This window comes from Moheibacter sp. (assembly GCF_049672845.1).
Classification (GTDB): Bacteria; Bacteroidota; Bacteroidia; order Flavobacteriales; family Weeksellaceae; genus Moheibacter.
In genome coordinates this window covers 230,687-288,357 of the sequence record NZ_JBATWT010000011.1, presented here as the reverse complement: position 1 = coordinate 288,357, position 57,671 = coordinate 230,687, and the positions used below count along the sequence as shown (strand labels likewise).

The window sequence follows — 57,671 nt, the reverse complement described above, 5'->3', positions numbered from 1 at the left end:
TTAGGAATTTTTTCCTATCTATACATGCATTTTTTCCTATTTTTTATCTCTCATTCAAATTCTTAACTTCGCAAACGTCAAATTTATTCAATGAAAATCTTTAGTTACAACGTAAATGGCATTCGTGCCGCAATGAAAAAAGGACTTAACGAATGGATTGCAGCGGCTCAGCCCGATGTACTTTGTCTGCAGGAAATCAAAGCCAATGAAGATCAGATACTCAATGAGATAGCCATTTTGACCGAAATGGGTTATCACTCGTATTGGCATTCGGCAGAGAAAAAAGGCTATAGCGGCGTTGCTATCCTGACCAAAGAAAAACCAATGCACGTGGAATTCGGGACCGGAATTGATTATATTGACAAAGAAGGACGTGTGCTGAGAGCTGATTTCCCTGGCGTTTCCATCATCAGCGTTTATGTTCCGAGTGGAACCAATATGGACCGATTGGATTTTAAAATGCAGTTTTGCCGTGACTTTTTAAACTACATAAAAGAACTTCGGATTTCACATCCCAACCTTGTGATTTGCGGGGATTATAATATTTGTCACGAAGCCATTGACATTTGGGATCCGGTGCGAAACGCAAAAGTTTCCGGGTTTTTACCGATGGAACGCGAATGGCTTTCCTCCTATTTGGAAGAATGTGATTTGATTGATTCTTTCCGATATTTTGTCAAAGAACCGCATCATTATAGTTGGTGGAGCCAAAGATTTCCGAGTGTGCGACTGGACAACAAAGGCTGGAGAATTGATTATAATATGGTCAGTCGGCCATTGGAAAAAAAGATGGTGCGAGCTGCAATTTTGCCCGAAGCCAAACATTCCGATCATTGTCCCGTGATGGTGGAGTTGAATTTTGGTTGATAGTAAGAATTATCCTAACAATTTAACTCAGAACACAAAACACGAAACTCCATGTCATATTTCACTCCCGAATTCCTAAAATTCCTACGCGAGCTTCCGGCCAATAACAACCGCGATTGGTTCCAGGAAAACAAAAAACGATACGAGAAATCCGTAAAGTTTCCATTTGAGCAATTCATAACCGATTTGATTGAAGCTTTGACACAAGAAGGTTTGGCCGTGGGTGAATTATCGGCAAAAGAATGTATTTTCCGCATCAACCGCGACATCCGTTTCAGCCAAGACAAATCACCCTATAAAATTCATGTTTCTGCATTAATTGCTCCCGGCGGACGCAAAGGCATGAACAGTTTTGGAGCTTATGTGGAACTTTCCGGTGAACATGTCCGTTTGTACAGCGGTGCTTATAGGCCAACTTCTGAATTATTGGTTCAAATTCGTCAAAAGATTTATGAGGAACCGGAACGTTTGCAGAAATTGATTTCGGATAAAAAATTCAAAGAAAACTTTGGAGAAATTCGGGGTGAGAAAAACAAACGCATCAACAAACCTTTCTCCGAAATCATCGAAATGCAACCCTTAATTCTTAATAAATCATTCTACTATTTCAAACATTACGAACCCGAAATTGTTCTGGAAAAAGATTTGATCCAACAAATCATCAAAGATTATAAAATCATCCAACCCTTGAATCAATATTTTGAAGAAGCAATTAAGTAAAAATCATTTTCAAATTTTCGATAATTGAGTTTATCGAAATTCAAATCAACACATTTTCAAATTCCCTATATTTGCAATCCCAAAATAATTAGAAAATGTTCCAGAGTTTACAGGATAAATTAGACAAAGCACTACATACGCTTAAAGGTAAAGGTCAAATTACCGAAATCAACGTAGCAGAAACCATCAAAGAAGTGCGTCGCGCTTTGGTTGATGCCGACGTGAGTTACAAAGTAGCCAAGGATTTTACCGATAAAGTAAAAGAAAAAGCCCTTGGGCAAAATGTATTGACTTCGTTGAATCCCAATCAATTAATGGTCAAAATCGTTCACGACGAATTGGCAAAATTGATGGGTGGTGAAAGTTCTGAATTAAACATTTCTGAAAATCCTACGATTATTTTGATTGCCGGATTACAAGGTTCGGGTAAAACGACTTTCTCGGGAAAACTTGCCAATTACCTAAAAACCAAAAAGGGCAAAAATCCTATTTTGGTAGCGGGCGACGTTTATCGTCCTGCTGCGATTGATCAGTTGAAAGTTTTGGGAGAACAGATCCATGTTCCGGTTTATGCCGAAGAAGAGAATAAAAATCCGGTTCAGATTGCACAAAATGCTTTGCAAAAAGCCAAAGAAGGCCGACACAATGTCATCATCATTGACACCGCAGGACGTTTGGCGATTGATGAGGCGATGATGAACGAAATCCGTCAGGTACATCAAACTGTAAAGCCCACTGAAACTTTATTCGTCGTGGATTCAATGACCGGTCAGGATGCTGTGAATACGGCCAAAGCTTTCAACGATGTGTTGGATTACAACGGTGTCGTATTGACCAAATTGGACGGTGATACGCGAGGTGGAGCGGCTTTGACGATCCGAACGGTGGTGGACAAACCGATTAAATTCATTTCGACCGGTGAAAAAATGGAGGCTTTGGATATTTTTTATCCGGAACGTATGGCGGACCGTATTTTGGGGATGGGTGACGTTGTCTCTTTGGTGGAACGTGCGCAAGAACAATTTGACGAAGAAGAAGCCAAACGTTTACAAAAGAAAATCGCCAAAAATGCATTTGATTTTGAAGACTTTTTGAAACAAATCCAGCAGATCAAACGCATGGGTAATATGAAGGATTTGATGGGCATGATTCCCGGTGCAGGAAAGGCTTTGAAAGATATTGATATTGATGATGATGCTTTCAAAGGTGTGGAAGCCATCATCCATTCGATGACGCCGAAAGAGCGAAAAAATCCGAATATCATTGATGCGAGCCGCAAAAAAAGAATTGCATCTGGTTCAGGGACTTCGGTTCAGGAAGTAAACCAATTGCTGAAACAATTCTCTGAAATGGGCAAAATGATGAAGTTCATGCAATCGCCCGGCGGTCGTCAGATGATGCAAGCGATGGGTAAAAATATGCCGAAAGGATAATTTAACCCGAAGCGATTTCCAGCAACTTTTTAGTCGTATTCAGATTGCGAGCGGTTGCCGCTACTTTGAGTTTGGATTCAATCAAATTGGTCGTGAGTTTGGACTTGCCTGCTCCATTTGCGTAGTAAACAAATAGAATTTTGTCAGCCAGCGCCATTTGCTCGCCTTTCAATTCCATATTTTTCAATATATTCCAATTTTCTTCGGAGGGAATTTCATTCAGGAATACAAAATAATGCTGTTTGATATCGAGCGAATTATCTTTCAGAAATGGATTTGCTTCCAATGCTTTATGAATTTCATCAGGAATAAGAATTTGAATCTGAACATCAAATCCGAAGGTATTTTCGATTGCTTTGCGAATTGATTTTTCAAGTTTTGGAATAGCTGTTTCATTCGTTTCAAAAACCAGATTTCCACTTTGAATATAAGTTCTGACGTTTTGAAATCCGAGGTTTTCAAACATCTTTTTCAGTTCGGCCATTTTGATGATTTTATGACCGCTCACATTAATTCCGCGAAGCAAAGCAATGTACGTATTCATCTAAGGTTTTTTTTGTAATCTTCCAAAGAGTCGGCAAGTGCTTGGTCAAAATCGGGATTTTGAGTTTGAGCAAAAGAGAAAGCTGAAAAACAAAGACTTATCATTAAAAGATTTAGAAATTTCATCACAGATAATTTATCCCAAATTTAATTCATTTTATAATTCCTTAAATATTATTTAAGACTTAGTATATTTGTTTTTCCTAAGAGACAAAAGAATTATGGAATATTTAGAATTTGAGCAGCCGATAAAAGAATTGCAGGAACAATTGGAAAGTTGCAAGGTGGTGGGCGAAGAAAATGGTGTAGATGTAAAGCAGGCCTGTAAACAGATTGAAGTTGCGATTGAAGACTCCAAAAAGAAGATATATTCGAACTTAACGCCTTGGCAGAAAGTTCAACTTTCGCGGCATCCTTCCCGCCCCTATTCATTGGATTATATTTATCAGATTACCGATAATACTTTTTTGGAATTGCACGGCGACCGTAATTTTGGTGACGATAAGGCCATGGTCGGCGGAATGGGAAAAATCAATGGAATTCCGTTTATGATTGTTGGCCAGCAAAAAGGAAAAAACACCAAAGAAAGACAGTACAGACGTTTTGGAATGCCCAATCCGGAAGGATATAGAAAGGCATTGCGACTGATGAAACTGGCTGAGAAATTCAATATGCCGATCATTACTTTGATGGATACACCGGGTGCTTATCCCGGACTGGAAGCGGAAGAGCGCGGACAAGGTGAAGCCATCGCCCGAAATATTTACGAAATGATGAACCTGACGGTTCCGGTCATCAGCATTGTGATTGGTGAAGGCGCTTCGGGTGGTGCTCTGGGAATTGGCGTGGGAAACAAAGTTTTTATGATGGAAAACACCTGGTATTCAGTAATTTCTCCTGAAAACTGTTCGGCTATTTTGTGGCGTTCCTGGGATTTCAAAGAACAAGTGGCAAGTCAGATGAAAATGACGCCCAATGATATGCTTGAATTGAAGATCATCGATGGAATTATCAAAGAACCATTGGGTGGCGCGCATTATGATCCGGCTACAGCAGCGGAAAACCTGAAAAATCAGATTTTGAAATCTTATGATGAATTATCCAAACTTCCCGGTGCTGAATTGAAAAAACAGCGTCAGGACAAATTCATCGCAATGGGTGAGTTTTCGGGATAGAAGAAAATTTATTTAAATAACAAAGCCATCTCGGTTGAACCGAGATGGCTTTTTCTATTCTGATTATTTATATTCAGGCTTTAATTTATCATAGAATTTATTGTAAAACTTATCGATTTTCGGCTTTACAACGACTGTACAATACGGGTTTTGTCCGCCGTCGTTTTCATAATAATTTTGGTGATAATCTTCAGCTGTATAAAATTTCTCCAGCGGAACAACTTGGGTGGTAAAACTTCCGTCATAGATTTCCGAAGCTTCATATTCTTTAATGGAACGCTCTGCTTTTAGTTTTTGTTCTTCATTTTCGTATAAAATAATGGAACGATATTGCGTCCCGACATCATTTCCCTGACGATTTAGCTGTGTGGGATCGTGAACCGTCCAGAACACATCAAAAATTTCATCAAGCGAAATGATTTCCGGATCAAATGCCACCTGAATGACTTCGGCGTGACCAGTCGTTCCCGAACAAACTTCCTTGTACGTCGGATTTTCCGTATGTCCGCCGGCATAACCAGAAGTTACCGTTTCCACACCCAAAAGCTGGTCAAAAACCGCTTCCACACACCAAAAACAACCACCGCCAAAGGTGATTTTCTCTAAATTCCCGTTTGAACTCATTTCTGTATGATTTGATTTTTTTGACTTATCGGTTTGTCCCTTGCAGGAAAAAAGCACCGAGCTTAGAACGAAGATAAAGATAAGTCTCATTTTTTAATTAAATTGAATTTGTCTGGAGCTGAATTTCAGAAAGTTAAATCCTCCAAAATAAATGTCGAAAAATTGTATCAAAAATTATACCTATATAATTTACTCTTTGTTAAATATGACTATTTTTGTAAAACTAGAATTGATAAAATGAAAAATTATACAGTCAAAGAATTACTCGAGAAAGGCAAACAGGCAATTTTACAAGATATAACCATTCAAGGTTGGGTTCGTTCCTTCCGAAGCAATCGTTTCATTGCGCTGAATGATGGTTCAACAATCAAAAACATTCAGATTGTAGTAGATTTCGAGAAGTTCAATGAGGATATTCTGAAAAAAATAACCACGGCAGCTTCTCTGAAAGTTTCGGGCGAAGTGGTGGAAAGCCAGGGAGCCGGACAGGAAATCGAAATCATTGCCAAGACCATTGAAGTTTTGGGTGAAGCCAATCCCGACGAACTTCAGTCCACCATTCTGCAACCCAAACAACACAGTCTGGAAAAGCTGCGCGAACAGGCGCATTTGCGTTTTCGAACCAATACTTTTTCGGCCATTATGCGTGTTCGAAACAGTCTGATGTTTGGCATTCATAAATATTTTAATGAAAATGGGTTTGTGTATGTCAATACGCCGATTATTACCGGATCAGATGCCGAAGGAGCGGGCGAAATGTTCAGCGTGACCAATTTTGATTTGGAAAAAGAATTACCGAGAAATGAAGAAGGAAAAGTAGATTTCACTCAGGATTTCTTTGGGAAACATACCAATCTGACGGTTTCCGGGCAGTTGGAAGGAGAAGTGGCAGCAATGGGATTGGGGAAAATTTACACCTTTGGACCAACTTTTCGTGCGGAAAATTCCAATACCACCCGTCACCTTGCTGAATTCTGGATGATTGAGCCCGAAATGGCTTTTTACAATCTGGATATGAATATGGATTTGGCCGAAGATATGTTGAAATATGTCATTCAATATGCTTTGGACAATTGCGCCGATGATATGAAATTTCTGGCGGAACGTTTTGACAAAGAACAAACTCAGAAACCACAGAATGAACGTTCGGATTTGAGTTTAATGGAGCGTTTGAACTATGTTTTGGAAAATAAATTCATCCGTTTATCTTATACGGAAGCGATTGAAATTCTTCAAAAATCCAAACACAATCAAAAAGGGAAATTTAAATATCCGATTGAAGGTTGGGGAACCGATTTGCAGTCGGAACACGAAAGATATTTAGTAGAAAAACATTTCAAAACTCCGGTGATTTTGTTTGATTATCCGGCCAAAATCAAAGCTTTCTATATGCGTTTAAACGAAGACGGCGAAACCGTTCGTGCGATGGACATTCTTTTCCCGGGCATCGGCGAGATTGTCGGCGGTTCACAACGTGAAGAAAGACTGGATGTTTTGGATCAGAAAATTGAGCAATTCGGCATCGACAAAGAAGAACTTTGGTGGTACCGCGATACGCGAAGATTTGGAACTGTTCCGCACAGCGGATTTGGTTTGGGATTGGAAAGATTGGTGTTATTTGTAACGGGAATGGGAAATATCCGCGATGTGATACCTTTCCCCCGCACGCCCAAAAGTGCAGAATTTTAATTAAATTTAAGCTATGTTAAAACAGGAACTCAGTTTAAAATTACAACAGAAACTTTCTCCTCAGCAAATTCAGTTGATGAAACTGGTTCAGTTGCCTACCATCGCATTTGAACAAAGGATCAAGCAGGAAATGGAAGAAAATCCGGCGCTGGAAGAAGGAAATGAATTGAATGATGAATTCTCCGAAAATGAAGACTGGGAAAATGATGAATATAACGACGATAATACCATCGACACGAGCGATATCAACATTGATGAATACCTGAGTGACGATGAAATTCCCAATTATAAAACTTATACCAATAATTACAGCGACGACGATGAAGAGCGAGCCATCCCCTATGCACAGGGAATCAGCTTTCTGGATTATTTGGAAAATCAGCTTTCTATGTACCGACTCGACGAAGAGGAATTTCAGATTGCAAGTTTCATCATCGGAAATATGGATGACGATGGATACATTCGCCGGGATTTGCAGGCAATCGTAGATGATTTGGCGTTTACTCAGAATATTTACACTGATAAAAATGAAGTGGAAAATCTTTTGGTGAATTACATTCAAAAACTTGATCCGGTGGGAGTTGGTGCTCGTGATTTGCAAGAATGCTTAAAGGTTCAATTGGAGAATAAATCGCCTCAAACCGAATCTTCTGAACTGGCTTTGGACCTCATCACAAAATCTTTTGAATCCTTCACAAAGAAGCATTACAAACGTTTGATGCTAAAGCATGACGTGACCGAAGAACAGCTGAAAGAAGCGATTTCGGAAATCGAAAAATTAAATCCAAAACCCGGAAAATCATTTGCCGGAAACACCAAAGAAGTAGAACACATCACCCCGGATTTTACCATTCGGATTGTGGAAGGCGAACTCGAATTGACTTTAAACGGAAGAAATGTTCCTGAATTGAGAGTTTCCAATGCTTATGCGGAAATGCTCGACACCTATAAACATACCGAGAAAAAATCGACCGAACAAAAAGAAGCGGTTTTGTTTGTGAAACAGAAATTGGATGCGGCGAAATGGTTCATTGAAGCGGTTACCCAGCGCCGAAATACCTTGATGTACACCATGCAATCCATCATGGAATTTCAGGAAGAATATTTTCTAACGGGCGATGAAACCAAAATCAAACCGATGATTTTGAAAGATATCGCTGACCGAATCGGAATGGATATTTCGACGGTTTCCCGAGTGGCCAATAGCAAATATGTCAATACGCCTTATGGTACTTTTCTGATTAAAGATTTGTTTTCTGAAAGTCTGACCAATGAAGACGGTGAAGAAGTTTCGACGCGTGAAATCAAGCGAATTTTGCAAGATGTAATTGCGGAAGAAGACAAGAAAAAACCGCTCACTGACGAGAAGCTTACGGAAATTCTCAAAGAAAAAGGTTATCCGATAGCAAGACGAACTATCGCCAAATACCGCGAACAATTGAACATTCCGGTGGCGAGATTGAGAAAAGAGATATAAAAAACGGAACCCGAGAGTTCCGTTTTTTTTTGTTTTAAGCTGTAACTAATTTGCTTATAACAGCAACTTTCACCATTTCTGCGGTGTTTTTCACATCCAATTTGCACAAAAGATTTCTTCTGTGAGTTTCAGCTGTATGCAAACTTATAAACAATTCTTCTGAAATTTCCTTAGTGTTTTTACCATTGCAAATCAGACAAAGAATTTCCTTTTCTCTTTTTGTCAGCCCAAATAACTGGTCAACATAATTTGTATCCTCGTTTACATCTATTTGGTTTCCAATATAACCAGACTGAACAAAGTCACCATCCTTTTGACAGAATTGTTTAATTACTTGTTCTCTGAACACCGGAGAAAGACATTTCTTACCACTCAAGATATCGTTGAACATATCCAGGAAATCTTCAGAAGATATATCATTTGTTAAAACACCGTAAATACCAACGTTGAATAAAAATTTAATCTTTTTTTTGTCAAATTCGTTAATTAAAATAAGTGTTTTGAGGCAGGGATAAGTCTGAAGCAGATTGTAAAGCAACAGATTGGTTTGTTCATTTTTTAGATTCGCGTCATAAATAAGGATCTTGGGAATTTCAGGATTTTTTTGAAAATTTATTTCAAATAATTCTTTTGCGTCACTTACAGTATGGATTACTGCGTCGTTAATTTGACTTTTAATTAATCCTTCAAACCCTTTTAGCAAAATTTGATTATCTATTGCTAAGTAGACATTAGGAGATTTTTTCATAAGTAATTTTAGTATTTGAGAGAGATAAATTACTGGGGGAGGTTATTAATATTATTTGATCATACGCATATATATTATATAGTTATATTTTTCATTTGCTAATTTACTGTTTTTTAATTAATAAGACATCAGGAAAAACCCTGTTTTTTTTTTACTACCGGAAAATGAGTATTTTTTTTAAATACCAAAAAACAATGAAGTCTGATTAGATTCATGATCCTAATTTTGTCCTACAACTAAAATTTATTACATCATGAAAAATTTAATTTTATGTGCATCATTTGCACTCGGAACAGTAGCAATCGCTCAAAGCAACAATGACGTTACGCTACAAGTAGGAGTAGACAATTCAGCTATTGTTTACCAACAAGGATTGGACAATGAAAATTCAATTGTTCAATTAGGTTTGTCAAACCATGCAGAAACTACGCAAGTGGGTTGGGCTAACGAAAATGAAACTTTAAGTGTTGGAGCTTTTAATGAAGCTTATGTATCTCAAGAAGGATGGTTCAACAGTAATTCAACCACTCAACTTGGAATTGGTAACGAAGCTCATGTAGATCAATTGGGCGTTGGAAATGTAAACGAGCAAATGCAAATCGGAATTGGTAACTACGCAGAAACTTCTCAAGTGGGATTTGCCAATTACACAAACCAATACCAGGAAGGATCCTTCAACTCTGCGACTTCTGAGCAAGATGGATGGTTTAACGAAGTTGACCAAGATCAGATGGGAGCATTTAACACTGCTTATGCCGGACAAGACGGAAACGGGAACTCTATCATTCAATATCAAGATGGATTTGGTAACGACGCTTATGCCTTACAAATGGGTGATGGCAATTTTATCGGCCAAGGACAATGGGGTTCTGGTAATTCTGCAGTGGATATCCAATTTGGAGATGACAACTCTTCTTTGGTACTTCAATTCGGAGAAGATCATTCTCACCTAGGAGTTCAACTTGGAAGCAGCAACTCTATGGTAGTTGTTCAAACGAACTAAGAAACAAATCAGCCTTTCTCAAATCCCCCCCTCGAGAAAGAAACAAATTTTATAGGGCTGTCCTAAAGTTTACCGAAAATGGGGGAGGTAAATTTCTAGGGCAGTTCCTTTTTAACACTCCCGTCATGAAAGCAATTATCATATTAATAGGAATTCTGCTTTTTGGAATGTCAAAATCCCAAAACCTCTCAGAAGCTGATTTATTGAATTATATTTCTAATAATTCAGGAGGCGTATACGGTACGCAAGTTATTCAGATGGGCAATTTCAATACAGCCGAAATTGAAGCAAGTAAAATCTCTTTATCTCAATCCGGTGATTATCAACAGTTTTATTACACCGAAACCTCCATCCTTGCTTCAGACTTAAATGTAAATATTGAAGGTACCAACAACTATGTGGAAATATACGGTAACAATCAGATAATGGACAACATTACCATCAACATTAAAGGCGACAACCGCAATGTAATCATAAGAAACTACCCATGAAAACTCTTTTATATACCCTAATCATATTCCTCCTTCTGTTCGGCATCAATTATGGACAAGAAGGAAACGAGGTATTAATCGAAGCAGAGATAGGAATCGAACAAGATGAAAACACAATCACACTCCAACCTATCGTGAAAAATTTAAGTTCCCTTCATTTGGAATATAATTATTTATTACTTGTCAAAAAGACAAATAAATCCCAAAACATTTCTGTAAATAAACAAAGCGGAAAGTTTACAATCGAACCAGGAGAAATCAAAAAACTATCAGTTACAAGATTAAGTCAATCAGAAAGTCAAAATATCAAGGCTATTTTATATATACGCGATGAATTAGAAAATAAATTAATTACAAAAGACTCGATAGAAATAAAACCTCTTTCCACTACAATTATTGATGAAACATCACTCATGCTGGAAGGAATGGTGGTAGATGAATCAAAAACTAAATTCGGAAAAGACTTTTATGACAATTTTTTTTCTGTGTACAATCAATATCCCAAAAAATTTAATTTCATCATACTCATATCAGAACTTCCCTACAGAGGTCAAACAAGCATTATTCAAGTAAAAGCCGATCATGAAATTGTTTATGAATTCTACACCAATCCTAACGAAGAATACAGTAAACAACAAGTATCAATGGCGCTTCGACAACTTTTAAAATTTGCCGAAGAAAAAGATAACATAAAACAAGAGTTTAACTATTAAATCTCCCTCATCATGAAAAATTTAACTTTCATACTCGTTTTGACAACACTTTTTGTTGGTTCATACACTTCAGCTCAACAATTAAATTATGAACCTGTCAATCCCAATTTTGGTGGAAGCTACCTGAATTATTCTTGGTTATTATCTTCAGCCAATGCCCAAAACCCTTTTGATAATCAAGAAATGTCAAATGAATTCCAAAACTCTGCTCTCAGTAATTTTTCTGACTCCGTCAAAAGACAAATTTTGAATCAACTAACAAGAGGACTTTTTGGTGGTGGTGGTGATGGATCAGGAGGAGTTGGAACAGAGCCAGGAACCTATGAAGTCGGAGGCTTATTTATAACAATTGATGATACGAGAAATGGATCCATCATTAGTATCATTGATAGTCAAACCGGCGAATCCACAGAAATTATTCTCTAAACTATTATATTATGAAACCCCCCATTTACATTCTTTATTTCGCAATCTTAATTGCACTTCAAAGTTGTGGAGTTTTTATGATTCCACCGGGAGGTGTTGAAGACCGATCTTATATAGGCGAATCAACCCCAACCCAACGGGATTTCGAAAAACTTCCTCAGCCCAAAGAGCAAGTCGTTGTGGGTGTGTACAAATTCCGTGACCAAACGGGGCAATACAAAGCATCTGAAATGGGTGCCAATTGGAGTACAGCCGTGCCACAAGGACTAACAACCATTCTGATTAAATCGCTCGAAGACAGCAAATGGTTTGTTCCCATAGAAAGGGAAAACATTGGAAACCTTCTAAATGAGCGACAAATTATCCGTACAACTCGTCAAGAATACGCAGGAAACAACCAGACTAACAATCAGCTCCCTCCTCTTCTTTTCGCAGGAATATTATTAGAAGGAGGCGTTATTTCTTACGATACAAATATTCTTACAGGCGGCGCAGGCGCCAGATATTTCGGGATTGGCGGGTCCACGGAATACCGACAAGACAGAATCACTGTTTATCTACGTGCTGTTTCCACAAGCAACGGAAAAGTCTTAAAAACTGTATATACGTCCAAAACAATTCTTTCTCAATCCATCAACTCCAGTATGTTTCGCTATATAGATTTTGAAAGATTGATGGAAGCTGAAGTTGGTGTTACCAATAATGAACCGGTTCATATAGCAGTTACAGAGGCCATAAATAAGGCCGTTTACCTGATGGTTCTTGAAGGCATAAAAGACAAAGTTTGGGAAACTGCAGACGAAGAAGTTGAAATAGCCAATGAATTGTTGGTCAATTACAACAAAGAAATGGAAGAAAGCAACAAACGCGTTGTAGGAAAGGGAATTTGGGAAAAAGAGAGAAGATCAAAATTCTCATTTGGACTTTCTTATACTTTCAATACGCTAAAAGGCGACTACAAAACCCAAACCATGCGTCCCGGAGTTAAAGGTACTTTTAAATATGTTTTTTCTGATTATTTCAATGTAAATCTTTCAATTGGACTTCAAGAATTAGGCTCTAAACAATATTTCAGATCCACATTCAGCACATACGATTTGGATTTAGAGTACATAACCATGCCGTTCAATCAATTTAGTCCCTATTTATTTGGTGGATTTGGAATCATTACCGACACAAAAGGTTTAGACCGGGATGGCAAATTTAAAACTCAATTTGGCGGCGGTTTGGAATATTTGATTTCCCCTACTGTTGGCATTAGAGGATTTGGTTCATACCATATTGGATTTGATGACAATTGGGACGAGAAAATCTCAGGTAAAAGAGATGATCATTTCCTTCAAGTCGGTGTAGGTGTTCAAATTAATTTTGGCGAAAGAAAAAAATAATACAATCATGAAAAATATATTATTACTCAGCATATTTACAATTCTCCTGTTCGGATGCAGCGAGGATTTACTTGACGGAACCCAAAAAGGTACCTTGAAAGGTTCTGTACGTTTGGAATTAACAAATGAACCTTTGGCAAATGTGAAAATCACTACCACTCCATCCACCCAAACGGTTTTCAGTGATGAAGAAGGAAATTTTGAAATTTTGGAGAGCATTCCTATAGGTGATTATTCTGTAAAAGCAGAATTAAACGGATACGTGACAGAAGTGGACGCTATAAGCATTACAGAATCAGAACAAATTGTTACAATCGTTTTTGAAATGATCACAGACGAAACACTCAATCAACCACCCACCACACCTCAACTGATTTCTCCAACTAATCTCGCAACAGACGTCCCAAATGATCTCACGCTTGAATGGAGCAGTACAGACCCAGACAGCGACTCACTCATATATAGTGTTTTGGTAAGCAATAACACTACCAATGAACAATTGGAATTTCCAGATTTGGAAGTAGACACTTTAGCATTGGAAAATCTTAATTTCGGAACCACTTACACCTGGCAAGTGGTGGTTTCAGATGGAATCAACGATGAAGTTTTCAGTGAATCCAGTCAGTTCACAGTTCGTTCAAACCCGGAATACCGTTATCATTATGTTCAGAAAGAGAATGGTAATTTTATAATCAAATCTACCAATCTTGAAGAATCAATTTACATCACCACTTCTATCCATTCAAGCTGGCGACCTCATAAAAATAACATTGCCCAGAAAGTAGCATTTTTACAAACCATCGCCGGACAAACACATTTGGTTACAGCAGATTTAAATGGTGAAAACCCACATCAGGTAAGTCAGGCACCGGTTCACGGATTCCGTCCCGATGTTATGGATTTTGATTGGAATACCAACGGTAACAGATTTATTTTCCCGAGTTTTGACAAACTTTATCGTGTAAATTATGACGGAACCGGCCAGCAACAAATCTACCAAACTGCCGACGGACAATTTATAACCAAATGCGCCTGGAGCTATGACGGATCCAAAATTGCAATCGTTACCAATAATATCAACGGCTACCAAGCAAAAATCATCATCCTGGATGCAAACGGAAATCTTTTAGAAACCATTTTTGAAGGACAACAAGGCGCTGTAGGCGGACTGGATTGGAGCATTACCGGTGACAGATTATTATATACTTATGATGTTTCGGGTTATGAAGATTCAAATTACCGTCAATTGGACAGCCGAATTTTCATCTATAATTTCGCAGATCAAACCTCGACAGATTTCTCGGAATTGAGTGAAAAACCGCTTGGAACTATAGATATTGATCCTCAGTTTTCTCCCAACGATGCCGAAATTATATTTACAAATACAGCCAACGACTTGATTTCAGTAAAATCCGTTTATATAGTAGATCTTAATGACGAAGAATATTCACGCAATCTTGTGCTGTTTAACGCAGAAATGATCGATTATGAATAAATATCGGTCCTAATCTAAACCCTGAGCATCCCGAAAACATTTTCGGGATGTTTTGTTACAATCTAAATCCTATCTCGTTTTTAACTTCATTTATCACAAAAATACTGTGCGTACTTCCGATGCTCGGAATTGTAGTCAGTTTTTTGACCATAAACTCCCGATAAGAATCCATATCAGAAAATGTCATTTTCAGAATATAATCGTAGTCTCCACTCACATGATAACATTCGTGCACTTCGTTCAGTAATTTTATTTGTTTTTCAAATTCTGTGATGTTCTTTTGCGAATGCTTTTCCAACTTAATGTGAGAAAAAACCATCAGTTCTTTACCCAATGTTTTTCGGTCCAAAATCGCCGAATACCCTCTGATAATACCGGTTCTTTCAAGTTTTTTGATACGTTCAAAAATCGCCGTTGGCGAAAGACTTAGTTTTATCGAAAGTTGTTTATGGGTAAATTTGGAGTTTTCTTGTAAATGGTTCAGAATTTCCAAATCGGTCTTGTCTAGATTCATGTGAAATTTTATAAGTGAAATTCAATTAATAAATAAGAATATAGAAAAATAATTTAGTTAGAAATTAATTATTAGAATAAAAATCTAAATATATAACACTTCATTGATTTTTCAACTTAATATTTTCATTTTTGGTTTCATAATTAAAACAAAACATGATGACAAAACATAAACCTGCAGACAGCATACAAGATCTGCAATATTTCGGAGAATTCGGAGGCGTAAACCCTTCCATAACAGACTCTTCCACTTATACTTTTTTATCGGCCAAAACCATGTTCGATACTTTTGAAGGAAACGCAGAGGGTTGTTACCTTTATTCCCGTCACTCTACTCCAAGCAATCTTTATTTGGGTCAGGCGCTGGCAGCAATGGAAAACTCAGAAGCCGCAAATGTCACTGCATCAGGGATGGGCGCCATTACTTCTGTTTTATTGCAGCTTTGCCAGTCGGGAGATGAAATTCTTTCCAGCCGTACCATTTATGGTGGGACTTATGCATTTATGAAGAATTTCCTGCCTAAATTACAGATTCAAACCAAATTTGTGGATATCACAAATCTGGATTCAGTTGAAAGTTCAATTACTGAAAAAACAAAAGTTATTTACTGCGAAACTGTTAGTAACCCATTATTGGAAATTGCAGATATTCAAGCACTTGCGGAAATTTCAAAAAAATACAATCTGAAATTGGTGGTGGACAACACTTTCTCCCCTTTCATGATTTCGCCGATTAATCTCGGGGCAGATGTAGTCATTCACAGTCTGACCAAATTTATCAATGGAAGCAGTGATGCCGTAGGAGGCGTGATTTGCGGTACCCAGGAATTTATTGATGATTTACGAAACGTGAACGACGGCGCTTGTATGTTGTTAGGACCAACAATGGACAGCTTCCGTGCGGCAAGCATTCTGAAAAACCTGAGAACTTTACACATCCGTATGAAACAACACAGCCGAAACGCTCAATTTCTGGCCGAAAAATTCCAAAACGACGGGCTCAAAACGGTTTATCCGGGATTGGAATCACATTCAGGACATGAAACCATTAAGAAATTTTACAATCCTGAATATGGTTTCGGAGGAATGATGACTTTAGATGTTGGATCGCTTGACAAAGCAAACGAGCTGATGGAATTAATGCAAATGGAAAACCTGGGATATCTGGCCGTAAGTTTAGGTTTTTACAAAACCCTGTTTAGCGCACCCGGAACATCCACTTCCAGCGAAATCCCAATGGAAGAACAAAAAGAAATGGGGCTTTCTGACGGATTAATCAGATTATCAATCGGATTGGATGATGATATAGAACGCACCTACAATAAGATGAAAGAATGTATGGTGAGGTTAAATATTCTCTAATTAAAAACAAGAATCATTTTCCTATTGATAAAAACTCATTAGTTTTGCAAGATTAAATTTTCGGAGGAAAGATTTGACTGATTGCAACCTCGTAAAAAATTGCTAAAACAGGTACTGTCTTATCATTTTTTCTCCCACCAAAATAAAGAATTATGGCATATTTATTTACATCAGAATCCGTTTCTGAAGGACATCCCGACAAAATTTCTGACCAGATATCAGATGCATTGATTGATCATTTCCTTGCGTTTGACCCCAATTCCAAAGTTGCTTGTGAAACATTGGTGACCACAGGTCAAGTCGTTTTGGCAGGAGAAGTAAAATCAGAAACTTATCTGGATGTACAACAAATCGCAAGAAAAGTAATCAATGACATTGGTTACACAAAAGGAGAATATATGTTTAATGGCGATTCTTGCGGTGTGATTTCAGCTATCCACGAACAATCTCCCGATATCAATCAGGGAGTTGACCGCGTTAAAGATGATGCAGATTTCGAGACAAAAGCAAATGCACAAGGAGCCGGTGACCAAGGAATGATGTTTGGTTATGCAACCAATGAAACCGAGAATTATATGCCTTTGGCCCTGGATCTGGCACATACGATCTTGAAAGAACTTGCTGAAATCAGACGTGAAAATGACGCTATAAAATATTTGCGTCCCGATGCTAAATCCCAGGTTACAATTGAATACTCTGACGACCATAAACCGGTTCGAATTGATTCCATTGTCGTTTCCACACAACACGATGAGTTTGGAAGTGAAGAAGCTATGCTCGCTAAAATCAGAAAAGACATTACTGAAATTTTAATTCCGCGTGTAATTGCGAAACAAAAACCGGAAATTAAAACACTTTTCAACGACCAGATTAAATACCACATCAATCCAACAGGTAAATTCGTAATCGGAGGACCACATGGTGATACCGGACTTACGGGTAGAAAAATTATCGTGGATACTTATGGCGGAAAAGGCGCACATGGTGGTGGTGCATTTAGTGGAAAAGACCCTTCAAAAGTGGACAGAAGTGCAGCCTATGCTACACGTCACATCGCTAAAAACCTGGTAGCTGCAGGTGTTGCAGACGAAGTTTTGGTACAGGTTTCTTATGCAATTGGTGTTGCGGAACCATGCGGTTTATACATCAATACTTACGGAACATCTAAAGTTGATTTTACTGATGGTGAAATTGCAGAAAAAGTTCAGAAAATGTTTGACCTTCGCCCCTATGCAATTGAACAAAATCTGAAACTAAGAAATCCGATTTATCAGGTTACAGCTTCTTATGGTCACATGGGAAGAGAACCATTTGTGGCGAATAAAACTTTTGAAAACGGAAACAATAAAGTCACTTTGGAAAATCTGGAATTCTTCACTTGGGAGAAACTGGATTATGTAGACAAAATCAAAAACGAATTTGGGATATAAATTTCAATAACTGATGAAATAAAGAAGCCGATTGTTTAAAACATTCGGCTTTTTTACATTTAATTCACATCAGTTAGGTTAATATTTCGGAACTTTGCACTCCAAAATTTTTGACTTGAGAAAATTTCTTTCTTTTATATTTTTAATATTAATCGGGCTTAACCTCTCCGCCCAAATTATTTATACATCTGAAGAAGATTATTTTGCTTGTGATGAAGATGGCGATGGTTATATTTCCATTCCATTTGCTGATTTACAAAATTATGCATTGGAAGTACTTGATCAATTTAACGAATCTCCTGAAGTCTATGTAACCCGTGCCAATCTCGGAATTTCAAAGATTACTAATCTCAATGGCAATCCACAAGTTGTAGATGTTTGTGGAACGATGGGTGGAAACAGCGGTTTTTATGATATTGCCATAAATAATCAACAGGAAGTTTATATTGTGCGGGCACAAGGATGGTTACAAAAAGTTGATATTCAAAATTGTACAACTCAGACCATTGGTCAAATTCACAGTAATGGACAGACGGTTTTGGCTTTGTCATTTGATCATTTGAATAATCTGTATGAAGGTGGCTGGACCAGCAAAGTTTACAGAGCAAATGCCGGCGAATTTCAAAACTTCCAGCTCTGGCATGATTTCGGAGAAGGTCGTGCTGCAGGTGATTTTGTTCAAATCGGAAATTTTCTGTACGTAGCCTGGACTATGCCAAACGGAAGAGATTATCTCTATAAAGTAACTTTAGGAGTTAATAATCAGTATGTTTCTCATGAAGATTTAGGTCTGATAGACGGTGGAACGTACGGTTTAGCTGCAGAATACGGAAAACTATATGGAAATACAACCGAGTATTTATACGAAATTAATCTGGACACCATGGAAACCACAGTCATCATCCAACGTCCCGATATTTTTAATTATGCCGGCGAATGGTGGGGTGCAGCCGGTTTTCACGAGGCATTGAACCTTGAAATTTCTTTTCATAATGAACCCGGCGAAGCAGAGACCGGCACAGATCCCCTAACCGACCCTTATACAAATGAAACCCCATTTTCCGATATGGTTTACATTCGTGTTCATGAGTCAACGGCTAATAAAACCTACATTATTCCCATAAAAATTAATGTTGTGGCAGCACCTTCAGCTCAGGACACTGAATTACTGGAATGTAAAGACACCTTAAGTGGTTTGGCTACTTTTCAGCTCGATCAGGTAGAACCGGAGATCAATCCCGAAGATGATTTGGAATTTGCATATTTTGAAAGCATTGAAAATCTGGAAAATCATCAAAATCCACTTCCAACTACTATTTCAATTCAAAGCAGCCAGACTATTTACGTAAAAGTTTACAAATCAGGTGCTCAAAATTGTTACAATTATGCGGAGTTGAAACTCAATGTTCCTTCTGCAGATGATGTTAATTATGAAAATAATGTAGGATTCTGTCTGGGGACGACTGCTGTTTTATCGGTTCCAGATGAATTCGTTTCTTATCATTGGAGTGGTTTACAGGGTGATGATCTTAACCAGCCTTTAAATACAAATGAAATTACCATCAGCCAGCCGGGAAATTATATTTTGGAAGTTCTGGATGCAAATGGTTGTACCTATGAATTACCATTCGAAGCAGAGTTGGGAGGTTCTCCTGAAATCTTGAATGTGATTAACAATGGAAACTCCATTACAGTTCAGGTTTCTCCGGCAGGGAATTATGAATATTCGCTCGATGGTGTTTTCTGGCAGAATTCCCCTACTTTTCACAACATTCAGGTAGCAGATTATGACATTCACGTTAGGGATTTGGTAGGGTGTTACAGTGAACCTTATAAATTTACCTATTTCCTAGTTCCCAATTTTATTTCGCCTAATGGTGATGGCAAAAATGATGTTTGGGAAATCAGAGGAATTGAAAAATATCCAAACGCCAAATTCAGAATTTTTGACCGCTACGGAAAAATATTTGCAGAACGAAAAATAAATCCTCAGGGAATTGTATGGGATGGAAAATACTTGGGAAATCCTGTTCCTTCGGGTACTTACTGGTACATCATCGAACTTTCAGAAGACAAAAAATTGACTGGTTCCATTACAGTAAAAAATTAAATGGGTATATTTATTTCGAAATAAAAATAATTCAAATGAAAAAAATCTTGCTTAGCCTATCATTCGCCTCTCTTTTTCTTTTAGGCGGTTGCACCGAATTACAGCAAATCGCTTCACAAATTCCGGCTGACACAAGCACGGCTGGCATTGGAGGTGTTTCGAGCGTGAGAATTTCACAGGGACTTAAGCAGGCACTGGAATTCGGTGTTCAGGATGGCGTTCAGAAATTGGGACAAAAAGATGGATTTTTTGGTAACAGCCTGACCAAAATTCTTCTTCCACAAGAATTACAAAAAGTCGATAAAACCTTGCGTGACATCGGACTTGGAAGCCTTGCCGACGAAGGTCTTAAATTGCTGAATCGCGCTGCCGAAGATGCTGTTACAGAGGCCGCTCCTATTTTTACAAATGCAATTACTTCGATGAGTTTTAACGATGCCAAAGGAATTTTACTTGGCGGAGACAATGCCGCAACTTCGTATTTACAAAACCGTACTTCCAATCAATTATTCACAGCTTTTCAACCCAAAGTAGAAAATTCACTTGGGAAAGTAGGTGCCGATAAAATCTGGGAACAAATCATCACTCGGTACAATACTTTTACGGGACAAAGCATTACAACTGATTTGAATGCATACGTGACCCAACAAGCCATCAACGGAGTTTTCAAAATGGTTGCCGAAAAAGAACAAGGAATCCGAAACAACATTGGACTTAGAACAACTCCCCTTTTACAAGAAGTTTTCAGGTTGCAGGATTAGTTCTAGCACTAATATTAATTCTGTATTAACCTTTATTATGTAAATATCTAAATTGGTATTGAAAATTTTCTTAAATCATATATGATTCTTAACAGAACTTATTCATATTAGAATTTGAAAATCAACTTAATGTTTCAATTATTCCAATAAATCCGTAATCGGATTTCCGATGTTTCCGTTTGGCTGTGAAATGTGCAACAAGGCCGAAAGCGTCGGTGCAATATCAGTCATAAAAGTCGGTGCATTTGTGTTTCCTGATTTTATACCCCAACCCATAAAAACCAATGGAATATGACTGTCATAAGGATTCCAGGAACCATGCGTGGTTCCGGTCGTATATCCGTATCCGTCATACCATTGCGGTTCCAAAATTACCTGAATATCCCCACTTCTTTTATAATTGTAGCCGTTAATCGCCATTTGTTTAATTTTCTCAGGAATGCTTGCCTGACTCAATTTGTCCATATCAGCCACAAACGCAACTCCCTCTTGTTTTTTGAGGAATTTAATTATCGTTGATTTGATTTTTTCGGCATCTAACTTATTCGAATCAATTAATTTATGATCCAAATGAACCTGATAATTAGAAGTAGCATACACTAGTTTTTCCACACCAAACTCAGCTTTCAACACATCATCCATTGCTTTAGATATTTCTTTTTTGGCAAAAAATCCACCGTTTCCTTTTTCATCCACAATAAATTGCGGATTATGCGCTGCACCGTGATCTGAAGAAAGGAAAACCGTATAGTTTCCTTTTCCGATTTTCTGATCAAGGAATTTGAAAAATTCCCCCAAATCCTTATCAAGTCTCAAATAAGTATCTTCAATTTTCGCGGAATTAATCCCGAACTGATGACCCACATAATCAGTTGACGAAAGACTAACCGCAAGAAAATCAGGCACATTGGCCGGATTATTCCCCATATTTTCATTGACCAAAACTTCTTTGGCAAAATTCAGTGTGATTGTATTCCCAAACGGCGTTGCCTTAATGACATCGCGACCGTTTTTGACAGAAATTTCATGCATCTTAATCGGAAAAGTCACTTTTTCACCTTCCACATAAAATCCCTCGTATGGATTATCGTCCGGCGTATGCTGAAAATAGGATTCGAGCGGATAAAGCGTATTCCATCCATCTTTCAGGTATTTGGCCGTAAGGTCTTTTTGGTTAAAGTCCTTTACGTATTTCGGCAGATCTTTCATATAAAAACTACTGGAAATCCAGTTTCCGTCTACCATCCAATAAGCTGCATCGCCAAAATGTCCGGCAGGTAAAATCGCACCGCGATCTTTCAGTGAAATTCCAATTACTTTCGATTTAAAATCCGTTGCAAGTTTGAGTTCGTCAGTTATTGTAGAAGTCAACAAATTTTTGGGCGACATTTTTCCGTCCTTGTCGTTGGGATCCAGCCCTACTCCATTCACACTGTCATCCTGCGTACAATACATACGCGTCTGATTTGCTCTGATGTAAAAATCATTTCCCGCAATTCCGTGGATGGCCGGAACGCTTCCCGTATAAACCGTGCTGTGACCGATGGCCGTAAAAGTCGGAACATAAGGAATCAAAGTGTTTTCGGCAGAAAAACCTTCGTTGAGCATACGTTTAAATCCGTCATTTCCGTATCGGTCATAAAATTTGTACAAATAATCCCAGCGCATCTGGTCAACGACGATTCCCACTACCAACTTCGGGCGTTCATTGTTGTTTTTTAATTGAGCAAAAGAAAAGCTGAACGAAAGAATCAGCAATATCAGTGTGAATTTGGAAATAAATGATTTCATTCGGATTAATTTTTCAAAATTGATTCAAAGCTATGGCTTTCGGTAAAGTTTTCAAACCGATTGCATTTAAAGTTTGGGTTAAGAATGGCTTATTCGATTTCAAGAATTTCCTTTGCCAGACGAATCATCGTCGGGTCGCCGGTGTGCTTTCCTTTTTCATCCGATAGTTTGACCACATTCGTCCAAGGGATATCGGGTTCGGCAATTGAGATAAGTTTCAGGACTATGTTCATAGGTTTCAAACCTACATCATTTGTCAGATTGGTTCCGATTCCAAATGAAACCCCGATTTTTCCAGCAGTTGCTTCCGAGATCGTTTTGACTTTTTCCAGGTTCAGTCCGTCAGAAAAAATAATGGTTTTATGCAAAGGATCAATTCCCATTTTTTCATAATGTTCAATCGTTTTCTGAGCAAATTCTACCGGATCACCGCTGTCATGTCGAACTCCGTCAAAAAGTTTTGCCAGTTTTTTATTGAATTGGGTAAAGAAAACTTCCGTTGTATAAGTATCGGTAAGCGCAATCCCCAAATCGCCGTGGTAAACATTTACCCAACGATCGAGCCCGATTCCGTTTGCTATTTTAAATCCGAACCTTGCACCGTGGTACATAAACCATTCGTGCGCATGGGTTCCGATGGGTTTCACACCTGTCGTCATCGCAAAATGAACATTGCTCGTTCCCACATAACTGCTTCCGCCAAACTTCTTCAAAGCATCCACCACCAATTCATGAACTGGGTAGGAATGTCTTCTTCTTGTCCCGAATTCAGCCACTTTCACACCCAAATCCTGATAGGATTCCGCTTTATTCTTTACCGTTTCAATTACTTTTTCATCTGCATCCCGTTTCTGATCCGTCATTTCATAATACAATTCACTAATCAATGACAAAATAGGAACCTCCCACAAAATAGTCCGGTACCAATAGCCTTGAATCTTAACCGAAACATCACTTCCATTCTGGATAATTTCCACTTCCGAAGGATCATACCGATAGCCCTGTAAAAAATCCAGATAAGCAGAATTTAAATAAGGACAAGTCACGCGCAAAAAGTCTTTTTCTTCCTTTGTCAAAGCCAGTTCAGACATTTGTTCAATCCGCTGTTTCAGCGCCTTGTCAAATCCCGGTGGAAATTTATGTTCACCACGGTTGATGAATTCATATTTGGCTTGTGTTTCCGGATAAAGTTTCACGGCCGCATACTGCATCGTGAATTTATAAAAATCATTGTCTAAAATGGATTTAAAACTCATGTCTTTTCGTTTGTTGAAATTCGAAATTCCTCTTTTCGCTTTATGAATCAAATATAGAATAATCAACTGAATTTATTGAGTTTCGCTCTGACTTCCTAAAAACAAAAACCCGGAAGCTCTCGCCCCCGGGTCAAAATCAATCAATTATGAAAAAATTATCACTTACTTGTCGATAGAACTCAACACTCGCTGCATAAATTGATTCGCAGCATCACGTTCGCTCATTCCGCCATCGATCATGGATTTCATTTCCATGGCTCCGCAGATATTGGAAATAATTTCTCCGATTGCTTCTCTCTCATCGTCCTTTACGGCAGGGGAATCGGCGTAGATTTCCAAAACTTCCAAAGCATTTTCCATGGCTTCAGCAGAAGCTGTCTTTGCTAAATTTTTATAAACCGGCAATTTCATCTGTAATCGCTTTTAAATGTTCTTCTTTTGATGTAACTACTTGGTTCACAAACTTTCCGTCTTTGTAAATAGCAAAAGTTGGTAAGTTGGTAACCTCCGCCATTTTACGGCTTTCCGGGAATTTTTCAGCATCTACATAGATGAACTGGATTTCCGGATTTGACTCCGCCAAACGTTTTACTTTTGGCTTCAGCAGGCGACAATTTCCGCACCATGCTGCCCCGAACTGAACCAAAGTCTTTGGATTTTCGTTCAGAATTTCGGGTAATTTATCTTCATTAATTTCTACAAACATCTTAATTCAAATTTACGTTGGTTGACAAATATTCGGCTACGCCATCTTTTGTAGCATTCATCGCTGCTTTTCCTTCTTCCCAGTTTGCCGGACATACCTCACCGAATTTTTCAACGTGAAGTATCGCATCTAACAAGCGAATATATTCGTCGATGTTTCTTCCCAAAGGCAAATCGTTAATGGTTTCGTGGCGAACCACACCGTTTTTGTCAATGATAAAAGTTCCTCTGTACGCAACCGGAAGTCCTTCGAAAACAATTCTTTCGGTTTCATAATCCGTTACATATTCGCCTGCTAAAACACCATAATCCATAGAAATGGTCTTCGCTAAATCGGCAACTACCGGGTACTTAACTCCTTGAATTCCACCATTGTCTTTATCAGTGCTCAACCATGCAAGGTGCGTTTCTTCTGAATCCGTAGAAACGGCAACAACTACTGCATCTCTCTTTTCAAATTCAGCTAATTTTTCCTGAAATGCGTGCAATTCAGTTGGACAAACAAATGTGAAATCTTTTGGATAAAAGAATAAAACGATATTTTTTTCGCCGATTGGCAATGTGAAGTCTGATACTATTTCTTCTCCGTCCAAAACCGCCGGAGCTACAAATTGTGGGGCTTTTTTTCCTACTAATGACATAATCTTTACAATTTTAAATTTTACACTGCAAAAATACCCTGAGATTAAGTCATTCGGAATGATTAATCATAGCTAAACCCTATGATGGAATTTATTGTTTTTATCAAATATTTTTCTGACTGATTGTCAAAGGATTAGAAAATCATAAAAATCGCATTATGACATCAATCATAGATGAGAAGCGGATTTGAAGCTTTTAAGTGTTTGAATTAATCAAAAATTTCAAATTCCTTTCCGTCAAAAGAAGCAAAAACCATCATTGGATGAGAATCCTGATGGAAAACATTACCTGATTTATCAATCGCAATTGCACCTGCAAATCCATCAAACGGCTTCAATTCATCAAAAGTTTTTTCAAATGCTTTGTCAATCGAAAAACCATCCGTCAGACGTGTGACGATTTTTGCTGCAACCGCTCCACTGACAATATCTTCACCAACTCCAGTACAACTTACTGCACAATCTTGGTTTGCATAGTTTCCGGCAACGGTTGCCGAATCAGAAATCCTACCCGGAATTTCAAATCCTTTTCCGCCGGTTGATGTTGCAACTGCAAGCTTTCCCTCTGCATCCAAAGCCACACATCCTACGGTTCCAGTTCCTGTGGACTCTTTTTTGGCTAAATATTCCTCACGTCTTTGAGGGATTTCAGTTGAAAATTCTTCAAATCCATTTTGTCGGGCAAAATTCGTCGCTCCTTCTCCACCCAAAACTTTGTCTTCAAAATCCAACAATTTTTCGGCTACCTGAATCGGATTTTTTACGTCTTCAATATTGATAACGCCGCTCATTTTTTGAGTTGTTCCATCCATCAATGAGGCACTCATTCTGATTTTTCCATCGCTTTGGATCTGCGAACCAATTCCGGCATTGAAAAGCTCATCGTCTTCCAAGAGCGAAACCGTATAAACTACCGTTTCGAGCGCAGAATGGTTTTGAAGGAACTTAAATCCCTTTCGGGCGATTTCCATCAACGCATTTTGTTTGGCAATTTTGGTTTCCGAATTGGTATGGGATTCCGAAAAAAATCCGCCGTGAATGATAATCTTCATTTTAAACTGTTTCTTTTATGGTCTCACCCCCGATTACAAGTTCACCCGAAGTCAAATCATAGGTATCATTCTGACTCATCACGTGTACCACGAGATTGCTGATGGAAATGGGTTCTCCCAAAGAAACATCGGTCAGATTTGTATTTTTAATTTGTTGTCCATCGACCAAAATCACAAGTCCCGAACCGATGGCTTCCATTTTGGTTCCTTCCTTGATCAAAAGTCCCGTATCTTCCCCCAAACCGATTCCCAAAACCATTGGATTGCTTACAACCGCTTGAAAGAGTCGCCCGATCCGGCCGCGTTTTACGAAATGCGTATCTACAATTACGTCGTCCACAAATCCAAGTCCACTGGTGATTTTAATTTCGCCTTTGAGCAAAGCCTCTTTACTTGCGCCCTGATAAATCATACTTTGAGAAGCAGCAGCTGCACCGGCAGATGTTCCGGCGTAAATAAATTCCTCATTTCTGTATTTTTCAAGAAGAATTTTATGAAATCTTGTTCCGCCGAGAATGGACGTAAGCCGCAATTGGTCACCGCCCGTAAACATTACAACATCGGCTTCTTCAATTCTCTTTAAAATACTTGCTTCAACCGCTTCTTCACGTTTCTGAATGTGCATCACATCCACGTTTGTAGCACCGAGGTAATTGAAAGCTTTTATATATTCTGCACCTACTTCCAATGGAATTGTAGATGCTGTGGTAATCACTTCTATTCGAGATTCTTTGCCATTTTTGGATTCATTGATCATCCTTTTCAAAATTCCTTTTTCAAAGAAATTGAGATTATTGGCTACGTTTTCATCAAAGCTAACTTCTGTAAAACTGCCTTTATCGACAGCTCCGCCTATGATGATTAGTTTTCCTTTAATATTCATTTGGCAAATCTAAATATATTTTTAAATAATAATTTACATTATATTAAAACGAAATAATAACAATTTTTCAAGATTTTAAAAGGAAAAGTGAAATAATTCAAAAAAAGAATTAATTTTAGCTGAACACATTAACAGGACAACTTAAATAATTTATTTTATGAAGATTTTGAAAATTCAGGCCTTGCGAGGACCCAATATCTGGAGCGTTCGTAGAAAAAAACTGATTCAAATGCGGCTGGATCTTGAAGAAATGGAAGAAAGGCCCACAAACAAAATAGACGGTTTTCGGGAACGACTCGAAGCCCTTATTCCAAGTCTGATTGAACATCGTTGCTCTGAAGGAGTTCGGGGTGGATTTTTTATGCGCGTGGACGAAGGAACCTGGATGGGACACGTCATTGAACATATTGCACTTGAAATTCAGACACTCGCCGGAATGGATACCGGTTTTGGGCGCACGCGCGTCACCAAGGAGCCGGGCGTTTACAATGTTGTTTTCAGTTATTTAGAAGAAAACGTCGGATTATTTGCGGCTGAATCTTCTGTAAGAATTGCACAAGCACTGATTGACGGAGTGGATTATGATTTAGAAGCCGATATACAGCGAATGAAAGAAATCCGCGAGCGGGTTCGTTTGGGACCGAGTACCGGAAGCATCGTCGAAGAGGCCGTGGCAAGAGATATTCCATGGATTCGTTTAGGTACTAATTCTTTGGTTCAATTGGGATACGGCGTAAATCAAATGCGTTTTCAGGCAACTATCACTTGTAATACCAGCAATATCGCAGTAGATATAGCATGTGACAAGGAAGACACAAAGCGGATGCTTGAAAACTCATCTGTTCCGGTGGCAAGAGGTTCGATTTGCGTGGATGAAGAAGATTTAATGGATACCATAGACAAAATCGGATTCCCGATTGTAATCAAACCTCTGGGTGGAAATCATGGAAAAGGAGCATCTATTAATGTAAAAACAACCGAAGAAGCCAAAGCCGGACTGGAACATGCACAGAAATATGGCCGACGGGTAATTGTAGAAAAATTCATTACCGGTCATGATTTCCGGATTTTAGTTATCAATCACAAAATGGTTGCGGCAGCGCAACGTGTTCCGGCGCATGTAGTCGGCGATGGTGAACATACCATCAGGGAATTAATTGAGATTGAAAATCAAGATCCAAGACGCGGATACGGTCATGAAAACGTATTGACCGAAATTGATATTGACCGCGACTCCTTAGATTTATTGGATAAATTAGGTTATACAGAAGATTCAGTTCCAAATAAAGGCGAAATCGTTTATCTGAAATCAACTGCTAATTTGAGTACCGGAGGAACTTCTGTAGATGTAACCGATATGGTGCATCCTGAAAATATATTTTTAGCAGAGCGAATTTCACGCATCATCGGACTTGATATTTGTGGAATCGACATTATGGCTGAAAATCTCACACAGCCTCTGCAGGAAAACGGTGGCGTTATTCTCGAAGTAAATGCCGCACCGGGGTTCCGTATGCACTTGGCGCCCTCAGAAGGCTTGCCGAGAAACGTTGCCGCGCCGGTAATCGATATGCTTTATCCGCCGGGAAAACCAAGTCGTATTCCAATTATTGCCGTGACGGGAACGAACGGAAAAACCACCACTACCCGACTCATTGCACACATGGTCAAAAACAAAGGTTATCGGGTAGGGTTTACCACTTCGGACGGAATTTATATTCAAAATCATTTATTGGAAAAAGGCGATACAACCGGACCTTACAGTGCAGAATATATTTTAAAAGATCCAACAGTAGAATTTGCCGTTCTGGAAACCGCTCGCGGTGGAATTCTCCGTGCAGGACTTGGTTTCAGCCGATGTGACATCGCAGTGGTTACCAATATCCAAGAAGATCATTTGGGACTGAGCGATATTCATACATTGGAAGACCTTGCAAGGGTGAAAAGTGTGGTAGTAAGAAGTGTTAAAAACGACGGCTGGGCAATTCTGAATGCCGATGACGAATATTGCCGAAAAATCGCCAAAGAACTGGACTGTAATATTGCTTATTTCAGTCTGGATGAAAATCAGCCACATATAAAATCACTTTCCAAAGCCGGAAATATTGTGGCAGTTTATGAAAACGGATATGTTACCATCAAAAAAGGCGATTGGAAAATCAGAATTGAGAAAGTTACACAAATCCCGCTTACAGTAGGCGGGAAAGCCAAATTCATGATTGCCAACGCTCTGGCAGCTACTTTGGCTGGATATTTATCGGGATTCCACTCAGAGGATTTGAGTTTGTCTTTGCAAACTTTCATACCGAGTGCTGCTCAAACGCCGGGGCGTCTCAATATTTTCAATTTCAAAAACTTCCAGGTGATGATCGACTTTGCACACAATCCGCAGGGTTATCTTGCCATCGAAGATTTTCTTAGCAATATAGATTCACCGCATAAAATCGGAATTATAGCCGGTGTAGGTGACCGACGTGATGAAGACATCAAAGAATGTGGGAAAATTGCCGGACGTATGTTTGATCACATAATCATTCGTCAGGAAAAACATCTTCGCGGACGTACAGAAGACGAAATCATCGGTTTGATTCTCGAAGGAATCCAGGAGTCCAATAAAGACATTACCTATGAAATCATTCCAAAGGAAATAGAAGCCATCAAACACGCCATCAACAATGCCAAAGAAGGAACATTCATTACAGCTTTGAGCGATGTGGTAACCAATGCGATTGAGATTGTTCAGACTTATTTAGACAAAGAAAATGAAAGTATAATTGCAAATTAATATCAACCCACAAGTCTTTGATTTGTGGGTTTTTAAACTAACTAACTTAAATAAAAATTTTAACCTAATGAAACTTCTTTTTACCGTTTTATTCTCAATTATTTTGGGTATAAATACTTTTGCACAAGATCTGATTTCTGTGACTTATGAAGGTTATGTAAAGTCAGAACCTTATCGGGAACGCTATAAAAATAATCCTCAGAAATTAGCAGAAATGGAAAGAGAATTTGAGGCTGCTTCAAAAATCCCTTCCATTCATATTTTGACAATGAATAAAGAAGAGGCTTCTTTCGTACTCGAAGAAAGGATTATGAATGAACAACCATCGGAAGGCCTTAGTGTAAAGGTAAGATTTACAGCTTCCAATGATATATACGTTAATCTGAAAGAGGAATATGTTTTAGGCGAACATCAATTGGGAAATAAAACTTACACCATCAAAGAACCGCTCAAACCAATAGACTGGAAAATCACAAGTGAAAAGAAGGTAATTTTAGGTATGGAGGTCAGAAAGGCAACAGCAGTTTATGACAGTATTACAAAAGCTGAAGCTTGGTATGCGCCAAAAATTTCATACAAAACCGGACCAAGTGATTATTGGGGTTTACCGGGATTGATTCTGGAATTGAACTCAAATACAAAGTACGAGAACGGTGTAAACGTGGAGGTTCGTTATATCGCAACCCAAATTGACACTAATCCCAAATCTGCCAAAATCAAAAAAATTGAAAAACATCAGCTAATCACACAGGAAGAATATGATAGAATGCTTGATGAAATGCAGAAAGCATATCAGGAAATGCACAGCGAAGGCATTGGTAAAGATTAATTCACTAAATCTTCCTATTTTTAGTTTTCAAATTAATCAAAATCCTAAAATCAATTCAATGAAAAAAATCTTTTTAATTCTATTCACAGCCGGAATTTTCCTAAATGCTCAGGACAAACTTATCGTTGAATACGAATCATTTACCAAAATGGATATGGAAAATCTTTTGAACGGATCGGAAATCAGCGTTTCGGATAGAGAAATACAAGATGCCTTGAAGAAAGCAATGGAAACGCCATCCTATTATCAGCTTATTATGACGCCCGATGAATCCTTATATGAATACCAGGAAAGAATCAACAACCAGCAAAAAGAAGAGGGATCAAGGGTTTCCATAAGTTTTGGCCAACGAGGCAAACTTTACAAAAATTTAAAAGAAAACTTAGTTTTGCGAGAAGCCAATTCTTGGAATGTGGATTATCTCATTCAGGATTCTGTAAAAACGTATGACTGGAAAATCACCCGTGAATCACAAGATATTTTGGGATACGAGACACGTAAAGCAACTGCAGAAATAGATAGTATTACGAATTTAGTAGCTTGGTATGCACCTCGATTAAGTTTCAAAAGCGGACCTGATGTCTATGGTGGATTACCGGGTTTAATCTTAAAATTAGAAAAAATCTCCAAAACCAAAACTGGCGGAGAACAAACCCAAACCACTACCGCTATTTCCATCCAAACCGGAAATGAGAAAACAAAAATAACCCGTCCCAAAAAAGGAAAACTTGTAAATCAGAAAGAATTCAAAGAAGAAAGCGAAAAACAAATGCAAAGAATGAAAGAAATGTATGACGGTGGAATTGATAAAGATTAGAAATTAAAATACTTTCTGATGACAGTTTTGTAACATTTCAGCTTCTTTTCTTACTAATCAATCAAATCTTAATGAATGAAAAAGTTTCTGCTTTTTACTTTAGCCATTTTTATATTTCAACTTTCATCTGCGCAGGAAACCTGTAAACTTCGTGGCGAAATCCGCGACAGCATCGGCCTGCCGGTTTTTGATGCTTCGGTTTCGGCTTTCAATTCCAAAAATGAAGGTGTTGCTTTTACATTTACTGATACCGAAGGTGGGTTTGTGCTGGAACTTCCTTGCGGAGAAACCTATGATGTAGAAGCAGAACACATTGATTTTGAATCCTATGCGCAAAACATAAATATGGATCGTTCCAAGTCGGTAAATTTCCGAATGAAAAGAGCCGCTATTTCTTTGCAGGAAGCCGTAATACGTGCCAAACAACCTATTACCGTCAAAGGCGACACTATCGAATACGATGCGGATTCTTTCCGAACGGCTGCCGATGAAAACTTGGAAGATTTGCTCAAAAAACTACCGGGACTTCAGGTGGAGAACGGAAAAGTTTATTACGAAGGAAAAGAAATCACAACCATCAAAGTCGGAAACCGTGAAGTGCTTGGCGGAAACACCAAATTACTTACCAAAAACCTTCCGGCAGATGCCATCGACAAAATACAGCTGAACAAAAAATTCAAAGCCAATCCTTTTGCAAATTCTTTGTCAGACGATGAAGAAGCGATGCTCAACATCGAACTGAAAGAAGATAAAAAAAGTTTGATTTTTGGGAATGCCACTCTGGGCGGTGATGCGCATGAACATTCAGATGTCCAAACCAAAATGTTTTACTTCAGTCCCAAAACCGACGGAACTTTTATCGCTGATTACAATACGTTTGGCAAGGAGGTTTTCACTTATGAAGATTATTTCGCATTTCTGGGTGGAATGTCTGAACTTATGGAAGAAGGAAGTAGCTTCTCGCTGAGACAAGAACAAAACAGAATTTCTCTTGGTACTGCACAAGATGCAGCCGATATGAATGCTTTTCTGAGCGCTCTGCATTTTGGTTATGAACCCAGCAAAAAACTTTACACAAATGGTTTTGTGCTTTTCAATAATCACAATCTGAATTTCAGATCTACGCAAGAAAGAATTGGTGCCGGAATGAATTATCGGGACGAACAAATGAATGATCAGCATCTTCTTTCTACATTGGGAAGGCTGCGTCTGGATTACACGCCCGACAGTAAATCTCAGATTAAATACCGTGTGAATTTTAATTATCTGGAAAATGAAGACGAACAATTTGCCGATACACATCTGAATGAAATTTCCACCGGTTCCAGAAATAACCTGAATGAAAAAACAAGTTTCAGTTTGCGCCAAAACCTTTCTTACATCAGAAAAGTCGGGCGCGATCACAATGTCGGGGTTTATGTCCGCCATCAGATCTCCAACGACCAACCTGATTTGTACATCAATTCCGATATGATTCCTTTGATCATTGACAGTGTAAATTTCTTCAATTTGCGTCAAAACAAAGAAATGAATACCCAAAATCTTCAGGTTTACGGAATTTATAACCATTTGTTAACCAACACCAGCAATCTGCGTTTGAAAGCGGGATCCAACTTCAGCTGGCAGAAACTTGAAAGCAATATTTATGAAAATAATTCGTTGGTAAACCGTGAATTCTTTCAATCCGATTCCGATTTTAATTTTACCGAATTATATGCCGATTTAACTTACACCAAAAAATTTGGTCCGCTGAAAATTGATGTCGGCGCCGGCGTTCATAATTTCAGAGAAAAAACAAATCTAATCGTTGGTCAGCAGGAATTAAATTTTACCAAAATTTTACCACATCTAAATGCCGAATTAAACTTGAGAAATACCCATAATTTCAATCTGAGTTATCTGCAGGAATATAAACTTCCTAATCTGACAGATTTATCAAACGGATATGATGTTCAGAATTATTTCTCGGTTTTCAAAGGATTTCTCGGACTTAGAGAATCGCTGTATCATACTGCCACATTGCGATACGGATATTTCAATTCGTTCAATTTCCTGAATTTTTATATCGGCGCAACTTACAACCGAAGCATTGACAATATTCAGAATACATCGAACTTAGGTGCATTTCCACAAATCAACTCGCTGATAAATAATCCCGAAGATGATCAAACGCTGAGTGTTTATTTTGGCGGGAGTAAAAGATTTTCAAGAATTTACTCCTTGTTTGCAAACGGAAACATCAGTTATTCCGATTATTTTACCCGAATTAATTTATTGGATCAAAACAATGATCTGATTTCAAATTTGGTCAATAATTCTACGCTAATTCAAAACTATACTTTGACCAATAAATTTAAAATCAAGAAAAAAGTTGAACTTGATTTGGGATTGAATTATATGCACAGCGATTTTAAATCATTGACAGAAAACGACTTCACTACTTGGCGTCCGTTTGGAAGATTTGCTTGGTCGATTTCAGATAAATTCCTTTTCCAATCAGATTATTCGTACAGAATTCAATATCAGAACGATGATTTGATCAACGAAAATCAATCCTTAAATGCTTCTTTGAGGTTTCATCTCGCCAAAAGCACGTATCTGACTTTGATTGGCGGAAATTTATTGGGCAATGAAACCATCGTCACTTCCAGTTTTGATGCGGTAAACAACCAAACAATCATCAATACAAAAGAAGTCCTGGGAAGATATTTTCTGGTACAGTTAAGATATAAATTCTAATCTCTCAGAATTTTTTCCATCTTTTTTCCTTTGGCAAGTTCGTCAATGAGTTTGTCCAGGTATCGTATTTTTTGCATTGGCTGCTCCTCAATATCCTCTACCCGATAGCCACAGATGACTCCTGTAATTTTCGAAGCATTCGGGTTAAGTTGTGGCGCTTCGGCAAAGAAAGTTTCTAAATTTGTTTTTTCGTCGAGTATTCTCTGTAAATCTTTTTCGTCATATCCGGTCAGCCAGAAAATGATTTCATCAACTTCTGCTTTGGTTTTTCCCTTCTTTTCTGCTTTTGTTATATAATGTGGATAGACGCTCGCAAAAGACATTTTATAAACACGTGAATAATCTTTCATTTTATCTTCAGTTATTCGATAATTCAACAATAATTTTAATATTCACTCGCCTGATCCAATTGCAGCAATGCCGCTGAGCTCAATTCCAGCAATGGTGCTTGTTTGATGGATTCCAACTGATTCAGACTGGTAGCGCTCACAATCGGTGTAGTGATGGAAGGTCGGTGCAACAACCACGCAAGCGCAACAACGGCCGATGTGGTTTTGTATTCGTGGGAAATTTCATCCAGCGCATTCAGAATTTTCAGACCTCGTTCGTCCAAATATTTCTGTACATCTTTCCCACGCTGACTTTGCACTAAATCATCATCTTTTCTGTATTTCCCGGTCAGGAATCCACTTGCAAGCGAATAATAATTCATCACACCAAGTCCGTTTTTTAAGACAATCGGTTCATATAGAGTTTCATAATTTTTCCGTTCGTACAAATTGTATTCAGGCTGTAAAGTCTGGTATTTCGGAAGATTGTACTTTTCAGCAGCTTCCAGTGATTGCAAAAGTCTTCCCGGAGTAATGTTGGAAGCGCCAATCCAACGAATTTTCCCTTCTTTGATCAGATCTTCATAAGCCGATAATGTTTCCTCAACCGGCGTAATTCCATCGTCATAATGGGTTTGGTACAAATCAATGTAATCTGTCTGCAGCCGCATCAGCGAATTGTCAACTTCCTGCTTGATATGTTTCTTTGTGGTATTGGGCTTATCGGCCGACTTCCCTCTTCCGCCTACTTTTGTTGCTATGACAACTTTGTCACGGATTCGCCTTTGTTTCAGCCAGTTTCCGATGATTCGCTCCGATTCACCGCCATCATTACCTTTTACCCAATACGAATAATTATTGGCCGTGTCAATCAGGTTAAATCCTGCGTCCACAAAGGCATCGATGATTTCAAATGATTTTTCCTGGTCAATCGTCCAACCAAAAACATTTCCGCCAAAAGCAATCGGCGAAACCTCCATATCTGTATTTCCTAATTTTCTCTTCTGCATTTTCGGATTTTTCATGGATAAATTTACAAAAAGAACCGAAGGAATTTAAACTCTCGCAAAGCTTTATCAAAACTTTTTGAATTAAAAAATCCTTCCCAGGGTTAAGAGGAAGGATTTAGGCTTGAAAAATATAGAGTAATTGAGATTGGTTCAATTTTACAAGACAAACTTATTGAATCACTTAATTCAAATCAACAGGAAAAACCCTGTATTTTTAAAAGAAAAACCCCTTTAAATATCAGATTCTTTTTCCCAGCTCTATAACTTCAGGGTTTTCAATTTTACCTGAATTTATTTCAAACCTCAACATTGTTCTTACCTGATGAAATCCATAAATCCCGCAAGCACCGGGATTCATGTGAAGTAAATTCAGTTTTTTGTCGGGCATTACTTTTAAAATATGCGAATGCCCACAGATGAAAAGTTTAGGCGGATTCTTGTAAATTTCTTCCCGAATCGCCGGACTGTATTTCCCCGGATATCCGCCTATATGCGTCATCCAAACGTCCAGACTTTCAATCTCAAAACGATGATGAAGCGGAAATTCTTTGCGTATTTCTGCATTATCGATGTTTCCATAAACAGCTCGTAACCTGCTGACTTTTGAGATTTCGTCTGTAACTTTCAAATCACCAATATCGCCTGCGTGCCAGACTTCATCAGCTTTTGAAGCGTAATCCAGAATACGTTCGTCCACATATCCGTGGGTGTCTGAAAGCAAAAGTATTTTCAATTTTAAGCTAAATTTGTATTGCAAACTTAATTCTAAATATGGGAAAAACCTTTATCATCATTGGTGTAATCATCGTCATCATCGGACTTTTATTACAGTTCACAAGTTTCAGTTTTAATTGGTTTGGCCGGTTACCGGGCGACATCCGAATTGAAAAACCCGGCTATTCCTTTTATTTCCCCATTACTTCCATGATTTTAATTTCAGTTGTTGCTTCCATTCTGCTGTGGATTTTCAGAAAGATTAATTTATAAAACTTATAATTCCTAATTTTGCCAACCAGATCAAGAAAGTGCGTTATTTTTTAGAATTGGCATACAACGGGAAAGATTATTTTGGCTGGCAACGACAGCCCAAACAGATTTCTGTACAGGAAGTTTTGGAAAAAGCACTCTCTACCCTGCTCCGGCAGCCAATAGAAATTACAGGCGCAGGACGAACTGACACAGGCGTACACGCCCAGAAAATGTTTGCCCATTTTGATTTCGAAGAAATTCTTCCTCAAGATCTCGTTCATCGGCTGAATTCTTTTTTGCCCAAAAACATTGTCATCTACAAGATCCACGAAATGAAAAGCGATGCGCATGCGAGATTTGACGCGACCGACCGAACTTATCACTATTTCGTACAGCAGGGAAAAGATGCTTTCAATTATGATTTTGTCTGGCAGATCCATTTTCAACTTGACATTGAAAAAATGAACAGAGCGGCCACAATGCTTCTCGGAAAAAAAGATTTCAGCAGTTTTGCCAAATTACACACCGATGTGAAAACACATATTTGTGAAGTAAAATTTGCAGAATGGACGCAAAACAAAAATGAATTAAAGTTCACCATTACCGCCGACCGCTTCCTGCGAAATATGGTTCGGGCAATAGTGGGAACGCTTGTAGATGTAGGAAAAGGAAAAATAAGTTTAGAAGAATTTAACAAGATCATTGCCCAAAAAGACCGTAGCTTTGCAAGTGGTTCGGCACCGGCGCAGGGTTTGTACCTTGCAGATGTTGTTTATCCCAAATCGATTTTCATCAATGAGTGAATCCAATAAATTCGATTTCAGTGGTTTAAAGCGTGTTGTCAAAATTGGCATGAGTTACCGTTTACTTTTTGTTTCGGTTGTTCTTTTTGCCATTTTGAGCGCGGTCGTATCCACTTATCGGCCTTATCTGATGAAGGATGCAATTGACTTGTACATTCTCAACAAAGATGTTCAGGGACTTTTGTATTTCATCATCTTGATTGGAGCGGTTTTACTGTTTGAAGTTTTTTTGAGTTTCTTCGTTATTTTTCTGGCCAATAAAATCGCACAACGTGTCATTCGGTACCTTCGTGTAAGATTATTCAATCACATCATAAAATTCAGACTCGCTTATTTTGACCGCACGCCAAACGGTGTTCTAGTTACGAGATCTGTTTCGGATATCGAAACCATTGCTGAAATTTTCAACAACGGAATCCTTACGTTGATGGTCGATACATTGCGTATCATATTCATCATCAGTATTATGTATTATATGAACTGGATGGTGGCTTCGATTGTGATAGTCATTCTTCCGCTGATGATTATCATCACAAATCTTTTCCAGAAAGCCCTGAAAAAAGTATATCAGGCCGAAAGAAATGTGACAGCAAGAATGAATACCTACGTTCAGGAACGTCTGAGCGGAATGTCGATCGTTCAACTTTTTAACCGTCAGGAAAGAGAATTTGAAGGATTTAAATCCATCAACAAAGAACTGAGAACGGCATTTTTAAAAACCAATTTGTATTTTGCTTTGCTTTTTCCAGTTGTGGATGTAGTTTCGGCTCTTGCCATCGGACTTTTACTATGGTTTGGCGGATTGCGAACAGCTGTTCACGGAGACGTTTCGGTTGGGGAAGTAATTGCTTTTATTTCATATATAACGATGCTGACGCAACCGATGAGACAAATTGCGGATCGATTTAATTCGATCCAGCGCGGATTAATTGGTGCCGATCGTGTATTTAAAATTTTGGATGACGATGAAACGCTTCCCAACAACGGAAAAGAAATTCTGACAAACGTAAAAGGAGAAATCGAATTTGAGAATGTTTATTTTTCTTATATCCAGGACAATCCGGTGCTGAAAGGAATTTCATTCCACACAAAACCTGGACAAACCATTGCTATCGTGGGTGCAACAGGCGCCGGAAAATCTACGATTATCAATCTTTTGAGCCGATTCTACGACATTGATTCGGGCGACATAAAAATCGACGGAAAAAGCATTTATGAAGTTGAATTAAGCAATCTGCGAAGTCATATCGCCGTTGTTTTGCAAGATGTTTTCCTGTTTAATACCAATATCTACGAAAACATAATTCTGGGTAACATCGAAATAAGTTTGGAACAAGTTCAAACAGCCGCAAAGGAAATCGGAATCCATGATTTTATTATGAACCTTCCCAACGGTTATCATTCTGAAGTGAGCGAGCGTGGCGCTAGTCTTTCGGTCGGTCAGCGGCAATTAATTTCGTTTTTACGCGCTTATGTTTACAATCCCGAAATTCTGGTTCTGGACGAAGCTACTTCTTCCATTGATACAGAATCGGAAACCATGATTCAAAATGCAACCGAAAAACTAACCAAAGGAAGAACTTCTGTCGTGATTGCCCATCGTTTGGCAACCATTCAGCAAGCCGATCAGATATTGGTAATGGACTCAGGCAAAATTGTGGAAAGAGGAACGCATCGGGAACTTTTGGAAAAAGGCGGCTATTACCAAAAATTGTATGATGTTCAATTTCAATCAAATGAATATTAGGCAATAACTTAGCAATCGTTAAGATTATTTTTTTAAATTTGATATAATTAAACCGTAAAAAATTATAAAATGAAAAAACTTTTTTTGGCAATTACCGTAATCGGATTAGTAACTGTAACTTCATGTAAAAAAGAAGAAGCAAAAGTCGAGGATGCAACTGAACAGGCAACAGAAGATGCAACTGCTACAGCTGAAGACGCTGCTGAAGTTGTTGACAATGCTGCAGCTGCTGTTGCAGACGTTCCTCAGTTCAGCAGTCCTGAAATTCAGAAATTTGCTGAAGAATATGCTGCTTATTTCAACGAAGTTTCAGCTGCTGCCAAGTCTGGTGATGCCGCAAAAATCCAGGAATTATCTGCAAAAAGTGTAGAATGGACTAAAAAAGCGTCTGAATGGACTCAAAAAATGACTGCTGATGATGCTCAGAAATGGGTTGAGTGGTCACAAAAAATCGCTCAGGCTGCTTCAGGACAATAATTCCAAGCATTAAGATTTTTTACCGATCCCGCTTTTCAGCGGGATTTTTTGTTGGAATAAATTTATATATTTGGTTAAATCCTCGTGTATGAAAACTTACATTCTCCTTCTTCTCTTCACTGTTTCTTTTGTTCAGTGCAGTACGCAGAGATTTACCGCTGAAGAAAAAGCATTGATGGAAAAATACCAGATGCCGGAATTCAGTACACGCGAAATCAACAAGTTTGCGTTAGAATATCTTCAACATTTTGATAAATCCATAAGTGCTGCCGAAAAAGGAGATGATCTCACGCTTAAAATTCTCTTAGGTCAGACACCACAAATGGCCAGAAAAGCCGTTCGCTTTGCGCACAAAATGACAGCCGAAGACACGATAAAATGGATAGAATGGATTGGTCATATTGCCAATACGCGTTTTGATGATTAATTTTCACTAATTCTTCTTTTTTTAATTAATTTTGATTGAAATCCCAATTTATATGAAAAAATCTATAGGCTTAATTTTTCTTGTCAGCGCTTTTATCATTCAGTGTTCACCTCAAAAAAATTACTCAAAGGAAGATTATGACAAAGCAGTGCCCCGATACATTCAATCGATCCAATCGGGAACTTTGAAAGACCATTTGTACATTTTTGCTTCGGATGAATTTGAAGGGAGAAATACTGGCGAAGAAGGACAAAAAAAAGCTGCGGCTTACATCCGGGATTTTTACATTCAAAACCAAATTGATTCGCCCGAAAGTCCGTTTGTCACTCAATATTATCAGCACATTCCGGCCAATACTTATCCGCGAATTAAAAAAGACACTGAAAACGTTTTGGGATTTATTGAAGGTTCAGAAAAACCGAAGGAAATTTTGGTAATTTCAGCACACTATGATCATGTAGGCGTCCACGACGGAGAAATTTACAACGGTGCAGACGACGATGGTTCGGGAAGTGTTGCGATTCTGGAAATTGCCAAAGCCTTCAAAAAAGCAGAAAAAGAAGGATTTCGTCCTAAACGTTCGATTTTATTTCTTCACGTAACCGCAGAGGAGATCGGGCTTTTAGGGTCTAAATATTATACCGATGTCCAGCCTGTTTTTCCGTTGGAAAATACAATTGCCAATCTTAACATCGATATGATCGGACGTGTGGACGACAAACATCTGAACCAGCCGGATTATGTTTATTTAATTGGTTCAGACAAACTGAGTACGGATTTGCACAATCTTTCCGAAAGTGCCAACCAGAAATATATCAATCTGGAGCTGGATTATACTTACAATGATGAAAATGATCCGAACCGATTCTATTATCGTTCCGACCATTATAATTTTGCCAAAAATAATATTCCGATTATTTTTTATTTCAATGGTGTTCATCCCGATTATCATAAACCCACCGATACGCCCGACAAAATCAATTATGATCTGCTTGCCAAACGCACAAGATTGGTTTTTGCAACCGCCTGGGAATTGGCCAATGCCGAAAACCGACCGGTAGTGGACAAGAAAAAATAACGGACAAATTTAGTTTTCGGGGATTTATTCCCAAATCTATCGGAATGTTTATCTTTACAAGTAAATCAATCTGATTCTGAATTAAAAGTTAAAATCATGGCAAAAATTATCAAAGTACATCCGCAAAACCCTCACGAAAGAGCAATCGAACAAATCATTGAAGTCCTGAAAAACGGCGGACTGGTAATTTATCCGTCCGATACTGTTTACGGCCTGGGATGTGATATTACAAATGCAAAAGGCATGGATAAACTCTGTCGGCTGAAAGGTATAAAACCCGAAAAAGCACAGTTTTCATTTGTCTGCAATGATTTGAGCCATTTGGCATATTACACCAAACCGATTTCGAATTCGCATTTCAAATTATTGAAACGTGCTCTCCCCGGCCCTTTTACCTTTGTGCTGGAAGCTTCCAATAATTTACCCAATACGTATAAAAACCGAAAAACTGTCGGAATCAGAGTCCCCGATCATTTGGTTCCGCAGATGATTGTGGAAAAACTTGGAAATCCGATTGCCTCAACTTCCATCAAGGACGAGGACGAAATTATCGAATACACCACAGACCCTGAACTGATTGCGGAAAAATTTGACAAACTGGTGGATTTGGTTGTAGACAGCGGAATGGGCGATAATGTAGCTTCCTCCGTTATCGATCTTTCAAGCGATGAAGTTGTGATCATCCGGGAAGGAAAAGGCGATATCAATGAGTTTTTGTAATGAATTTATAAGGATTTTCAATATATCGAATTCGATTCTCCCTTATCAAATCCTTATGTTTGTAAAATGAAAATTTTATTATCCCCCGCAAAGTTAATGTCGCTGGAAACTGAAGGAAGTTGGAATAAAAATACAACGCCTAAATTTCTGACTCAATCCGAAACGGTTATGGAAAAGCTGAAAACGCTTAAATCCAAGGATTTGGAAAAACTGATGTCGATTTCAAAAGATTTGGCCGAAATGAACCTGGAAAGATACCAAAACTGGAAAACCAAACCTTCCAAAAAGAATAGTCTTGCGGCTGCGCTGGCTTTCAAAGGCGAAGTTTATCGGGGTTTAGATGCTGAAACTTTATCGGAAAACGCTCAAAACTATCTGAACGATAATCTTTTCATCCTTTCTGGACTTTATGGAATCCTTAAACCAAGTGACAAAGTTATGCTTTACCGCTTGGAAATGGGAAGCAAACTGGACGTAAACGGTTCAAAAAATCTTTACGGATTTTGGAAAGAATCCCTGACGGATTTTGTAAATTCTAAACTGAAGAAAAACGAAATCCTGTTGAATCTTGCCAGTGTAGAATATTCCAAAGTACTAGACGACAAAAAATTGAAATCGCCCAAAATCGACGTGGAGTTTTTGGATTATAAAAACGGACAGCTTAAACCCATTATGGTATTTTTTAAACAAGCACGCGGTATGATGGCTCGCTATTGTGCTGAAAACAATGTTTCAACACTTGATGAAGTCAAACTTTTCAATGAAAGTAATTATGCTTTTGATGAGAAACTATCGACTGAAAAGAAATTGATTTTTACCCGATAAATTTATCTCAAAAAATCCATCACTTCATAAAAACCCTGACGTTCGGCCTGCTGGAGAGCGGTCACTCCCTGATTGTCTTTGATGTTTTTATCAGCACCGTGCTGAAGAAGTAACTGCACCAAACCAACTTTGTTGAACATCGCTGCAAAAGAAAGCGCTGTACCACCCATTGCATTTTGAATATTGGGATCTGCGCCGGCTTCCAGCAATTTTTTGGCAATTCCTTCGTGCCCCTTAAAACAAACGCCCATCAGCGCTGTATTGCCCGAACCATCTTTTTCATTCACATCAGGGTTCAAAGTCAGCAGATATTCTGTGAGATCTTCGTAGCCGTAATAAGTCGCAAGTAACAAAGGCGATGAACCGCGAGGATCTTTTGCGTGAAGCAACGATTTATCCTTTTTCAGGATTTCCTTAACCGAATTTAAATCTTCGCTTCTGATGGCGTAAAAAAGTTTTTCTGACATTTTATTGGATTTAAAGGGTAAAACTAAAAAAATTGAATGAAACTTTTGATCTCTAATTAGAATTTCAAATTAAATTATTTAATAACAAATTAATTATTAATAAAATAATCAGTTTAATTAATATATGAGTTCAATTGACTTATGCGGATATTTCATCAATTCTCCCGCAGCGTTTTCAAGAATTAGTTGCCCTGATTCATCGACTCCTCTGATAATGGCTTCGAATTCCTCCTCCTTTATCATGAACTCAGAAGCTTGATTTAATCGAAATAAATTCTGATTATAATTGGAAAATATATTTTCCCATTCTCTGTTTTCAATTTGCCTATAAGAACTTACCAATTCTGTCAGTAAATCTGACAAAATTTCCTCTAAATCAAATTCTTTACCCGTTTGAGTGGCAAGCGAACCGGCTTTTGGAAGCAATTTAAAATCGGTTTGATTCACATTTACTCCGATTCCTGATATTATATTCAACTGACTTTCAGACCTATGCGTTTCAATCAAGATACCGCAAACTTTTTTATTGTGGATGATGATATCGTTTGGCCATTTGACATAGACTTCATCGGAAAATCTTTTTAAATACTCTGCGACCGTATTGCAAAGCCATTGGTTAAAATAAATCAGCTCACTATAATTTAACTCACTCTTAATCAACACACTAACTGCAATGTTTTTATTAGGCTCTGAAGTCCATTGATTGCCTGAATAGCCTTTTCCGGCAGTTTGTTCAAAGGTTGAAACTACCGTCCATGATTTGGCATTTTTTTTGGACAATTCAAGCAGCTTTGAATTAGTGCTGGGAAGCGATTCGAAATGATAAATCTCCATCGGTTTTCCGAAATTAATTTAGCAGCTAAAGTTATTTAAAATCTTATCACCGTAGTGGATAATTCACTAATTTTGCAACTTATAAAAGTTTGAATGAGTAAAAAAGTAGATTCTAAGACATTAATTGATACCATAATTGATTCCATCCTCGATTTAAAAGCTGAAGATGTTGTTTTATTGGACTTGAGAGAAATTGAAAACGCATTTTGCGAATATTTTATCATTTGTTCAGGAAATTCCAATACACACGTTTCATCCATTGCAGGAGCGGTAGAGAAAAGAGTCAGAAAAGAGACAAAAGAAAAGCCTTGGCACGTAGAAGGTACAGAAAATGCACAGTGGATTTTGATGGATTATACCAACATCATCGTGCATGTCTTTCAGAAAGAATACCGCGAATATTATGACATAGAGAGTTTGTGGGGCGATGCCAAAGAAATAGCGATAACCATTTAAAAAATCACGAATTGAACAATAAAGATAATAATCAGAAAAAACCAAATAACAATGTTTTTAACCCGATGTGGATTTATGCCATAGTGGGATTTTTATTAATTGGATTCTGGTTCTTTTCAAGCAGCATGGCTACAGATTCCAAGCGTCTGGACAGAGGAACCTTTTTTGAATACCTGAATCAGGGATACGTGAAGACAGTTCGTCTTAATCTTGAAGAAAACAAAGTAGATGTTTTCCTGACCGATGAAGCTTTGAAACTTGATGAATTTAAAGGTTTCAAAGATAATTCTAATATGTCGGCATTTGCACAGGCTGCACCACAGTATTCATTTATAGTGGCTGACAATGCCAATTTCGAAACCGAAATTGAAAATGCAATTCAGGAAAACAATTTAAAAACGAATTACACCAATATTCCACCGGATAAATTCAGCAGTATTTTCTGGAACATCATTATCTGGGTGCTGATATTCGTTGCCATCTGGTATTTTATGTTCCGAAGATTGGGCGCTGCGGGTGGTGGTCCGGGTGGGCAGATTTTCAACATAGGGAAATCCCGTGCGAAACTTTTTGACGAAAACGACAAAGTCCGGGTGACCTTTAAAGATGTAGCCGGACTGGAAGGAGCAAAAGAAGAAGTAGAAGAAATCGTTGAATTCCTTAAAAATCCTGAGAAGTTTACAAGACTTGGAGGTAAAATCCCGAAAGGCGCATTGCTTGTCGGCCCTCCGGGAACCGGTAAAACCCTTTTGGCAAAAGCCGTTGCAGGCGAAGCCAAAGTTCCGTTCTTCTCACTTTCGGGTTCAGATTTTGTGGAAATGTTCGTAGGTGTAGGAGCTTCACGTGTACGTGACTTGTTTAAAAACGCAAAAGACAAAGCGCCTGCCATTATTTTCATAGATGAAATTGATGCCATCGGACGTGCGCGTGGAAAGAATAATTTCACCGGCGGAAACGACGAACGCGAAAACACGCTGAACCAGCTACTTACAGAAATGGACGGATTCGGGACGGATACAAACGTAATCGTTCTGGCAGCTACGAACCGCGCAGATGTTTTAGACAAAGCACTTATGCGTGCAGGACGTTTTGACCGTCTGATCCATGTAGACCTTCCGGAACTGAATGAAAGAAAAGAAATTTTTGAAGTTCACCTGACACCTTTAAAACTCGGAACCGATGTAGATTCTGACTTTTTGGCGAAACAAACACCCGGATTCAGCGGTGCGGACATTGCCAATGTTTGTAACGAAGCTGCTTTGGTAGCTGCACGTAAAAACAAAGATGTCGTAGAAAAACAAGATTTTCTTGACGCCGTGGACAGAATTGTAGGCGGACTTGAAAAGAAAAATAAATTAATCAAACCAAAAGAAAAACGCAGAATTGCTTACCACGAAGCCGGTCATGCGACCATCGGATGGCTTCTGCCCCACGCTGCACCTTTGGTTAAAGTAACAATTGTACCGCGAGGAAAATCTCTGGGTGCTGCTTGGTACCTACCTGAAGAACGTCAGATTACCACCACCGATCAGTTGATGGACGAAATCGCTGCGACGATGGGAGGTCGTGCTGCTGAAGAAGTTGTATTCGGCGATATTTCAACCGGAGCACTTAGTGATTTGGAGCGAGTGACCAAACAAGCTTCGGCAATGGTTACCATCTATGGTCTGAATGAAAAAATCGGAAACGTCTCTTATTATGATTCGACCGGTCAGAACGAATACGGATTCAGCAAGCCTTATAGTGAAGAAACAGCCCGAACCATTGATCAGGAAGTTTCAAATATCATCGAATCACAATACGAAAGAGCAAAAGATTTATTGGTTTCCAATCGTGAAAAATTAGACCAATTGGCAGAGAAATTACTGGAAAAAGAAGTGATTTTCAGAGAAGATTTGGTAGAAATTTTTGGCGAAAGGATTTTTGAAGACGATGAGAATATGGATCCTCCCGGGAATGCTGTATCAGCTCTGAGTTCGGAAGGAGATAAAAAAACACTGATTCAAGAAGAAACCGCTGAAAAAAAGGACTAAACTGTTAAAAGTTTTCATTTTAATTAGTATTTTCGCCTAATCTCATGAGTGATGAGTATGTGGAAAAAAATAAAAAAGCTGATTGTCCCTACCTCAGATGAAACGGAAAACGATGATTCTGATATGGAGTTCGTGTCCTTTCAAACCAAAGAACCCATTGATGTTCTTTTTACCAAGAACTTCATCGCCGGGGGCGGACATTTCTTCTATTGCGAAACCGAACAAGAAGCCCTTGAAAACCTGAAGGACATCATTGAAAACGAGCAGATTGAAAAGATGAATTGTTTTGATGACAATCTAAAATCCTATCTGAACCGTTTAAATGTAAAGCACCATTCGAGTGTACATGATCAGGCTGATTTTTCGTTCATTGAGTGTGAATATCTCGCTGCTTATGATGGCACAATTATGGTTTCCACACACCAAACAAACGGTCGCATGCTTTCCACTCTTCCACCAAATTTTATTGTTTTTGCTTCACCTAAACAATTGGTTTCAAACATCAGTGAAGGTATGCAGAAAATCAAATCCGTAAAAAGTGACAATATTCCTTCTATAAGTTCACTCAGAGGAAAGAAAATGCACGATTTTGATTCTTCAGCCAACTCAAAAAACATTTATTTGCTTTTGGTTGAACAATTTTAAGAAATTTAGGGAATGAAAGACTTACTGCCCCGCATCGTTTCGGGTTCATTGTACATAGGGTTGATTGTTTTTGCCACTACAGCGGGACCTTGGATTTTTGCCGGACTGATGGCATTGTTTTTCATTCTTTGTTTTATTGAATACGTTTCCATTACCGAACTTTCAGACAAATTATACATTGTACTGTCATTTCTGGGATCGGCCGGAGTTTTTTATTTCTTTTCGGATTATTTATTTGGACAAAACAGCGCATTTGTTTTGGAATCCCTTAGTTTTGCAGGTCCCGTTTTGTTTTTACTGGCCTGTTTCACCATTCTCTTTTCGAGCAATGAACTCTATGTGGAATTCGGAAAAGCAACCATCGGTGTGATCTATCTGGCAGTTCCTTTTTCGCTTGCACTTACGATTCCGCTGACTGAATATCATCTTGGAAAAGAAGTCATTACAAACGAAATCTTATTGATATTTATTCTTATCTGGATCAGTGACATCATGGCTTACGTGGTGGGAAGTCTTTGGGGTAAACATAAATTAGCTCCCAAAATTTCAAGTGGAAAATCTTGGGAAGGCGCCATCGGCGGATTTATTTTCACCGTCATTGCCGGTTATCTTCTGGAGTTTTTCATCTTTCCCGAAAGCCGATTTAACTGGCTGATTATCGGGACAATCGTAGCACTTTGTGCTCCTATTGGCGATATAGTTGAGTCGAAATTAAAAAGAATGTTCAACGCCAAGGACAGCGGAAAACTAATTCCGGGACACGGCGGCTTTTTAGATAGGCTGGATAGTTTTATATTTGTAATCCCTATGGTTTATTTGTATCTCTTGTTAACTGAAGTTTTATGAAAACTGTGATTTGTACAATGGGAATCCGCAAAGCACTCCATCTGACCAATGAATTATTAATTAAAATTTAATCAGATGAAACTGCATAAAGAAGGACATATTATTTTAGCCGGATTCTTTCTGACCTTTTTGGTATTGAGCATCTTAATTTTCCTGTATCTCCCCGCCTATTTCATTTGGCTTTTGATCATTCCCATTTGGGTTTTGTACGGATTTATCATCTGGTTTTTCCGAAATCCGGTACGTATCGGCGAATCTTCATCAAAAGACATCATTGCGCCTGTGGACGGAAAGGTAGTGGTCATTGAAGAAGTGGAAGAAAATGAATTCATCAAAGGCCGCTGCTTACAGCTTTCGATTTTTATGTCGCCTTTAAATGTGCATGTAACACGTTATCCGGTTTCGGGAAAAGTGATTTATACGAAATACCATAAAGGAAAATTTTTGGTGGCTTTTCATCCGAAATCTTCTGAACAGAATGAACGAACCACGGTTGTAGTTGAAACCGAAAACAATCATAAAGTTTTATTCCGACAGATTGCCGGAGCAGTTGCCAGAAGAATTGTGATGTATGCCAAGGATGGTGATGAAGCAAAAGCAGGAAAAGAATACGGATTCATTAAATTTGGGTCGCGATTGGATATCTTTTTACCGCTTGATACAGAGCTTTTTGTGAAATTAGGAGATAAAACACGCGGAGGTATCCAAAAAATTGCCGAATTAAAGTAATTTTGTAAAATAATACAGATAATTAAGAAATTTAAAATAGCATGAAAAAATTAGGACTTTTAATCGTTGGCGCTTTTTTATTTGCAGCATGTGATTCGACTCCAAAGGGAAATAAAGGCGTTTATCCTGTAACTTATGATGAAATAGCAGAGGATGTGGATCACTCAGAGCATCATGTACAGAAAGCAGATACTGCTGAAACTGAGGTTTCCGAAACTGCTGATTCTGCTCAGCTTAATCCTGCTCCAACAACTGCGCAAGAGCCGACTGATTCAGCTCAATAAGATTTTTAATGAATTCCATTACTAAACTCCGATTTGATTAAGCCCGGTGTTTAGAACAACGGATATAAAACATTTCCGTTCGGAGCGATTCCGGACGGAATTTTTGTTGTAGTTATTTGATGAATTGAAACGGTTTTGTCAAGATTTTTGCTATTGCAAAAATACTCGCCAAAACGGTTTCTACATCAATTGGTTTTTATTACAAAGCGTTTGCCCCGATGAGGCAAGAATCTCAAAAATTTTAAAGTAATGATATTTCAATAAAATGTGCCATAGGCACTATCGCTTTGTTGAATAAAAATTATTTACAGCTCGCGCGTGCCGTAGGTACGCTGCCTTTTATTAAAAATTAAACTCTTACTCCTCCCACACTCCGCCATCGCCAATTACCACTTCCATATGTTTCGGGCGAATGAAAAACTGCCTTCCGGGTTTTGAATGTTCGGAGATGATTTCAAGCAAATCTTTATAGCTGAAAATTTGTCCGTACAAAAGGATTTCTTTTGAAGAATCTTTTATATCGGAAGCAGATTGAATCGCTTCGGGAGAAATCGACTTTACCTCTTCCCTTTTCTTTTTGTCTTCCGGTTTGAAAGCGCCGTTCAGTTTGGCCCATTGATAGCGAAGTTTAAGTCCGGTTTTGAAAAGTAGATGCTGAAAAGTTTTTTCTTTGTAATATTTCCCGATGAAAATCTCCATCGCACCAAAAAATATTTTCAAATACTTCCCGTCCTTTCGGGTGCTTTCACCTTTGTAATGAATCACAGAAATTTCTCCGAAATAATAATTCGTATATCCTTTCAATTCAAGCGTATAACTCAAATCAATGTCCTCTCCGTACATGAAATATTGCGGATCAAATCCACCGACTTCCCGGTAAATTTCGCGACGCATAAGCATAAATGCCCCGACTAAAATCTCGGCAGGTGCTACTTCAAACTCTCCCACTTCGGTTTTATAATAAGCTTTTGAATTCTTTTTACTAATCAAGGTTCCAAAGAGTTTTCCAAAAGTATTCTGAAGCGTGGGAATGTTTCTCTTACTTTCGGGATGGAAATTCCCGTTGGCATCGATGAGCCGAACCCCGAGCGCACCCATTTTTTCATGCACATCGGCAAAGGGAAGAATTTTATCAAATAAATTTTCAGGAATCAGCGTATCGGGATTTAGAATTAATACATATTCGCCTTTTGCTTTTTCCACACCTAAATTATTGGCTTTGGCAAAGCCCAGATTTTCTTTGGACTCAATGAAATGAACCTTTGGGAATTTATCGCGAATGAAACCGATTGGTTTTTCAGGTGAATCATTGTCCACCACTATGATTTCTCCGTCCAGATTTCGCAAAGCCGCTTCCACACTGTGCAGGCATTGTTCCAGATAATAACGGGCATTGTAACTTACGATAATGACAGAGATTTTCATTTTTTTAATTTGATTCAACATAAGGAATTCGGTTCTGAATCGAACGCACGAGCGTGGCTTCGTCGGCATATTCGAGTTCATCTCCCACGCCGATTCCTCTGGCAATGGTAGAGAAATTAACCGGCGTATTTTTCAAAACTTTGTACAAATAAAAGGCAGTGGTATCACCTTCCATAGTTGAACTAAGTGCGAATATAATCTCAGCAACTAATTCGTTTTCAATTCTTTTTAAAAGCGAATCAATGTAAAGTTGCCCCGGACCTATTCCATCCATTGGCGAAATTCTTCCGCCCAAAACATGGTAAACGCCTTTGTATTGTCCGGTATTTTCAATCGCCATCACATCGCGCACGTCTTCCACTACGCAAATCAGCGAAGAGTCCCGAAGCGGATTCGCACAAATCTGACAAATTGGTGCGTCGGAAATCGTATGACATTTTTCGCAATATTGTATGTCCTGCACTAAATGCTGGAGCGCTTCTGCGAGATTTTCGGTTTGGGAAGCAGGCCGATGAAGCATATGAAGTACAAGTCGCAAAGCAGTTCGCTTTCCTACTCCCGGCAGATGGGACATTTCCTCCACTGCACGCTCTAAAACTTTGCTTGGATAATTCATTGGATTAAAAATATTCTGCTTTCCGTCTCTTTATGAAACTTTGTGTATGAGTCTTTCATTTTGCCCAAAAATACTATTTTTGAATGAAATTAAAACGAGATATGAACTCAAACATCATTCTGATATGTGTAGTCATCTATTTTATTGGATTATTATACATCGCCTACCGAACGAGTAAAAATTCTGATAATCAGTCTTTTTTTATCGGAAACCGAAAGAGTAAATGGTGGCTGGTGGCATTTGGGATGATCGGGACGAGTCTGAGTGGCGTGACTTTTATTTCGGTTCCGGGAACGGTAGGAAAACTGACGGGAACGGAATATGTTTATGGCGGATTTGAATATTATATGATGGTCATCGGGTTCTTCCTCGGTTATTTCATCGTGGCATTTGTACTTCTTCCGCTTTATTACAAAATGAATTTGACTTCGATTTATACGTATTTAGGCCGAAGATTCAACCTCGAAGCGCATAAAACAGGTTCAATTTTTTTCATCATTTCGCGAAGCATCGGCGCCACTGCCCGATTGTTTCTGGTCATCAATGTTTTACAAATATTCTTATTGGATCAGATTGGAATTCCTTTCTGGCTGACCACTTTGATCATTCTTCTGATGATCGTTCTTTATACGTATGAAGGCGGTGTGAAAACCATTGTGGTAACCGATATGCTGCAGACTACTTTTATGCTTTTGAGCCTTGTGATTTGTATCGTTTATGTTTTGACGCAATTGGATATGTCAGCTTCGGAAGGTTATGCCAAATTAGCCGAATACAATTATACACATCTGATGAATTTCGATGGGAATTCGGCTACTTTTTTCCTTAAAACCTTGGTGGGCGGTATGTTCATCACGATTGCGATGACGGGATTGGATCAGGAAATGATGCAGAAAAACATCAGCGTGGACAATTTATATAATTCCAAAAAGAATATGCTGACCTTTGCCAGTACACTTTTGATTGTGAATTTTGCCTTTTTGTTTTTGGGCGGATTGCTTTACCTCTATGCGATGCAAAACGGTGCGGTTTATGGCGATGGTGTATTTGGATTTTTAAATTCATCGGGAGAAATTCAAAACATCATGGGCGACGACCTTTTTCCGGCCTTATCGCTTCAAGGTTATTTTCCTTTGTTCATTGCGGTGATTTTCATTATCGGGTTGATTTCGGCTTTGTTCCCCTCGGCCGACGGTGCCTTGACTTCCCTTACAAGTTCATTTTGTGTGGACTTATTGAAAATGAATGAAAACGACAAAATCTCGGAAAAGGAAAAGAAGAAAACCCGGATTACGGTTCATCTTGTGTTTACTTTACTTTTCTTTTTATTGATTTTGATTTTCAAATGGATCAATGATAAATCGATTGTTTATTTGATTATGAATGTCGCCGGATATACCTATGGCCCTTTACTCGGATTATTTGCATTCGGAATTCTGACCAAACGGACAATTTCACTGAAATTTGCGATTCTGAGCGTTGCTTTGATTGCACCAGTCATTACTTATACGATCAACGAATTATTTATTAATTATTCCGAATACAGAATCGGAGTGGAATTAATTGTATTAAACGGCTTACTGACTTTTATCGGACTTTGGTTGGTGAGCAATAAAAAACAAGCGGTTTAATATCTAAAATTCCTATATTTATCAATTCAATCAAAAATAATTAACACATGAAACATTTTTATCTAAGTGTTTTACTGGCTGTTTTGTCGGTGAATTTCACCCTCGCACAAAATAATCCGGTGCTAAACACACTCAAAAATTATCTGAGCACAGAAGCCAACAAACTTGGGCTGAATGCTACAGATTTTGCTGACCTGACGGTTCAGACTAACTATACCAACGAGAAAACAAATGTAGAATATGCCTATGTTCAGCAAAACATCGGCGGATATCCAGTTTACAATGCGATTGCCAATTTTGCGCTGAAAGACGGAAAAGTTGTTTATATGACCGAAACTTTTCAGAAAAATGCGCAACAGCGATTAGGGAACCAACAAGCCGTTTCAGATGTCAACACCCTTGCGGGAATGATAGCCCAAAATTTAGGATTTAACCTGGACGAAACAGCTTTTCTGAACACTAATTTCACCAATAGCCTGATGTACTATCCGACCGAAGACGGAAAACTCAACCTTGCCTGGATTGTTCATTTGAATATGAAAATCGACAACGAACTGAAAATTATGGAAGTGATTGCCAATGCACAAACCGGACAGATCTATGGTCAACACAATCATTTGCTGAGTTGTAGTTTCGGAGAAAATGCATTTGACAATCCCATGACTGAACATAAAAAAAGCGAAAAAGTAGAATGGCTGCTACAACAATTTAATGCTGCTGCCACAACCAATGACAATGCTCAATACCGCGTCTATGAACTACCGGTTGAAGCACCTTCTTTCGGAGAAAGAACGATGGTTGTAAATCCGGCTGACCCGACAGCTTCACCTTTTGGCTGGCACGATACCAACGGAGTTGCAGGTCCTGAATCCACACTTACGAAAGGAAACAACGTAACGGCCGTAAATGATCAGAACAGTGCCGGTCTTAACTGGCTCTACAATGGAGGTTCTTATACTTTTACCGGATTTGCAGATGGCGGAAGTGGTCTTAATTTTGATTTTCCGATTGATTTTACTCGTAATATGTACGAAAGCCCTGATGCCTCAACAACCAATTTATTTTACATGAACAATATGCTGCATGACGTTTGGTACCAATATGGATTTACCGAAGCGGCCGGAAACTTTCAGGTAAACAACTATGGCAATGGCGGAATCGGAGGTGATGAAGTTTATGCTTTCGGACAGACTGGTGAAGCGTTGGGTTCGATGAACAATGCCATGTTTGGAACACCGGGCGAAGGAGGAAATCCTTATATGATTATGTTTATGTGGACTTCCAATCAGGGAGATAGTCATTTGTTTTCTGTCAATACTGCCGGTTCTCACCAGGGTAATTATAACGGCGAACTTGCCGGTTTCGGTCCCGGACTTCCTTCCCCTCCTATCACCGCAAATTTAGCAGTAGTGATTGACGATAATGCAAGCGGTGGAACAGATGCCAACGACGGTTGTGAAAACATCACCAATGCTGCCAATATCAATGGAAAAATTGCCCTCATCAAAAGAGGAAACTGTGATTTTGTGGTAAAAGTAAAAAAAGCCCAAAACGCCGGTGCATTAGCAGTAGTTATGGTCAATAATGTTGCAGGAGCACCTATTGTAATGGGTGGCGAAGACCCAACCATCAATATTCCTGCGGTAATGATTAGCATGAACGATGGAAATCCAATCATTGATGCTGTATTGAGTGGAGCAACTTTAAATGGTTCAGTTCCAAAAGACGGACATTGGGACGGATATAAAGATGGTTCACTTGACAACGGAATCGTAGCGCACGAATACGGACATGGAATCTCCAATCGTCTTACAGGAGGTCCAAATACTAGTGGATGTCTGAACAATCAGGAGCAAATGGGAGAAGGATGGAGTGATTACATTGCATTGGTAATGACTATGCAACCTGGTGATCAGGGAACCGACGGAAGAGGAATCGCAACTTATGCCCTTTCCCAGCCTAACACAGGAAACGGTTTGCGTCCAACCCGATATTCTACCAATATGTCAATCAACAACGCCACCTATGACAGAATCAAATCAGTTTCTGTACCGCACGGAGTTGGTTACGTTTGGGCAACAATGCTTTGGCAAATGACTTGGGAGCTGATTGGTGAATATGGATTTGATCCAGATATTTACAATGGTTCCGGGGGAAATAACCTCGCTATGCAGCTGGTTACAGACGGAATGAAACTACAGCCTTGTGGCCCCGGGTTTGTTACCGGACGTGACGGCATCCTTCAAGCAGACGAAGTAAATAATGAAGGTGTAAATAAATGCCACATCTGGAAAGCATTTGCAAAAAGAGGATTAGGTTACAGTGCTTCTCAAGGTAGTGCAAACAATGTTATGGATGGTGTAGAAGCTTTTGATATGCCACCAACCGATGTTTTGGACTGTAGCCATGTGATGGGCGTTTCTGATTTGACCAACTCAGAATTGAGCCTCTATCCAAATCCAACTCGTGGAGAATTTTATATTTTGACTGAGAAGTCTTATGGTGACAGCCAAGTTTCTATTCAAGATATGACCGGAAAAACGGTTTATACTTCCACTATGAACTTACAGAATCAACGTGGAACAGTTGACGTAAGCAGTCTTCCAACAGGTGTTTATGTTGTAACGATTCATACTTCGGAAGGTAAAATCACTAAAAAATTAATCAAAAAATAATCTCATAATCTTTATTAAAAAGCCGTCTCGGTTGAACCGATGCGGCTTTTTTTTTATGGGATTAAATCAATTTTTTCTGCATCTGCCATAAATAACTAAATTCGCAAAATGAGCGTAAAAGCCAAAAAACATTTAGGACAGCATTTTTTGAAGGATGAAAACATTGCCCGACAGATTGTGGAGGCATTGAGTTGGAACGGATATGAAAATGTATTGGAAATCGGCCCCGGAATGGGCGTGCTGACCAAATATTTAATTCAGGAAAAAAAGAATATTTCGGTTGTTGAAATTGATACAGAATCAGTTGAATATCTGAATCAAAACTATCCTGAACTACCGGTTTTTGCAGAAGATTTCCTGAAAATGAATCTGGCGGAAAAGTTCGATAACCAGTCGGTTTGCATTCTTGGCAATTTTCCTTACAATATTTCCACCCAAATCGTTTTCAAAGTCATTGAAGACCGACACTTGGTTCCCGAAATGGCCGGAATGTTTCAGAAAGAAGTGGCAGAAAGAATCTGTGCAAAAGAAGGTTCTAAAATCTACGGAATCCTTTCGGTTTTGGCGCAAGCTTATTACAAAGCCGAATATTTATTTACTGTAGATGAAAATGTTTTCAATCCGCCACCCAAGGTAAAATCGGGTGTAATCCGCTTGACAAGATTTCGTGAAAAATTGGAAATAAACGAAAAATTGTTTTTCACGGTAGTCAAACTAGCCTTTAACCAAAGAAGAAAAACACTGCGTAACGCTCTCAAAAGTTTAAACATCGACGAAGACAAAATTGAGGATAATTTACTTAACTTGCGCGCTGAACAGCTTTCAGTTGAACAGTTTATTGATTTAACCTCCAAAATAGCCAGATGAATGTAGAAATCAACAAAGATTTTATAACGGTTCTGACCGACTGCATTCGGGAGCAAAATTCCAAAAAAGCAATCGAAATGCTAGCGGAGTTGCATCCGGCTGATATTGCTGAAATCTTTTCCCAACTTGATGTCGAAAAGCAATCTTTTTTACTTTCATTGCTTGACAAAGATATTTCTGCCGACGTATTTCTTGAACTTGAAGAAGACGACCGAAAGAAACTTTTGAATCAGTTCTCTGCCAAAGAAATTGCAGAAGAATTGATTCCCGAAATGGACACTGACGACGCGGTGGACATCATCGGGGAACTTTCCGAATCCAAACAGGATGAAGTAATTGCGCAGATTGAAGACAAGGAACAAGCACAGGACATCGTGGATTTACTTCGTTATGACGAAGATTCTGCGGGTGGTCTGATGCGGAAAGAATTTGTGAGTGTCAATAAAAATTGGTCGGTTATCAATGCGGTGCGCGAAATGCGCAAACAAGCCGAAGACATGGAAGAGGTTTATTCCATTTATGTGGTGGATGACCAAAATGTTTTGCTCGGCACGCTCAGTCTGAAAAAATTACTGACGACTTCGTCCAATACGATTTTGGAAGAATTATTCAACGATAAAGTACGCTACGTAAAAGCAGACGAAAAAGATGTGGAAGTCGCCAATCTCATTCAAAAATATGACCTTACGGAAATTCCGGTAGTTGATGAACTGAAAAGACTTCTCGGCGTAATTACGGTAGACGATATTCTCGACGTGGTTCGGGAAGAAGCTGAGGAAAACTATCAGTTGGCAGCGGGTATTACCAGTAACGTTGATGCGGATGACAGTATTTTAACGCTGACCAAAGCACGTTTGCCGTGGTTGTTAATCGGGATGTTTGGCGGACTTTGCGCAGCGAGTATCATCGGTGGATTTAACACAGCGCTGGAAAAATACAAGATTTTGGTGCTTTTTGTTCCGCTTATCATGTCCACAGCCGGAAACGTAGGAATTCAATCTTCGGCGATTATGGTGCAAGGACTTGCCAACGGAACCATCAAAGGCGATATCTGGAAAATGGTGTGGAAAGAATTCTTATTGGGACTTCTAAACGGTTTCGGACTTGCTATTATCGTCTTGTTTTTCAGCCATTTATGGTTTGGAACTGACTATTTGGTTTCACTGACTATTTGCCTTGCGTTGCTTACCGTTATCATTATTTCTGCAGTAGTGGGAACTTTTGTGCCTTTGTTTTTGGAGAAAAGAGGAATTGATCCGGCTGTTTCTACGGGTCCGTTTATTTCCACAAGTAACGATATTTTCAGTGTGCT

The 57,671-nt window shown here is 38.7% G+C and carries 57 protein-coding genes (1 of these 57 cut by a window edge); 38 read left to right on the top strand and 19 right to left on the bottom strand.

Annotated features, from left to right (window positions below):
• Positions 1-90 precede the first annotated feature (90 nt).
• From WBF63_RS05385 to ffh, 3 genes are all read left to right on the top strand, one after another.
• Complete coding sequence (locus WBF63_RS05385) at positions 91-867, top strand: exodeoxyribonuclease III (protein WP_424368675.1); 777 nt, start codon at positions 91-93, stop codon at positions 865-867.
• Positions 868-918: 51 nt separating this feature from the next.
• Positions 919-1,587 carry a DUF2461 domain-containing protein gene (locus WBF63_RS05380; protein WP_424368674.1) on the top strand — a complete coding sequence of 223 codons (669 nt, stop codon included), beginning with the start codon at positions 919-921 and terminating at the stop codon, positions 1,585-1,587.
• Between the two features lie 95 nt (positions 1,588-1,682).
• Entirely contained in the window at positions 1,683-3,020 is a 1,338-nt protein-coding gene (gene ffh / locus WBF63_RS05375; protein ID WP_424368673.1) for a signal recognition particle protein, read from the top strand.
• 1 nt (position 3,021) lies between these two features.
• Here the strand turns inward: ffh and WBF63_RS05370 are convergent, their stop codons facing one another.
• Both WBF63_RS05370 and WBF63_RS05365 read right to left on the bottom strand, forming a co-directional pair.
• Positions 3,022-3,564: a DUF1697 domain-containing protein gene (locus WBF63_RS05370; RefSeq protein WP_424368672.1), complete on the bottom strand. Its 543-nt coding sequence runs from the start codon at positions 3,562-3,564 to the stop codon at positions 3,022-3,024.
• Positions 3,561-3,689, bottom strand: a complete 129-nt coding sequence (locus WBF63_RS05365; RefSeq protein WP_424368671.1) for a hypothetical protein — start codon at positions 3,687-3,689, stop codon at positions 3,561-3,563. Before WBF63_RS05365 ends, WBF63_RS05370 begins: the two co-directional genes overlap by 4 nt.
• Positions 3,690-3,784: 95 nt before the next feature.
• Between WBF63_RS05365 and WBF63_RS05360 the strand changes: the two genes are divergently transcribed.
• Positions 3,785-4,738 (top strand): acetyl-CoA carboxylase carboxyltransferase subunit alpha, encoded by a 954-nt coding sequence (locus WBF63_RS05360; RefSeq protein WP_424368670.1) that lies wholly within the window; start codon positions 3,785-3,787, stop codon positions 4,736-4,738.
• Positions 4,739-4,801: 63 nt separating this feature from the next.
• Here WBF63_RS05360 and msrA read toward each other — a convergent pair whose 3' ends face one another.
• On the bottom strand, positions 4,802-5,452 hold the full coding sequence (gene msrA, locus WBF63_RS05355; protein WP_424368669.1) for a peptide-methionine (S)-S-oxide reductase MsrA: 651 nt from the start codon (positions 5,450-5,452) through the stop codon (positions 4,802-4,804).
• A 147-nt stretch (positions 5,453-5,599) separates the two neighbouring features.
• Between msrA and asnS the strand changes: the two genes are divergently transcribed.
• Positions 5,600-7,051: an asparagine--tRNA ligase gene (gene asnS / locus WBF63_RS05350; protein WP_424368668.1), complete on the top strand. Its 1,452-nt coding sequence runs from the start codon at positions 5,600-5,602 to the stop codon at positions 7,049-7,051.
• A 13-nt stretch (positions 7,052-7,064) separates the two neighbouring features.
• Positions 7,065-8,528 (top strand): RNA polymerase factor sigma-54, encoded by a 1,464-nt coding sequence (gene rpoN, locus WBF63_RS05345; RefSeq protein WP_424368667.1) that lies wholly within the window; start codon positions 7,065-7,067, stop codon positions 8,526-8,528.
• 34 nt (positions 8,529-8,562) lie between these two features.
• Here the strand turns inward: rpoN and WBF63_RS05340 are convergent, their stop codons facing one another.
• Positions 8,563-9,276, bottom strand: coding sequence for a response regulator transcription factor (locus WBF63_RS05340; protein ID WP_424368666.1), 714 nt, complete (start codon positions 9,274-9,276; stop codon positions 8,563-8,565).
• A 253-nt stretch (positions 9,277-9,529) separates the two neighbouring features.
• Between WBF63_RS05340 and WBF63_RS05335 the strand changes: the two genes are divergently transcribed.
• From WBF63_RS05335 to WBF63_RS05310, 6 genes are all read left to right on the top strand, one after another.
• A complete protein-coding gene (locus WBF63_RS05335; protein WP_424368665.1) occupies positions 9,530-10,279 on the top strand; it encodes a hypothetical protein in 750 nt (249 codons plus the stop codon).
• Positions 10,280-10,404: 125 nt separating this feature from the next.
• Positions 10,405-10,770 carry a hypothetical protein gene (locus tag WBF63_RS05330; RefSeq protein WP_424368664.1) on the top strand — a complete coding sequence of 122 codons (366 nt, stop codon included), beginning with the start codon at positions 10,405-10,407 and terminating at the stop codon, positions 10,768-10,770.
• The gene (locus WBF63_RS05325; protein WP_424368663.1) at positions 10,767-11,483 is read left to right on the top strand and encodes a CsgE family curli-type amyloid fiber assembly protein; all 717 of its coding nucleotides are present in this window, start codon (positions 10,767-10,769) and stop codon (positions 11,481-11,483) included. The genes WBF63_RS05330 and WBF63_RS05325 overlap by 4 nt, the downstream gene beginning before the upstream one ends.
• Before the next feature lie 12 nt (positions 11,484-11,495).
• Complete coding sequence (locus WBF63_RS05320) at positions 11,496-11,909, top strand: curli assembly protein CsgF (RefSeq protein ID WP_424368662.1); 414 nt, start codon at positions 11,496-11,498, stop codon at positions 11,907-11,909.
• An 11-nt stretch (positions 11,910-11,920) separates the two neighbouring features.
• Positions 11,921-13,297, top strand: coding sequence for a CsgG/HfaB family protein (locus tag WBF63_RS05315; protein WP_424368661.1), 1,377 nt, complete (start codon positions 11,921-11,923; stop codon positions 13,295-13,297).
• Positions 13,298-13,304: 7 nt separating this feature from the next.
• Entirely contained in the window at positions 13,305-14,792 is a 1,488-nt protein-coding gene (locus WBF63_RS05310) for a carboxypeptidase regulatory-like domain-containing protein (protein WP_424368660.1), read from the top strand.
• A 55-nt stretch (positions 14,793-14,847) separates the two neighbouring features.
• On the opposite strand, the gene WBF63_RS05305 is transcribed toward WBF63_RS05310, so the two are convergent.
• Positions 14,848-15,306, bottom strand: a complete 459-nt coding sequence (locus tag WBF63_RS05305) for an Lrp/AsnC family transcriptional regulator (protein WP_424368659.1) — start codon at positions 15,304-15,306, stop codon at positions 14,848-14,850.
• Between the two features lie 158 nt (positions 15,307-15,464).
• Here WBF63_RS05305 and WBF63_RS05300 point away from each other — a divergent pair, with 158 nt between their 5' ends.
• The 4 genes from WBF63_RS05300 (at position 15,465) to WBF63_RS05285 (ending at position 20,968) form a co-directional block, all read left to right on the top strand.
• Positions 15,465-16,667 (top strand): aminotransferase class I/II-fold pyridoxal phosphate-dependent enzyme, encoded by a 1,203-nt coding sequence (locus tag WBF63_RS05300; protein WP_424368759.1) that lies wholly within the window; start codon positions 15,465-15,467, stop codon positions 16,665-16,667.
• Positions 16,668-16,819: 152 nt separating this feature from the next.
• Positions 16,820-18,097: a methionine adenosyltransferase gene (metK, locus tag WBF63_RS05295; protein ID WP_424368658.1), complete on the top strand. Its 1,278-nt coding sequence runs from the start codon at positions 16,820-16,822 to the stop codon at positions 18,095-18,097.
• Between the two features lie 115 nt (positions 18,098-18,212).
• Positions 18,213-20,207, top strand: coding sequence for a T9SS type B sorting domain-containing protein (locus WBF63_RS05290; RefSeq protein ID WP_424368657.1), 1,995 nt, complete (start codon positions 18,213-18,215; stop codon positions 20,205-20,207).
• 35 nt (positions 20,208-20,242) lie between these two features.
• Entirely contained in the window at positions 20,243-20,968 is a 726-nt protein-coding gene (locus WBF63_RS05285; protein WP_424368656.1) for a DUF4197 domain-containing protein, read from the top strand.
• 138 nt (positions 20,969-21,106) lie between these two features.
• On the opposite strand, the gene pafA is transcribed toward WBF63_RS05285, so the two are convergent.
• From pafA to WBF63_RS05250, 7 genes are all read right to left on the bottom strand, one after another.
• Positions 21,107-22,759 carry an alkaline phosphatase PafA gene (gene pafA, locus WBF63_RS05280; RefSeq protein WP_424368655.1) on the bottom strand — a complete coding sequence of 551 codons (1,653 nt, stop codon included), beginning with the start codon at positions 22,757-22,759 and terminating at the stop codon, positions 21,107-21,109.
• Positions 22,760-22,848: 89 nt separating this feature from the next.
• Positions 22,849-24,015 carry a nicotinate phosphoribosyltransferase gene (gene pncB, locus WBF63_RS05275; RefSeq protein WP_424368758.1) on the bottom strand — a complete coding sequence of 389 codons (1,167 nt, stop codon included), beginning with the start codon at positions 24,013-24,015 and terminating at the stop codon, positions 22,849-22,851.
• Positions 24,016-24,177: 162 nt separating this feature from the next.
• Positions 24,178-24,426: a DUF6952 family protein gene (locus tag WBF63_RS05270; protein ID WP_424368654.1), complete on the bottom strand. Its 249-nt coding sequence runs from the start codon at positions 24,424-24,426 to the stop codon at positions 24,178-24,180.
• The gene (locus WBF63_RS05265; RefSeq protein WP_424368653.1) at positions 24,407-24,721 is read right to left on the bottom strand and encodes a thioredoxin family protein; all 315 of its coding nucleotides are present in this window, start codon (positions 24,719-24,721) and stop codon (positions 24,407-24,409) included. Before WBF63_RS05265 ends, WBF63_RS05270 begins: the two co-directional genes overlap by 20 nt.
• Before the next feature lies 1 nt (position 24,722).
• Entirely contained in the window at positions 24,723-25,361 is a 639-nt protein-coding gene (locus WBF63_RS05260; RefSeq protein WP_424368652.1) for a peroxiredoxin, read from the bottom strand.
• A gap of 209 nt (positions 25,362-25,570) precedes the next feature.
• Positions 25,571-26,413, bottom strand: coding sequence for an isoaspartyl peptidase/L-asparaginase (locus WBF63_RS05255; RefSeq protein WP_424368651.1), 843 nt, complete (start codon positions 26,411-26,413; stop codon positions 25,571-25,573).
• A gap of 1 nt (position 26,414) precedes the next feature.
• Positions 26,415-27,296, bottom strand: coding sequence for a cyanophycinase (locus WBF63_RS05250; protein WP_424368650.1), 882 nt, complete (start codon positions 27,294-27,296; stop codon positions 26,415-26,417).
• Positions 27,297-27,453: 157 nt separating this feature from the next.
• On the opposite strand from WBF63_RS05250, the gene cphA reads away from it, so the two are divergent.
• The 4 genes from cphA to WBF63_RS05230 all read left to right on the top strand — a co-directional run bounded on the left by cphA (position 27,454) and on the right by WBF63_RS05230 (position 34,466).
• Entirely contained in the window at positions 27,454-30,081 is a 2,628-nt protein-coding gene (cphA, locus tag WBF63_RS05245) for a cyanophycin synthetase (RefSeq protein ID WP_424368649.1), read from the top strand.
• A 67-nt stretch (positions 30,082-30,148) separates the two neighbouring features.
• The gene (locus WBF63_RS05240) at positions 30,149-30,910 is read left to right on the top strand and encodes a GLPGLI family protein (RefSeq protein WP_424368648.1); all 762 of its coding nucleotides are present in this window, start codon (positions 30,149-30,151) and stop codon (positions 30,908-30,910) included.
• A gap of 58 nt (positions 30,911-30,968) precedes the next feature.
• Positions 30,969-31,727 (top strand): GLPGLI family protein, encoded by a 759-nt coding sequence (locus tag WBF63_RS05235; protein WP_424368647.1) that lies wholly within the window; start codon positions 30,969-30,971, stop codon positions 31,725-31,727.
• 75 nt (positions 31,728-31,802) lie between these two features.
• Positions 31,803-34,466, top strand: coding sequence for a carboxypeptidase regulatory-like domain-containing protein (locus WBF63_RS05230; RefSeq protein WP_424368646.1), 2,664 nt, complete (start codon positions 31,803-31,805; stop codon positions 34,464-34,466).
• On the opposite strand, the gene WBF63_RS05225 is transcribed toward WBF63_RS05230, so the two are convergent.
• The 3 genes from WBF63_RS05225 to WBF63_RS05215 form a co-directional block, all read right to left on the bottom strand.
• The gene (locus tag WBF63_RS05225) at positions 34,463-34,816 is read right to left on the bottom strand and encodes a DUF2200 domain-containing protein (RefSeq protein WP_424368645.1); all 354 of its coding nucleotides are present in this window, start codon (positions 34,814-34,816) and stop codon (positions 34,463-34,465) included. The two genes, WBF63_RS05230 and WBF63_RS05225, sit on opposite strands and share 4 nt — an antisense overlap.
• 35 nt (positions 34,817-34,851) lie before the next feature.
• Positions 34,852-35,805: an aldo/keto reductase gene (locus WBF63_RS05220; protein ID WP_424368644.1), complete on the bottom strand. Its 954-nt coding sequence runs from the start codon at positions 35,803-35,805 to the stop codon at positions 34,852-34,854.
• Positions 35,806-36,043: 238 nt separating this feature from the next.
• Positions 36,044-36,538, bottom strand: coding sequence for a metallophosphoesterase family protein (locus tag WBF63_RS05215; RefSeq protein ID WP_424368643.1), 495 nt, complete (start codon positions 36,536-36,538; stop codon positions 36,044-36,046).
• A gap of 38 nt (positions 36,539-36,576) precedes the next feature.
• Here WBF63_RS05215 and WBF63_RS05210 point away from each other — a divergent pair, with 38 nt between their 5' ends.
• The 8 genes from WBF63_RS05210 (at position 36,577) to yaaA (ending at position 42,851) form a co-directional block, all read left to right on the top strand.
• Positions 36,577-36,792: a DUF2905 domain-containing protein gene (locus tag WBF63_RS05210; protein ID WP_424368642.1), complete on the top strand. Its 216-nt coding sequence runs from the start codon at positions 36,577-36,579 to the stop codon at positions 36,790-36,792.
• A 38-nt stretch (positions 36,793-36,830) separates the two neighbouring features.
• Positions 36,831-37,577: a tRNA pseudouridine(38-40) synthase TruA gene (gene truA, locus WBF63_RS05205; protein WP_424368641.1), complete on the top strand. Its 747-nt coding sequence runs from the start codon at positions 36,831-36,833 to the stop codon at positions 37,575-37,577.
• The gene (locus WBF63_RS05200) at positions 37,570-39,324 is read left to right on the top strand and encodes an ABC transporter ATP-binding protein (protein WP_424368640.1); all 1,755 of its coding nucleotides are present in this window, start codon (positions 37,570-37,572) and stop codon (positions 39,322-39,324) included. The genes truA and WBF63_RS05200 overlap by 8 nt, the downstream gene beginning before the upstream one ends.
• Before the next feature lie 69 nt (positions 39,325-39,393).
• On the top strand, positions 39,394-39,801 hold the full coding sequence (locus WBF63_RS05195; RefSeq protein ID WP_424368639.1) for a hypothetical protein: 408 nt from the start codon (positions 39,394-39,396) through the stop codon (positions 39,799-39,801).
• A gap of 88 nt (positions 39,802-39,889) precedes the next feature.
• Positions 39,890-40,228 carry a hypothetical protein gene (locus tag WBF63_RS05190; protein ID WP_424368638.1) on the top strand — a complete coding sequence of 113 codons (339 nt, stop codon included), beginning with the start codon at positions 39,890-39,892 and terminating at the stop codon, positions 40,226-40,228.
• Between the two features lie 52 nt (positions 40,229-40,280).
• Positions 40,281-41,306, top strand: coding sequence for a M28 family metallopeptidase (locus WBF63_RS05185; RefSeq protein ID WP_424368637.1), 1,026 nt, complete (start codon positions 40,281-40,283; stop codon positions 41,304-41,306).
• 96 nt (positions 41,307-41,402) lie between these two features.
• Positions 41,403-42,026: an L-threonylcarbamoyladenylate synthase gene (locus tag WBF63_RS05180; protein ID WP_424368636.1), complete on the top strand. Its 624-nt coding sequence runs from the start codon at positions 41,403-41,405 to the stop codon at positions 42,024-42,026.
• 66 nt (positions 42,027-42,092) lie between these two features.
• Positions 42,093-42,851: a peroxide stress protein YaaA gene (yaaA, locus tag WBF63_RS05175; protein ID WP_424368635.1), complete on the top strand. Its 759-nt coding sequence runs from the start codon at positions 42,093-42,095 to the stop codon at positions 42,849-42,851.
• A gap of 2 nt (positions 42,852-42,853) precedes the next feature.
• On the opposite strand, the gene WBF63_RS05170 is transcribed toward yaaA, so the two are convergent.
• Positions 42,854-43,318 carry an ankyrin repeat domain-containing protein gene (locus tag WBF63_RS05170; protein ID WP_424368634.1) on the bottom strand — a complete coding sequence of 155 codons (465 nt, stop codon included), beginning with the start codon at positions 43,316-43,318 and terminating at the stop codon, positions 42,854-42,856.
• A 117-nt stretch (positions 43,319-43,435) separates the two neighbouring features.
• The gene (locus tag WBF63_RS05165) at positions 43,436-44,152 is read right to left on the bottom strand and encodes a biotin--[acetyl-CoA-carboxylase] ligase (protein ID WP_424368633.1); all 717 of its coding nucleotides are present in this window, start codon (positions 44,150-44,152) and stop codon (positions 43,436-43,438) included.
• Between the two features lie 93 nt (positions 44,153-44,245).
• On the opposite strand from WBF63_RS05165, the gene rsfS reads away from it, so the two are divergent.
• The 6 genes from rsfS to WBF63_RS05135 all read left to right on the top strand — a co-directional run bounded on the left by rsfS (position 44,246) and on the right by WBF63_RS05135 (position 49,145).
• Positions 44,246-44,608: a ribosome silencing factor gene (rsfS, locus tag WBF63_RS05160; protein WP_424368632.1), complete on the top strand. Its 363-nt coding sequence runs from the start codon at positions 44,246-44,248 to the stop codon at positions 44,606-44,608.
• Between the two features lie 65 nt (positions 44,609-44,673).
• On the top strand, positions 44,674-46,641 hold the full coding sequence (gene ftsH / locus WBF63_RS05155; protein WP_424368757.1) for an ATP-dependent zinc metalloprotease FtsH: 1,968 nt from the start codon (positions 44,674-44,676) through the stop codon (positions 46,639-46,641).
• A gap of 51 nt (positions 46,642-46,692) precedes the next feature.
• Positions 46,693-47,286, top strand: a complete 594-nt coding sequence (locus WBF63_RS05150) for an LUD domain-containing protein (protein ID WP_424368631.1) — start codon at positions 46,693-46,695, stop codon at positions 47,284-47,286.
• A 12-nt stretch (positions 47,287-47,298) separates the two neighbouring features.
• Positions 47,299-48,132 carry a phosphatidate cytidylyltransferase gene (locus WBF63_RS05145; RefSeq protein ID WP_424368630.1) on the top strand — a complete coding sequence of 278 codons (834 nt, stop codon included), beginning with the start codon at positions 47,299-47,301 and terminating at the stop codon, positions 48,130-48,132.
• Between the two features lie 75 nt (positions 48,133-48,207).
• A complete protein-coding gene (locus WBF63_RS05140; protein WP_424368629.1) occupies positions 48,208-48,861 on the top strand; it encodes a phosphatidylserine decarboxylase family protein in 654 nt (217 codons plus the stop codon).
• 41 nt (positions 48,862-48,902) lie between these two features.
• Positions 48,903-49,145: a hypothetical protein gene (locus WBF63_RS05135; RefSeq protein WP_424368628.1), complete on the top strand. Its 243-nt coding sequence runs from the start codon at positions 48,903-48,905 to the stop codon at positions 49,143-49,145.
• A 357-nt stretch (positions 49,146-49,502) separates the two neighbouring features.
• Here the strand turns inward: WBF63_RS05135 and WBF63_RS05130 are convergent, their stop codons facing one another.
• Positions 49,503-50,570 (bottom strand): glycosyltransferase family 2 protein, encoded by a 1,068-nt coding sequence (locus tag WBF63_RS05130; protein ID WP_424368627.1) that lies wholly within the window; start codon positions 50,568-50,570, stop codon positions 49,503-49,505.
• A 4-nt stretch (positions 50,571-50,574) separates the two neighbouring features.
• Complete coding sequence (gene recR / locus WBF63_RS05125; protein WP_424368626.1) at positions 50,575-51,186, bottom strand: recombination mediator RecR; 612 nt, start codon at positions 51,184-51,186, stop codon at positions 50,575-50,577.
• A 101-nt stretch (positions 51,187-51,287) separates the two neighbouring features.
• Here recR and WBF63_RS05120 point away from each other — a divergent pair, with 101 nt between their 5' ends.
• The 4 genes from WBF63_RS05120 to mgtE all read left to right on the top strand — a co-directional run.
• Positions 51,288-52,817, top strand: a complete 1,530-nt coding sequence (locus WBF63_RS05120) for a sodium:solute symporter (RefSeq protein ID WP_424368756.1) — start codon at positions 51,288-51,290, stop codon at positions 52,815-52,817.
• Positions 52,818-52,864: 47 nt separating this feature from the next.
• Positions 52,865-55,492 (top strand): T9SS-dependent M36 family metallopeptidase, encoded by a 2,628-nt coding sequence (locus tag WBF63_RS05115; RefSeq protein ID WP_424368625.1) that lies wholly within the window; start codon positions 52,865-52,867, stop codon positions 55,490-55,492.
• Between the two features lie 108 nt (positions 55,493-55,600).
• On the top strand, positions 55,601-56,359 hold the full coding sequence (gene rsmA / locus WBF63_RS05110) for a 16S rRNA (adenine(1518)-N(6)/adenine(1519)-N(6))-dimethyltransferase RsmA (protein WP_424368624.1): 759 nt from the start codon (positions 55,601-55,603) through the stop codon (positions 56,357-56,359).
• Positions 56,356-57,671 carry the 5' portion of a magnesium transporter gene (mgtE, locus tag WBF63_RS05105; protein ID WP_424368623.1) on the top strand. It continues 40 nt past the right edge of the window, so 1,316 of the gene's 1,356 nt are visible here — the first part of the coding sequence; its start codon is at positions 56,356-56,358; its stop codon lies beyond the right edge, outside the window. The genes rsmA and mgtE overlap by 4 nt, the downstream gene beginning before the upstream one ends.

Excerpts from the sequence above, each read along its gene's own strand:
- msrA (WP_424368669.1), bottom strand. The coding sequence starts at position 5,452 with ATGAGACTTATCTTTATCTTCGTTCTAAGCTCGGTGCTTTTTTCCTGC.
- WBF63_RS05250 (WP_424368650.1), bottom strand. The coding sequence starts at position 27,296 with ATGAATATTAAAGGAAAACTAATCATCATAGGCGGAGCTGTCGATAAA.
- WBF63_RS05210 (WP_424368642.1), top strand. The coding sequence starts at position 36,577 with ATGGGAAAAACCTTTATCATCATTGGTGTAATCATCGTCATCATCGGA.
- WBF63_RS05180 (WP_424368636.1), top strand. The coding sequence starts at position 41,403 with ATGGCAAAAATTATCAAAGTACATCCGCAAAACCCTCACGAAAGAGCA.
- WBF63_RS05240 (WP_424368648.1), top strand. The coding sequence starts at position 30,149 with ATGAAACTTCTTTTTACCGTTTTATTCTCAATTATTTTGGGTATAAAT.
- WBF63_RS05370 (WP_424368672.1), bottom strand. The coding sequence starts at position 3,564 with ATGAATACGTACATTGCTTTGCTTCGCGGAATTAATGTGAGCGGTCAT.
- metK (WP_424368658.1), top strand. The coding sequence starts at position 16,820 with ATGGCATATTTATTTACATCAGAATCCGTTTCTGAAGGACATCCCGAC.
- WBF63_RS05385 (WP_424368675.1), top strand. The coding sequence starts at position 91 with ATGAAAATCTTTAGTTACAACGTAAATGGCATTCGTGCCGCAATGAAA.
- WBF63_RS05270 (WP_424368654.1), bottom strand. The coding sequence starts at position 24,426 with ATGAAATTGCCGGTTTATAAAAATTTAGCAAAGACAGCTTCTGCTGAA.
- ftsH (WP_424368757.1), top strand. The coding sequence starts at position 44,674 with ATGTGGATTTATGCCATAGTGGGATTTTTATTAATTGGATTCTGGTTC.
- WBF63_RS05305 (WP_424368659.1), bottom strand. The coding sequence starts at position 15,306 with ATGAATCTAGACAAGACCGATTTGGAAATTCTGAACCATTTACAAGAA.
- WBF63_RS05265 (WP_424368653.1), bottom strand. The coding sequence starts at position 24,721 with ATGTTTGTAGAAATTAATGAAGATAAATTACCCGAAATTCTGAACGAA.
- WBF63_RS05145 (WP_424368630.1), top strand. The coding sequence starts at position 47,299 with ATGAAAGACTTACTGCCCCGCATCGTTTCGGGTTCATTGTACATAGGG.
- rpoN (WP_424368667.1), top strand. The coding sequence starts at position 7,065 with ATGTTAAAACAGGAACTCAGTTTAAAATTACAACAGAAACTTTCTCCT.
- asnS (WP_424368668.1), top strand. The coding sequence starts at position 5,600 with ATGAAAAATTATACAGTCAAAGAATTACTCGAGAAAGGCAAACAGGCA.
- WBF63_RS05330 (WP_424368664.1), top strand. The coding sequence starts at position 10,405 with ATGAAAGCAATTATCATATTAATAGGAATTCTGCTTTTTGGAATGTCA.
- WBF63_RS05335 (WP_424368665.1), top strand. The coding sequence starts at position 9,530 with ATGAAAAATTTAATTTTATGTGCATCATTTGCACTCGGAACAGTAGCA.
- yaaA (WP_424368635.1), top strand. The coding sequence starts at position 42,093 with ATGAAAATTTTATTATCCCCCGCAAAGTTAATGTCGCTGGAAACTGAA.
- WBF63_RS05315 (WP_424368661.1), top strand. The coding sequence starts at position 11,921 with ATGAAACCCCCCATTTACATTCTTTATTTCGCAATCTTAATTGCACTT.
- WBF63_RS05150 (WP_424368631.1), top strand. The coding sequence starts at position 46,693 with ATGAGTATGTGGAAAAAAATAAAAAAGCTGATTGTCCCTACCTCAGAT.
- WBF63_RS05115 (WP_424368625.1), top strand. The coding sequence starts at position 52,865 with ATGAAACATTTTTATCTAAGTGTTTTACTGGCTGTTTTGTCGGTGAAT.
- WBF63_RS05165 (WP_424368633.1), bottom strand. The coding sequence starts at position 44,152 with ATGGAGATTTATCATTTCGAATCGCTTCCCAGCACTAATTCAAAGCTG.
- WBF63_RS05195 (WP_424368639.1), top strand. The coding sequence starts at position 39,394 with ATGAAAAAACTTTTTTTGGCAATTACCGTAATCGGATTAGTAACTGTA.
- cphA (WP_424368649.1), top strand. The coding sequence starts at position 27,454 with ATGAAGATTTTGAAAATTCAGGCCTTGCGAGGACCCAATATCTGGAGC.
- WBF63_RS05190 (WP_424368638.1), top strand. The coding sequence starts at position 39,890 with ATGAAAACTTACATTCTCCTTCTTCTCTTCACTGTTTCTTTTGTTCAG.
- WBF63_RS05255 (WP_424368651.1), bottom strand. The coding sequence starts at position 26,413 with ATGAAGATTATCATTCACGGCGGATTTTTTTCGGAATCCCATACCAAT.
- recR (WP_424368626.1), bottom strand. The coding sequence starts at position 51,186 with ATGAATTATCCAAGCAAAGTTTTAGAGCGTGCAGTGGAGGAAATGTCC.
- rsfS (WP_424368632.1), top strand. The coding sequence starts at position 44,246 with ATGAGTAAAAAAGTAGATTCTAAGACATTAATTGATACCATAATTGAT.
- WBF63_RS05310 (WP_424368660.1), top strand. The coding sequence starts at position 13,305 with ATGAAAAATATATTATTACTCAGCATATTTACAATTCTCCTGTTCGGA.
- WBF63_RS05365 (WP_424368671.1), bottom strand. The coding sequence starts at position 3,689 with ATGAAATTTCTAAATCTTTTAATGATAAGTCTTTGTTTTTCAGCTTTC.
- WBF63_RS05135 (WP_424368628.1), top strand. The coding sequence starts at position 48,903 with ATGAAAAAATTAGGACTTTTAATCGTTGGCGCTTTTTTATTTGCAGCA.
- WBF63_RS05230 (WP_424368646.1), top strand. The coding sequence starts at position 31,803 with ATGAAAAAGTTTCTGCTTTTTACTTTAGCCATTTTTATATTTCAACTT.
- WBF63_RS05300 (WP_424368759.1), top strand. The coding sequence starts at position 15,465 with ATGACAAAACATAAACCTGCAGACAGCATACAAGATCTGCAATATTTC.
- WBF63_RS05120 (WP_424368756.1), top strand. The coding sequence starts at position 51,288 with ATGAACTCAAACATCATTCTGATATGTGTAGTCATCTATTTTATTGGA.
- WBF63_RS05140 (WP_424368629.1), top strand. The coding sequence starts at position 48,208 with ATGAAACTGCATAAAGAAGGACATATTATTTTAGCCGGATTCTTTCTG.
- WBF63_RS05200 (WP_424368640.1), top strand. The coding sequence starts at position 37,570 with ATGAGTGAATCCAATAAATTCGATTTCAGTGGTTTAAAGCGTGTTGTC.
- WBF63_RS05225 (WP_424368645.1), bottom strand. The coding sequence starts at position 34,816 with ATGAAAGATTATTCACGTGTTTATAAAATGTCTTTTGCGAGCGTCTAT.
- WBF63_RS05320 (WP_424368662.1), top strand. The coding sequence starts at position 11,496 with ATGAAAAATTTAACTTTCATACTCGTTTTGACAACACTTTTTGTTGGT.
- ffh (WP_424368673.1), top strand. The coding sequence starts at position 1,683 with ATGTTCCAGAGTTTACAGGATAAATTAGACAAAGCACTACATACGCTT.
- WBF63_RS05170 (WP_424368634.1), bottom strand. The coding sequence starts at position 43,318 with ATGTCAGAAAAACTTTTTTACGCCATCAGAAGCGAAGATTTAAATTCG.
- WBF63_RS05220 (WP_424368644.1), bottom strand. The coding sequence starts at position 35,805 with ATGCAGAAGAGAAAATTAGGAAATACAGATATGGAGGTTTCGCCGATT.
- WBF63_RS05130 (WP_424368627.1), bottom strand. The coding sequence starts at position 50,570 with ATGAAAATCTCTGTCATTATCGTAAGTTACAATGCCCGTTATTATCTG.
- pncB (WP_424368758.1), bottom strand. The coding sequence starts at position 24,015 with ATGAGTTTTAAATCCATTTTAGACAATGATTTTTATAAATTCACGATG.
- WBF63_RS05380 (WP_424368674.1), top strand. The coding sequence starts at position 919 with ATGTCATATTTCACTCCCGAATTCCTAAAATTCCTACGCGAGCTTCCG.
- WBF63_RS05260 (WP_424368652.1), bottom strand. The coding sequence starts at position 25,361 with ATGTCATTAGTAGGAAAAAAAGCCCCACAATTTGTAGCTCCGGCGGTT.
- WBF63_RS05325 (WP_424368663.1), top strand. The coding sequence starts at position 10,767 with ATGAAAACTCTTTTATATACCCTAATCATATTCCTCCTTCTGTTCGGC.
- WBF63_RS05235 (WP_424368647.1), top strand. The coding sequence starts at position 30,969 with ATGAAAAAAATCTTTTTAATTCTATTCACAGCCGGAATTTTCCTAAAT.
- rsmA (WP_424368624.1), top strand. The coding sequence starts at position 55,601 with ATGAGCGTAAAAGCCAAAAAACATTTAGGACAGCATTTTTTGAAGGAT.
- WBF63_RS05360 (WP_424368670.1), top strand. The coding sequence starts at position 3,785 with ATGGAATATTTAGAATTTGAGCAGCCGATAAAAGAATTGCAGGAACAA.
- pafA (WP_424368655.1), bottom strand. The coding sequence starts at position 22,759 with ATGAAATCATTTATTTCCAAATTCACACTGATATTGCTGATTCTTTCG.
- WBF63_RS05285 (WP_424368656.1), top strand. The coding sequence starts at position 20,243 with ATGAAAAAAATCTTGCTTAGCCTATCATTCGCCTCTCTTTTTCTTTTA.
- WBF63_RS05185 (WP_424368637.1), top strand. The coding sequence starts at position 40,281 with ATGAAAAAATCTATAGGCTTAATTTTTCTTGTCAGCGCTTTTATCATT.
- WBF63_RS05340 (WP_424368666.1), bottom strand. The coding sequence starts at position 9,276 with ATGAAAAAATCTCCTAATGTCTACTTAGCAATAGATAATCAAATTTTG.